55 protein-coding genes (1 of these 55 only partly in view) are annotated in these 57,671 nt (G+C 64.4%); 28 read left to right on the forward strand and 27 right to left on the reverse strand.

Translation table 11 applies throughout. The annotated features are described in order from the left end of the window. Positions 1-195 precede the first annotated feature (195 nt). Together J1M86_RS21540 and J1M86_RS21545 are read right to left on the reverse strand one after the other, a co-directional pair. Positions 196-813, reverse strand: coding sequence for a class I SAM-dependent methyltransferase (locus tag J1M86_RS21540; protein ID WP_206511294.1), 618 nt, complete (start codon positions 811-813; stop codon positions 196-198). Between the two features lie 43 nt (positions 814-856). Continuing rightward, positions 857-1,396, reverse strand: coding sequence for an NTP transferase domain-containing protein (locus J1M86_RS21545; protein WP_206511295.1), 540 nt, complete (start codon positions 1,394-1,396; stop codon positions 857-859). Positions 1,397-1,560: 164 nt separating this feature from the next. Here J1M86_RS21545 and uraD (J1M86_RS21550) point away from each other — a divergent pair, with 164 nt between their 5' ends. The 4 genes from uraD (J1M86_RS21550) to pucL are packed head-to-tail and all read left to right on the forward strand — an operon-like array spanning position 1,561 to position 5,221. Further along, the gene (gene uraD / locus J1M86_RS21550; protein WP_206511296.1) at positions 1,561-3,465 is read left to right on the forward strand and encodes a 2-oxo-4-hydroxy-4-carboxy-5-ureidoimidazoline decarboxylase; all 1,905 of its coding nucleotides are present in this window, start codon (positions 1,561-1,563) and stop codon (positions 3,463-3,465) included. A gap of 10 nt (positions 3,466-3,475) precedes the next feature. Next, on the forward strand, positions 3,476-3,979 hold the full coding sequence (uraD, locus tag J1M86_RS21555) for a 2-oxo-4-hydroxy-4-carboxy-5-ureidoimidazoline decarboxylase (RefSeq protein WP_075840790.1): 504 nt from the start codon (positions 3,476-3,478) through the stop codon (positions 3,977-3,979). After that, positions 3,976-4,302 (forward strand): hydroxyisourate hydrolase, encoded by a 327-nt coding sequence (gene uraH, locus J1M86_RS21560; protein ID WP_206511297.1) that lies wholly within the window; start codon positions 3,976-3,978, stop codon positions 4,300-4,302. Before uraD (J1M86_RS21555) ends, uraH begins: the two co-directional genes overlap by 4 nt. Position 4,303: 1 nt before the next feature. Next, a complete protein-coding gene (pucL, locus tag J1M86_RS21565; RefSeq protein ID WP_206511298.1) occupies positions 4,304-5,221 on the forward strand; it encodes a factor-independent urate hydroxylase in 918 nt (305 codons plus the stop codon). Positions 5,222-5,272: 51 nt separating this feature from the next. On the opposite strand, the gene J1M86_RS21570 is transcribed toward pucL, so the two are convergent. Then, positions 5,273-5,902, reverse strand: coding sequence for a DUF2461 domain-containing protein (locus tag J1M86_RS21570; RefSeq protein WP_206511299.1), 630 nt, complete (start codon positions 5,900-5,902; stop codon positions 5,273-5,275). A gap of 9 nt (positions 5,903-5,911) precedes the next feature. Continuing rightward, complete coding sequence (locus J1M86_RS21575) at positions 5,912-7,522, reverse strand: PucR family transcriptional regulator (protein WP_206511300.1); 1,611 nt, start codon at positions 7,520-7,522, stop codon at positions 5,912-5,914. A gap of 141 nt (positions 7,523-7,663) precedes the next feature. Here J1M86_RS21575 and J1M86_RS21580 point away from each other — a divergent pair, with 141 nt between their 5' ends. After that, a complete protein-coding gene (locus J1M86_RS21580; protein WP_206511301.1) occupies positions 7,664-8,473 on the forward strand; it encodes an FAD binding domain-containing protein in 810 nt (269 codons plus the stop codon). Next, positions 8,470-11,166, forward strand: a complete 2,697-nt coding sequence (locus J1M86_RS21585) for a molybdopterin cofactor-binding domain-containing protein (protein WP_206511302.1) — start codon at positions 8,470-8,472, stop codon at positions 11,164-11,166. The genes J1M86_RS21580 and J1M86_RS21585 overlap by 4 nt, the downstream gene beginning before the upstream one ends. Here J1M86_RS21585 and J1M86_RS21590 read toward each other — a convergent pair. The 4 genes from J1M86_RS21590 to J1M86_RS21605 form a co-directional block, all read right to left on the reverse strand. Beyond that, entirely contained in the window at positions 11,115-12,194 is a 1,080-nt protein-coding gene (locus tag J1M86_RS21590; protein ID WP_206511303.1) for a lysylphosphatidylglycerol synthase domain-containing protein, read from the reverse strand. The two genes, J1M86_RS21585 and J1M86_RS21590, sit on opposite strands and share 52 nt — an antisense overlap. After that, positions 12,191-12,628, reverse strand: coding sequence for an Lrp/AsnC family transcriptional regulator (locus tag J1M86_RS21595; protein WP_206511304.1), 438 nt, complete (start codon positions 12,626-12,628; stop codon positions 12,191-12,193). Before J1M86_RS21595 ends, J1M86_RS21590 begins: the two co-directional genes overlap by 4 nt. A gap of 103 nt (positions 12,629-12,731) precedes the next feature. Then, positions 12,732-13,445 carry a CPBP family intramembrane glutamic endopeptidase gene (locus tag J1M86_RS21600; RefSeq protein ID WP_206511305.1) on the reverse strand — a complete coding sequence of 238 codons (714 nt, stop codon included), beginning with the start codon at positions 13,443-13,445 and terminating at the stop codon, positions 12,732-12,734. 27 nt (positions 13,446-13,472) lie between these two features. Continuing rightward, positions 13,473-14,642 (reverse strand): NAD(P)H-binding protein, encoded by a 1,170-nt coding sequence (locus J1M86_RS21605; protein ID WP_206511306.1) that lies wholly within the window; start codon positions 14,640-14,642, stop codon positions 13,473-13,475. Positions 14,643-14,711: 69 nt separating this feature from the next. Between J1M86_RS21605 and J1M86_RS21610 the strand changes: the two genes are divergently transcribed. After that, positions 14,712-15,329 carry a ribulose 1,5-bisphosphate carboxylase large subunit gene (locus J1M86_RS21610; RefSeq protein WP_206511307.1) on the forward strand — a complete coding sequence of 206 codons (618 nt, stop codon included), beginning with the start codon at positions 14,712-14,714 and terminating at the stop codon, positions 15,327-15,329. Positions 15,330-15,351: 22 nt separating this feature from the next. On the opposite strand, the gene J1M86_RS21615 is transcribed toward J1M86_RS21610, so the two are convergent. Next, positions 15,352-15,597 (reverse strand): modification methylase HgiDII, encoded by a 246-nt coding sequence (locus tag J1M86_RS21615; protein WP_075840783.1) that lies wholly within the window; start codon positions 15,595-15,597, stop codon positions 15,352-15,354. Positions 15,598-15,694: 97 nt separating this feature from the next. Between J1M86_RS21615 and J1M86_RS21620 the strand changes: the two genes are divergently transcribed. The 3 genes from J1M86_RS21620 to J1M86_RS21630 all read left to right on the forward strand — a co-directional run bounded on the left by J1M86_RS21620 (position 15,695) and on the right by J1M86_RS21630 (position 21,815). Further along, positions 15,695-20,260: an ATP-dependent helicase gene (locus J1M86_RS21620; protein WP_206511308.1), complete on the forward strand. Its 4,566-nt coding sequence runs from the start codon at positions 15,695-15,697 to the stop codon at positions 20,258-20,260. A gap of 1 nt (position 20,261) precedes the next feature. Then, positions 20,262-21,044, forward strand: coding sequence for an Fpg/Nei family DNA glycosylase (locus J1M86_RS21625; RefSeq protein ID WP_206511309.1), 783 nt, complete (start codon positions 20,262-20,264; stop codon positions 21,042-21,044). A gap of 228 nt (positions 21,045-21,272) precedes the next feature. Then, the gene (locus J1M86_RS21630; protein WP_075840779.1) at positions 21,273-21,815 is read left to right on the forward strand and encodes a hypothetical protein; all 543 of its coding nucleotides are present in this window, start codon (positions 21,273-21,275) and stop codon (positions 21,813-21,815) included. A gap of 29 nt (positions 21,816-21,844) precedes the next feature. Here the strand turns inward: J1M86_RS21630 and glpD are convergent, their stop codons facing one another. The 3 genes from glpD to J1M86_RS21645 form a co-directional block, all read right to left on the reverse strand. Beyond that, entirely contained in the window at positions 21,845-23,611 is a 1,767-nt protein-coding gene (gene glpD, locus J1M86_RS21635; protein WP_206511310.1) for a glycerol-3-phosphate dehydrogenase, read from the reverse strand. 41 nt (positions 23,612-23,652) lie between these two features. Then, positions 23,653-24,837 carry a PLP-dependent aminotransferase family protein gene (locus J1M86_RS21640; RefSeq protein WP_206511311.1) on the reverse strand — a complete coding sequence of 395 codons (1,185 nt, stop codon included), beginning with the start codon at positions 24,835-24,837 and terminating at the stop codon, positions 23,653-23,655. Between the two features lie 168 nt (positions 24,838-25,005). Then, positions 25,006-26,409: an NAD(P)H-quinone dehydrogenase gene (locus tag J1M86_RS21645; RefSeq protein WP_206511312.1), complete on the reverse strand. Its 1,404-nt coding sequence runs from the start codon at positions 26,407-26,409 to the stop codon at positions 25,006-25,008. Positions 26,410-26,582: 173 nt separating this feature from the next. On the opposite strand from J1M86_RS21645, the gene J1M86_RS21650 reads away from it, so the two are divergent. Beyond that, positions 26,583-27,044, forward strand: a complete 462-nt coding sequence (locus tag J1M86_RS21650) for a gamma-glutamylcyclotransferase (RefSeq protein WP_075840778.1) — start codon at positions 26,583-26,585, stop codon at positions 27,042-27,044. A gap of 26 nt (positions 27,045-27,070) precedes the next feature. Here J1M86_RS21650 and J1M86_RS21655 read toward each other — a convergent pair whose 3' ends face one another. Genes J1M86_RS21655 through J1M86_RS21670 form a run of 4 tightly spaced genes read right to left on the reverse strand, consistent with a single transcriptional unit; the run spans position 27,071 to position 31,138 of the window. Continuing rightward, positions 27,071-28,258 carry a M20 family metallopeptidase gene (locus J1M86_RS21655; RefSeq protein WP_206511313.1) on the reverse strand — a complete coding sequence of 396 codons (1,188 nt, stop codon included), beginning with the start codon at positions 28,256-28,258 and terminating at the stop codon, positions 27,071-27,073. Continuing rightward, positions 28,255-29,424 (reverse strand): M20 family metallopeptidase, encoded by a 1,170-nt coding sequence (locus tag J1M86_RS21660; protein ID WP_075840777.1) that lies wholly within the window; start codon positions 29,422-29,424, stop codon positions 28,255-28,257. Before J1M86_RS21660 ends, J1M86_RS21655 begins: the two co-directional genes overlap by 4 nt. A gap of 15 nt (positions 29,425-29,439) precedes the next feature. Beyond that, positions 29,440-30,147, reverse strand: a complete 708-nt coding sequence (locus J1M86_RS21665) for an enoyl-CoA hydratase/isomerase family protein (RefSeq protein ID WP_206511314.1) — start codon at positions 30,145-30,147, stop codon at positions 29,440-29,442. A gap of 40 nt (positions 30,148-30,187) precedes the next feature. Then, positions 30,188-31,138, reverse strand: coding sequence for an NAD-dependent epimerase/dehydratase family protein (locus J1M86_RS21670; RefSeq protein WP_206511315.1), 951 nt, complete (start codon positions 31,136-31,138; stop codon positions 30,188-30,190). 59 nt (positions 31,139-31,197) lie between these two features. Between J1M86_RS21670 and J1M86_RS21675 the strand changes: the two genes are divergently transcribed. The 3 genes from J1M86_RS21675 to J1M86_RS21685 are packed head-to-tail and all read left to right on the forward strand — an operon-like array spanning position 31,198 to position 34,295. After that, complete coding sequence (locus tag J1M86_RS21675; RefSeq protein ID WP_206511316.1) at positions 31,198-31,797, forward strand: TetR/AcrR family transcriptional regulator; 600 nt, start codon at positions 31,198-31,200, stop codon at positions 31,795-31,797. 57 nt (positions 31,798-31,854) lie between these two features. Further along, a complete protein-coding gene (locus J1M86_RS21680; RefSeq protein ID WP_206511317.1) occupies positions 31,855-32,685 on the forward strand; it encodes a purine-nucleoside phosphorylase in 831 nt (276 codons plus the stop codon). Further along, a complete protein-coding gene (locus J1M86_RS21685) occupies positions 32,682-34,295 on the forward strand; it encodes a phospho-sugar mutase (RefSeq protein WP_206511318.1) in 1,614 nt (537 codons plus the stop codon). Before J1M86_RS21680 ends, J1M86_RS21685 begins: the two co-directional genes overlap by 4 nt. Here J1M86_RS21685 and J1M86_RS21690 read toward each other — a convergent pair. After that, a complete protein-coding gene (locus tag J1M86_RS21690; RefSeq protein ID WP_206511319.1) occupies positions 34,292-34,921 on the reverse strand; it encodes a DUF2797 domain-containing protein in 630 nt (209 codons plus the stop codon). The genes J1M86_RS21685 and J1M86_RS21690 overlap by 4 nt on opposite strands. On the opposite strand from J1M86_RS21690, the gene J1M86_RS26920 reads away from it, so the two are divergent. Then, positions 34,916-35,185 carry a hypothetical protein gene (locus J1M86_RS26920; protein WP_206511320.1) on the forward strand — a complete coding sequence of 90 codons (270 nt, stop codon included), beginning with the start codon at positions 34,916-34,918 and terminating at the stop codon, positions 35,183-35,185. The two genes, J1M86_RS21690 and J1M86_RS26920, sit on opposite strands and share 6 nt — an antisense overlap. A 5-nt stretch (positions 35,186-35,190) precedes the next feature. On the opposite strand, the gene upp is transcribed toward J1M86_RS26920, so the two are convergent. Further along, positions 35,191-35,814 carry a uracil phosphoribosyltransferase gene (gene upp / locus J1M86_RS21700; protein ID WP_206511321.1) on the reverse strand — a complete coding sequence of 208 codons (624 nt, stop codon included), beginning with the start codon at positions 35,812-35,814 and terminating at the stop codon, positions 35,191-35,193. A gap of 97 nt (positions 35,815-35,911) precedes the next feature. Here upp and J1M86_RS21705 point away from each other — a divergent pair, with 97 nt between their 5' ends. From J1M86_RS21705 to J1M86_RS21725, 5 genes are read left to right on the forward strand one after another with little or no spacing between them, the layout of a single operon-like run. Further along, positions 35,912-36,211, forward strand: coding sequence for a type VII secretion target (locus tag J1M86_RS21705; RefSeq protein WP_075840771.1), 300 nt, complete (start codon positions 35,912-35,914; stop codon positions 36,209-36,211). Next, positions 36,208-37,368 (forward strand): C40 family peptidase, encoded by a 1,161-nt coding sequence (locus J1M86_RS21710; protein ID WP_206511322.1) that lies wholly within the window; start codon positions 36,208-36,210, stop codon positions 37,366-37,368. Before J1M86_RS21705 ends, J1M86_RS21710 begins: the two co-directional genes overlap by 4 nt. After that, entirely contained in the window at positions 37,365-37,688 is a 324-nt protein-coding gene (locus J1M86_RS21715) for a hypothetical protein (protein WP_206511323.1), read from the forward strand. Before J1M86_RS21710 ends, J1M86_RS21715 begins: the two co-directional genes overlap by 4 nt. A 13-nt stretch (positions 37,689-37,701) precedes the next feature. Further along, positions 37,702-38,004: a YbaB/EbfC family nucleoid-associated protein gene (locus J1M86_RS21720; RefSeq protein ID WP_206511324.1), complete on the forward strand. Its 303-nt coding sequence runs from the start codon at positions 37,702-37,704 to the stop codon at positions 38,002-38,004. A 15-nt stretch (positions 38,005-38,019) separates the two neighbouring features. Continuing rightward, on the forward strand, positions 38,020-39,297 hold the full coding sequence (locus J1M86_RS21725; RefSeq protein WP_206511325.1) for a primosomal protein: 1,278 nt from the start codon (positions 38,020-38,022) through the stop codon (positions 39,295-39,297). Positions 39,298-39,318: 21 nt separating this feature from the next. Here the strand turns inward: J1M86_RS21725 and J1M86_RS21730 are convergent, their stop codons facing one another. From J1M86_RS21730 to J1M86_RS21740, 3 genes are read right to left on the reverse strand one after another with little or no spacing between them, the layout of a single operon-like run. Continuing rightward, positions 39,319-40,440, reverse strand: coding sequence for an adenosine deaminase (locus J1M86_RS21730; protein WP_206511326.1), 1,122 nt, complete (start codon positions 40,438-40,440; stop codon positions 39,319-39,321). 46 nt (positions 40,441-40,486) lie between these two features. Next, positions 40,487-41,770 carry a thymidine phosphorylase gene (locus J1M86_RS21735; protein WP_206511327.1) on the reverse strand — a complete coding sequence of 428 codons (1,284 nt, stop codon included), beginning with the start codon at positions 41,768-41,770 and terminating at the stop codon, positions 40,487-40,489. Further along, the gene (locus J1M86_RS21740; RefSeq protein ID WP_075840736.1) at positions 41,763-42,176 is read right to left on the reverse strand and encodes a cytidine deaminase; all 414 of its coding nucleotides are present in this window, start codon (positions 42,174-42,176) and stop codon (positions 41,763-41,765) included. Before J1M86_RS21740 ends, J1M86_RS21735 begins: the two co-directional genes overlap by 8 nt. Before the next feature lie 264 nt (positions 42,177-42,440). On the opposite strand from J1M86_RS21740, the gene sdhC reads away from it, so the two are divergent. From sdhC to J1M86_RS21760, 4 genes are read left to right on the forward strand one after another with little or no spacing between them, the layout of a single operon-like run. After that, entirely contained in the window at positions 42,441-42,851 is a 411-nt protein-coding gene (gene sdhC, locus J1M86_RS21745) for a succinate dehydrogenase, cytochrome b556 subunit (protein WP_075840761.1), read from the forward strand. Further along, positions 42,851-43,306: a succinate dehydrogenase hydrophobic membrane anchor subunit gene (locus J1M86_RS21750; RefSeq protein WP_075840737.1), complete on the forward strand. Its 456-nt coding sequence runs from the start codon at positions 42,851-42,853 to the stop codon at positions 43,304-43,306. The genes sdhC and J1M86_RS21750 overlap by 1 nt, the downstream gene beginning before the upstream one ends. A gap of 16 nt (positions 43,307-43,322) precedes the next feature. Next, complete coding sequence (gene sdhA, locus J1M86_RS21755; protein ID WP_206511328.1) at positions 43,323-45,074, forward strand: succinate dehydrogenase flavoprotein subunit; 1,752 nt, start codon at positions 43,323-43,325, stop codon at positions 45,072-45,074. A gap of 1 nt (position 45,075) precedes the next feature. Continuing rightward, a complete protein-coding gene (locus J1M86_RS21760) occupies positions 45,076-45,855 on the forward strand; it encodes a succinate dehydrogenase iron-sulfur subunit (protein ID WP_075840738.1) in 780 nt (259 codons plus the stop codon). Between the two features lie 114 nt (positions 45,856-45,969). Here the strand turns inward: J1M86_RS21760 and J1M86_RS21765 are convergent, their stop codons facing one another. From J1M86_RS21765 to J1M86_RS21775, 3 genes are read right to left on the reverse strand one after another with little or no spacing between them, the layout of a single operon-like run. Continuing rightward, complete coding sequence (locus J1M86_RS21765) at positions 45,970-47,676, reverse strand: glycerol-3-phosphate dehydrogenase/oxidase (RefSeq protein WP_206511329.1); 1,707 nt, start codon at positions 47,674-47,676, stop codon at positions 45,970-45,972. Continuing rightward, the gene (gene glpK / locus J1M86_RS21770; protein WP_206511330.1) at positions 47,673-49,190 is read right to left on the reverse strand and encodes a glycerol kinase GlpK; all 1,518 of its coding nucleotides are present in this window, start codon (positions 49,188-49,190) and stop codon (positions 47,673-47,675) included. Before glpK ends, J1M86_RS21765 begins: the two co-directional genes overlap by 4 nt. Further along, positions 49,187-50,047: an MIP/aquaporin family protein gene (locus tag J1M86_RS21775; protein ID WP_075840762.1), complete on the reverse strand. Its 861-nt coding sequence runs from the start codon at positions 50,045-50,047 to the stop codon at positions 49,187-49,189. The genes glpK and J1M86_RS21775 overlap by 4 nt, the downstream gene beginning before the upstream one ends. A 120-nt stretch (positions 50,048-50,167) precedes the next feature. Between J1M86_RS21775 and J1M86_RS21780 the strand changes: the two genes are divergently transcribed. Then, complete coding sequence (locus J1M86_RS21780; RefSeq protein ID WP_075840739.1) at positions 50,168-51,148, forward strand: sugar-binding transcriptional regulator; 981 nt, start codon at positions 50,168-50,170, stop codon at positions 51,146-51,148. Between the two features lie 15 nt (positions 51,149-51,163). On the opposite strand, the gene J1M86_RS21785 is transcribed toward J1M86_RS21780, so the two are convergent. Beyond that, positions 51,164-51,841, reverse strand: a complete 678-nt coding sequence (locus J1M86_RS21785; RefSeq protein WP_206511331.1) for a TetR/AcrR family transcriptional regulator — start codon at positions 51,839-51,841, stop codon at positions 51,164-51,166. Between the two features lie 79 nt (positions 51,842-51,920). Here J1M86_RS21785 and J1M86_RS21790 point away from each other — a divergent pair, with 79 nt between their 5' ends. Both J1M86_RS21790 and J1M86_RS21795 read left to right on the forward strand, forming a co-directional pair. Continuing rightward, entirely contained in the window at positions 51,921-53,435 is a 1,515-nt protein-coding gene (locus tag J1M86_RS21790; RefSeq protein ID WP_307786708.1) for a M28 family peptidase, read from the forward strand. Positions 53,436-53,476: 41 nt separating this feature from the next. Then, positions 53,477-54,691 (forward strand): lipase family protein, encoded by a 1,215-nt coding sequence (locus tag J1M86_RS21795; RefSeq protein ID WP_307786709.1) that lies wholly within the window; start codon positions 53,477-53,479, stop codon positions 54,689-54,691. Here J1M86_RS21795 and J1M86_RS21800 read toward each other — a convergent pair. Then, on the reverse strand, positions 54,661-55,488 hold the full coding sequence (locus J1M86_RS21800) for an aldo/keto reductase (protein ID WP_206511332.1): 828 nt from the start codon (positions 55,486-55,488) through the stop codon (positions 54,661-54,663). The genes J1M86_RS21795 and J1M86_RS21800 overlap by 31 nt on opposite strands. A gap of 39 nt (positions 55,489-55,527) precedes the next feature. Beyond that, entirely contained in the window at positions 55,528-56,568 is a 1,041-nt protein-coding gene (locus J1M86_RS21805; RefSeq protein ID WP_206511333.1) for a LacI family DNA-binding transcriptional regulator, read from the reverse strand. Between the two features lie 110 nt (positions 56,569-56,678). Between J1M86_RS21805 and J1M86_RS21810 the strand changes: the two genes are divergently transcribed. Beyond that, positions 56,679-57,671, forward strand: the 5' portion of a protein-coding gene (locus J1M86_RS21810) for a Gfo/Idh/MocA family oxidoreductase (protein ID WP_206511334.1). The gene runs 15 nt beyond the window's last position; only the first 993 of its 1,008 coding nucleotides appear in the window; its start codon is at positions 56,679-56,681; its stop codon lies off the right edge, out of view.

Genomic DNA, 57,671 nt, shown 5'->3' on the forward strand with positions numbered 1-57,671 from the left:
AAGCGTCGCGCGCGAGCACGCCGAGTATCCCCGCGACACACACGTCGGTGTCCATGGCAACACCCTCGAAATCCCCCGATTCGAACATACTTGCGAGTGTAAGCGATGGGTCCGACACGTTTCCCGATCCCGAACGAGAGGCGGAATACCCACTGCGCCTTGCACCAACCGCCAAAGGCCATCAGCCCGAAGCACTCACAAGCGCGCGAGCAGGTAGGCCTGCTGTTGACGTTCACCACCGGAGGGTTCGCGAATCACCTGAACCTCCACCGCGAAGCCTGCATCGTTCAGCTTCTCGGCGATCCTTGATGGCCGCAATCTGTAGGCGTCGTAACTGACCCTGTGCCCGTACACATCCCGGAGCCGCACCCGCTCGTCGCCGATCTGAAAGGCAAGCAACAGCGATCCGCCTGGCCGCAACAGGCGAGCGAATTCCTCGAACACGATCGGCAATTGTTCGGGCGGCGTGTGGATGATCGAATACCAGGCAACGATTCCATCGAATCGTCCCGCAGAAATGGGAATGTCGAGAAGAGAGCCGACCACGAACTGCGATTGCGGACACGCAGTCGATGCGAGGCGGATCATCTCGGGCGATAGATCGATTCCTGTCACCGCCAACCCGAGACCATCAAGATGCTCGGCGACGCGCCCCGATCCGCAGCCGGCGTCGAGCACGGCTCCGTCCCCGCCCGAGGTGACCAGTTCCGTGAATATCGCCAGCATCCCACGGTCGAGCGGCTTGTCCCCGAGGTCCGAGGCAACGAGTTCGGTGTAGCTTTTCGCCACGGTGTCGTACGCCGCCCTCGTCATTGCCTGGTGATTGCGCGTCGAGGCGTCCCTGGAGGGACGCCGATCAGCGGAAGTCACGGTCGACCCCGGTTGCCCACCGGGAACATTCGACGAGTGCGACGTCGGATCTCGCAGCCAGGAACGCGCGCGCACCCGAATCTCCCGTCGAGGTGGCGAGAATCTCCGCCCAGTGTTCGCGTCCGAACACCACCGGATGCCCCGGCTCGGCGGCGAACACCGCCCGGGCCAGGTGCGAGGGCTCCGAGCGCGCGGCGCCGAGCACCGCGCGTACCACCTGCGGTCCCACGTCGGGGGTATCGACAACGTGGACGACGGCGAACTCGGCCTCGCCCGCTGCGGACAACCCCGCCTTCAGCGATGCGCTCAGTCCCGAAGCCCAATCCGGTGCGTGGACGGCGCGGGCGCCTTCGGGCATCGGTGCGTCGGCGGCACCGAGAACCACCAGGACACTGGAGCAACCGCCACCGAGGAGAGCACTGACGGCCGTGTCGAGCCAGCCACCGTCCGCGGCGAGCACCTTGGGCGAGCCGAATCGACGACCCTCCCCTGCTGCGAGAACAATTCCAACCGCGACTTCTGACACCCAGCAACCTTCCATTTGGATCTTCGTACAACACGCGGCTCGTGACTGCCTCGAATATTGTGCGCGCTCGACTCGCGGCAACCGCCCCGATACCGGATTCTGATAGCACTTCTCCTGCAGCGTGGCAGGAATTCATGCCCTGCTTGCTACCGCGAGGTGTCCACATGTCCGTTCTACCCACCAAGCGTCGCCGTGTTCACCCCGTCGACGAGGTCCTGCCTGTTCCCAAGCTGGCCGCGTACGGCTTCCAACACGTCGTCGCATTCTACGCCGGTGCCGTGTTGGTGCCCATCATCATCGGCAGCGCGATCGGACTGACCAACGAGCAGCTCATCCATCTGATCAACGCCGACCTGTTCACCTGCGGTATCGCCTCGATCATTCAGTCGGTCGGCTTCTGGAAGGTGGGTGTGCGCCTACCGCTGCTTCAAGGTGTGACCTTCGCGGGCGTTTCGCCGGTGATCGCAATCGCGATGGCCAACGGCGGCGGCACAGAGGGACTGCTGTACGTCTACGGTGCAGTCATCGTGGCCGGCCTCTTCACGTTCTTCATGGCACCGTACTTCAGCAAGCTGCTGAGATTCTTCCCACCGGTCGTCACCGGAACCGTCATCACCATCATCGGCGTCGCACTGCTTCCCGTAGCCGTCAACGACGCAGTGACCAATCCGGCTACCCACGAACAGGATCCGACGAACGGACGGTGGATGGCGTATGCCATCGGCACGTTGCTGATCATCGTGCTTATTCAACGGTTCTTCAAGGGATTCATGGCGACGATCGCGGTGCTGCTCGGCCTGGTGATCGGCAGTGCCGTCGCGTTCTTGCTGGGAGACATGAACTTCGACGGCACCAGCGAGGCATCGTGGGTGGGCTTCACCCAGCCGTTCCTGTTCGGCGTCCCTCAATTCAGCCTGGTGGCCATCATTTCGATGATTGTCGTCATGCTCATCATCGCCGTCGAAACCACCGGCAGCGTCTATGCCACCGGCGAAATCGTCGGCAAGCGCATCAAGAAGGAGGACATCGCGGCGACGCTGCGGGCCGACGGCATCGCGACCACGATCGGTGGCACGTTCAACTCGTTCCCGTACACGGCGTTCTCGGAGAACGTCGGGCTCGTACGTCTGACCGGGGTTCGAAGCCGATGGGTCGTCGCCACGGCCGGGCTGTTCATGATTCTCCTCGGCCTGCTACCCAAGACCGCGGCTGTGGTGGCTTCCATTCCGCCGCCGGTGCTCGGCGGCGCCGCTCTCGCGCTGTTCGCAACGGTCGCAGTGGTCGGCATCCAAACTTTGTCCAAAGTGGATTTCACGGACCACCGCAATCTCATCATCGTCGCGACGAGCCTGGGTCTGGCCATGTTGGTCACGATTCAGCCGACGGTCTCGCAAGGCGTGCCTGCGTGGTTGGAGATGCTCTTCGGTAGTGGCATCGTGCTGGGGGCAGTCAGCGCGATCGTCCTCAACGTGCTGTTCTTCCATGTCGGAGGTCGCGGCAGGACCGTCGCCGGCGGGCCGGGTAAGGGCATCACTCTCGAACAGGTCAATGCGATGTCCCCGGAGGAGTTCGCGTCGACCTTCGGTGGCCTCGTGCAGGGCACACCCTGGGTTGTCGAGCGTGCCTACGAGCAGCGTCCTTTCGCCGACGCGCACGGCCTTCGGGAAGCTTTCCAGGCAGCACTGTTGGCCGGCACCACGGAGGAACAGCTGGAACTGATCAACAACTATCCCGACCTCGGCAGCGAGGACGCGACGGGCACACTGAATGCGGCGGACCACACCGGCCTGTCCAATCTAGAGGAGGACGAGCACGAGAACATCGTCGAGTTGGCCAGCGAGTATCGCGAGCACTTCGGTTTCCCGCTGGTCATCTGCGCGCGCGAGACAGAGCGCTACGATCGCGTTCTCGCGAACGGCTGGTCGCGGATCGAGAACGCGACAGCTACCGAGCGTTCCTTTGCGATGATCGAGATCGCCAAGATCGCCAACTACCGTTTCGACGATCTCGTCGCCGACGCCAACCCGATCGCGTCCGCCCGTTTCGGTCGGCTCGCCGAGCACAGATAGAGAGACTGCCGTGCTACACGAATGGATCGGCCTCGAGGGGTTCAACAGACTCTCGGACAGGCAGGCGATGCATGCGCTTTTCGAGTGCTGCTCGTCGTCGATCTGGGCGCGCCGCGTCGCTGGATCGCGTCCGTTCACCACTCGGGATCAGCTCCTCGACCGGGCCGAACGGGTGCTCGCCGAGCTGCCGGAGGCCGAGATAGATCGGGCACTCGACGGTCATCCACGGATCGGCGGCACAGCAGACAATGCCTCCTCCCAACGCGAGCAGGCAGCCGTGCAGCGCGCCGGATCGGACCTACTGACCGAGCTCGCCGCGGCGAACCGGAAATACGAGGATCAATTCGGCCACGTATATCTGGTGTGCGCCACGGGCAGATCAGCCGAAGAGTTGCTCGCTATCCTCGAAGAAAGGTTGGGCAACGATCCGGAAACCGAGCGACGGGTGCTGCGTGTGGAATTGGCGAAGATCAACAGAATTCGGCTGAATCGACTGTTGGGGCCGGAGGAATGAGCGGGCTCAGCACCCACGTGCTCGATGCAATGAACGGCACACCTGCCGCCGGGATCGCGGTGTCCTTGTTCGGCACCGGCGCGGAAGCCTTGACCACGACGACAACCGATGTGGACGGAAGGGTGCCCGAGCTGGCGCCGGGTCCACTCGAACCCGGGGTATACCGGCTCTCCTTCGACACCGGCAGCTACTTCGCACAACTCGACGTGCCCACGTTCTATCCGGAAGTGTCCATATCGTTCACCGTGACCAGTACCGACGCCCACTACCACGTCCCATTGCTGTTGTCGCCGTACGCCTATTCGACCTATCGCGGGAGTTGACATGACTGATCTGACCGGAAAGATCGTCCTCGGGGCGAACCAGTACGGGAAAGCGGAGAACCGGGTGGTGCGAATCTACCGGGACACGCCACGGCACGAGATTCACGACATCAACGTATCGAGCGCGCTCCGCGGCGACTTCTCCCCCGCCCACCTCGTCGGCGATCAGTCGAACGTGCTACCCACCGACACTCAGAAGCAGACCGCGTACACGTATGCGAAGTCCAAGGGCCTGCTGCACATCGAGAGCTACGGTCTCGACCTCGCCCGGCACTACGTCGACGATGTCGACCCGGTCGAAGCAGCACGCATCGAGCTGGAGGAGTACGCCTGGCAGCGGGTGGTCATCGACGGCGCAGAGCACGATCACACCTGGACGCGCAAGGGCGAAGAGATCAGAACGTCGGCCGTCACCGTCGAGGGCTCGGGCGAGGACCGAAAGACTTCGGTGATCAGCGGCTTCAAGGAATTGATCATCCTCAAGTCGACCGGTTCCGAGTTTTCCGGCTTCCTCGAGGACGAGCTGACCGTGTTGGAGCCGACGCACGACCGCGTCATGGCGACATCACTGACCGCGCAGTGGCGCTACACCCACACCGATATCGATTGGGACGCTGTGTATGCCGGAGTGAAGGCCGCGATGATCGAACGCTTCGCCAATCTTCAGTCGCTCGCACTACAACAGACGCTGTATGCGATGGGTGCGGCTGTGCTCGAGAAGTACCCGTACATCGCCGAGATCCGGATGTCGGCGCCGAACAAACACCATTTCCTCTACGACACCGGTCGCTTCGGCGTCGAGAATCGAAACGAGGTGTTCAACGCCGACGACCGTCCGTACGGTCTCATCCAGGCAACCGTCGAGCGCGAGGACGCTCCTGAAGCGGGCAGCGCCTGGCGGACCTTCCAGAGCATGTGAGCGGAAATACGTGCCCCACTATGCATTTTCGCGCACATGCGGCGGAGCCGCCTAACGCAGGATCTGCTCCGCCCATTCCACCAACGGTGTCATCTTTCGCCACGAATCCCTGACCTGCACAGCCGCTTTCGGAGTCTCGAGCCATCCGGGTGAACCGAAGTGCTTGCTGACGGTCAGCGTCTTGTGGCGCAGCAGGGTGATGCGCGGATGGTCGGCGTCGTAGCCGCGCGGTTTGGTCTTGAGCTGGTCGCCTCCCAGCGCGAACCCAGCCTTTTCCATCACCGCGACGATGCCTTCCAGTTCGGTTCCGCGAACCTGGTTGTCGACGGCCTCGCGAAATCGAGCGACACCCTCGGCACTGGCGCCGTAGAAACCCCCGGCGACGAACAGCCCGGCCGGGTCGATCTGCACGTAGTAGCCGAGACTGGGGCCTCGTGCGATGAACGCGCCCTGGTGGGCCTTGTAGGGGGTCTTGTCCTTGGAGAAACGCACATCGCGATACGGCCGGAACAGCTTGGCTTCACCGAACTCCGGCTCGAGCTCGGCGACCAATGCCTTCATCGGCGCCTTGACCTCCTGCTCGTACACCTCCTTGTGGGCGTTCCACCACACCTTGCTGTTGTCCGCTTCGAGGTCCTCGTAGAAATCGAGTGCAGCGAACGGTATTCCCGTGAAAGCCATGCTGCAATTCTAAGTCGCCTGGTCTCTAGGCTCCCTGGTCGACGCCCCCACCGACCTCAGCGCGAGGTACACATCGAGTCGGTCGGTAGTGGACCCGAGATCGCGACCCAGGAGCTCCTCGACCCGCTTGATGCGATAGCGAACGGTGTTGAGGTGCACGTGCAGCACCTCGGCGGTCTTGTTCCACGACCCGCCCTGAGCGAGGAACTCCTCCAACGTAGACAACAGAACCGAATCGACGTCGTATTCGAGAACCGGACCCAGGACACGTTCTGCATACTGGCGCCGAACTCTGTCGGGGAGAATCGAGACCAGTGACACCGCCGAGTCCAGGTCGCCGGCCGTCACGATCGCCACCTGCCGATCGCTGGCTCTGGCCACGTCGAATGCGTGCCGCGCAGCATCGACGGCACCTTCGAGAGCAGCACCGGTGACCTCGGAGCTGACCCCGACCACCAACCGGCTACGCCCGATACCCGGAGCCAGGCGTCGCAACCGCGTACGAAGAACCGGCACGATGTCGACGTCCCTCGTGCCCACGATCCCAACGATGTCTCCCCTGCTCCCACCGCCAACGCAACCGCCACCGAACGAGGTGAGCGTATCCAGCAGGAGCGTCCTGAGCAGCTCGTTCGCATCGCTGCGCCCCACGAAGGCCGCACTGATCACAACCAGCGGACTATCCGGATCCACCCCGGCCTGACGAAGACGAACGAACGTTTCCCTACCAAACCCCTGCAGCCCGTTTCGCTCGCTGCCACCCTCGAGGAGGCGCACGGCCTGATCGGCGATCTCGCGGCGGACCAGCCTGCCCTCTTCCCTGCGCGCTCGGTCCAGCGCGGCAATCGCGGCGAGCTGACCGAAGGCGTCGGTGATCGCCGGGGCGAACGTGGCGAAGTCGCCCGCCACCGCCAGGAACCACCGCGTGGCGCGCATGGACAACGATGCCCCGACGCCGAAGATGCTGAATGTGCGCGCCCGGCCCCCGGCCCGCTCGTCGCGCAAGGTCACGGTAGCGGGCAGGCTTTCGGCCGAGAGCGCGCGATGAGTCAGCGCGTCGACATCCGAATCGGACAGCGGTGTCGCCTCGATCACCAGTCGGCGCCCCGTGGCGGTGAAAATCAAACACTGCATGCCGGTTTCGCGCGTGGTGTGCAGCGCGAGCTCGTCGAGGGCACGTCCCTCGGCCACTGCTGCGAGCAGTTGCCGCTGACGCATCAAGGATGCGTTCAACGTCGCGATCCGGTCGCCCGCCACCCTGCCGACCAGAAACTCCGTGACGTCGCCGAAGGAGACTGAATCCGGGACCGCCAGCAGCGGCAGCCCGTATCGCTCGCACGCCTCGACGAGATCGTCGGGAATATGGCCGAGCAATCCCTCACCCGCCGCCAGGGCCGCAGCCCCGGAGTCGAACACGGCGCGAGCGAACCTCTCGGAATCGGCGGCCGAACGACGCCACACCAGCCCTGTGATGACGAGTTCACCGCCCGCGATGTATCGCGACGGGTCGGGAAGATCGGTCGTGAACGTCCATCGCACAGTACGTTCGAGGGCTTCGGTATCGGTGGTGAGCATCCGGATACCGAAGTGAGCTACCTCGAGCAAGTCCTTGACCTGCACATTTCCCCCTGAACCGGACGGTTTTGTATGAACGGACAATAACCGCGCGGTGTTTCGGTCGGGTTTCCGTCGTATCGCGTCACAACACCTCCGGCGTAACAGATGTTCACTAGAGTTTCGATACAGCGAAGGAGGTGCGAGATGGACCTCGGAACGATAGAAGACGTGGTTGTCCCAGGCGACAGATCCGGGCTGCCCGAGGGGCGATCGGACACGGCCGTCCTCGCCGGCGGAACGTGGTTGTTCTCGCAGAAGCAGGATCATCTGCGGACTCTGGTCGACATCACGGCGCTGGGCTGGGAACCGCTCGTCGAGGACGAGACGGGACTCGACATCGCAGCCACCTGCACCATCGAGCACCTTGCGCTGGCCCGGTTCGACCGATGGCCGGCGACGGTGCTGTTTCACCAATGCGCCACAGCCCTGCTCGCCTCGTTCAAGATATGGAAGATCGCCACCGTCGGTGGCAACATCTGCACAGCCCTGCCCGCGGGCGCGATGATTTCGCTGACGACGGCCATGGACGGCGTCGCGCTGGTGTGGTCTCCCGACGGCGGCGACTATCGCGTCCCGGTAGCGGATCTGGTGACCGGGCCACACGCGCACTCGCTGCGCGAAGGCGATATCGTTCGAAGCATCCATCTGCCGGAACGAGCTCTGCAGGCGCGGACTGCTTTTCGGAAACTCGCACTCTCCCCGCTCGGACGATCGGCAGCGGTGATCATCGGGCGGGTCGACCTCGATGGATCGTTCGTGCTGTCGGTCACCGCGTCGACGGTGCGGCCCTACGTCCTGCGCTTTCCGACGCTTCCCACGGATGCGGCCCTGGGCCGCGAGCTCGCCATGCAGATTCCGGACTCGGCGTGGTACGACGACCCGCACGGCGCCCCCGACTGGCGACGGCACATCAGTGAGAGCTCGGCCCGCGAGATCGTCGAGGAGTTGAGATGAAGGTCGAGATCAACGGTAAGTCCACGCAGTGTTCACCGCGACCGGGGCAGTGCCTGCGAACGCTGCTGCGGGAGCACTCTCACTTCGAGGTCAAGAAGGGCTGCGACGCCGGCGACTGCGGGGCTTGCTCGGTGCTGGTGGATGGGCAGCCGGTGCACTCGTGCATTTACCCAGCATTTCGTGCTGCGGGGCGCGAGGTGGTCACGGTCGCCGGGTTGGGCACGCCGGAGGATCTGCACCCGGTACAGCGGCGCTTCGTCGAGGCCGGCGGATTCCAATGCGGTTTCTGCACAGCTGGAATGGTGGTCACCACATCGGCGCTCACCGAGGGCGACATCGACGAACTGCCCCAGCGTCTCAAGGGCAATCTGTGTCGCTGCACCGGCTACCGATCTATCGAGGACGCGGTCCGCGGGGTATCGAACATCGAACAACCCACCGACGGTGCAGCATCCGGCAGGTCGTTGTCCGCCCCGGCCGCAGCGCGAATTGTCACCGGCACCGAGCCGTACACCATGGATTACGCACCGACCGGACTGTTGCATGCCAGCGTGCTGGCGAGCCCGCATCCCCACGCGCGCGTGCTTTCCATCGACACGTCCGTGGCCGAGTCCCTCGCTGGTGTTCGGCTGGTCCTCACTGCCGCAGACAGTCCCGATCGAGCATTTTCCACGGCGCGGCACGACCAGCGAGCCGATGACCCGGACGACACCCGAGTGATCGACACGGTGATGCGGTTCAAGGGCCAACGCGTCGCGGTGGTCGTCGGTGAGACACTCGCCGCCGCAGAGGCGGGTTGCCGTGCTCTCGTCGTCGAATACGAGGAACTTCCGGCTGTCTTCGACACCGAGGCCGCGTCGCGGCCTGGGGCTCCGCTCCTGCACGGAGACAAGGGGCCGGAGTCTCGCATCGCGGACCCGTCGCGCAATCTGGTGGCCGAACTGCACGGCGCCACAGGCGATGTCGACGCCGCGATAGCCGAGGCTGATGTCGTGGTGTCCGGACGCTGGCGAACGCAGCGGGTGCAACACGTACACCTCGAGACGCACGGCACCATCGGGTGGATCGACGATTCCGGCAGGCTGACACTGCGTACCAGTACCCAGGTCCCCTTCCTCGTACGCGATGAGATCTGTGAGATCTTCGGTCTGGAACGTGATCGGGTTCGTGTGTTCACTGCGCGCGTCGGGGGCGGATTCGGCGGGAAGCAGGAGTTGCTCACCGAGGACATCGTGGCTCTCGCTGTACTCCGCACCGGCGCTCCGGTCCAGTTCGAGTTCTCGCGGACCGACGAGTTCACCGTCGCTCCCTGCCGGCATCCGTTCGAGGTCGACGTCCGGGTATCGGCCCGATCGGACGGCACCCTCACCGCGCTTTCCGTGGACGTGGTCACCGATGCCGGCGCCTATGGCAATCACAGCCCGGGGGTGATGTTCCATGGCTGCGGTGAATCCGTGGCGGTGTATCGGTGCGCCAACAAACGGGTCGACGCGAAGTCCGTGTACACCAACAACATCCCCTCGGGCGCGTTCCGCGGATACGGCCTCGGCCAGGTCATTTTCGCCGTCGAGTCCGCGCTCGACGATCTCGCCCGAGAACTCGGCATGGACCCGTTCGAGTTTCGCCGACGCAACGTGGTGGTCCCGGGTGATCCGCTGGTCGCCGCCCATGTCGAAGGCGAGGATCTGATGTTCGGGAGCTATGGACTCGATCAGTGTCTGGACCTTGCGCAGCAGGCGCTGAGGTCGGGCAACGGCGATCCGGCGCCCCCAGGATGGAAGGTCGGCGAGGGCATGGCCGTGGCCATGATCGCGACGATTCCGCCGCGCGGCCACCATGCCGAGGCCTCGATCACGCTACGCAGTGACGGGTGCTACGAAATCGGTGTCGGCACCGCCGAATTCGGCAACGGCACGACCACCGTCCATACTCAGATCGTCGCAACCGAGCTCGGGACCTCACCCGACCGCATCGTCGTGCGTCAGTCCGATACCGATGCCACCACCTACGACACCGGCGCATTCGGATCGGCGGGCACAGTGGTAGCCGGCAAAGCCGTCTACGCCGCTGCGAGGGCTATGTCCGACCGAGTGCGGGCGCTCGGTGCCGATATCACGGGCTACCGAGATCGGCTGGGGCAACTCGGGCGGGAGGGCGTAGCGTACGACGACCGAATCGTTTCGCTGAAGGACATCCTTGTTGCTGCGGGCGGAGCGCTTCGCACGCGCGGTGACAGCGGCGGCGTTCCCCGATCTCTCGCCTTCAATGTGCAGGCGTTCCGAGTCGCGGTGGAACCGTCCACCGGGACGGTGCGAATTCTGCAGTCCATCCAGAGCGCGGACGCGGGAACCGTCATGAATCCTCAGCAATGCCGCGGTCAGGTCGAAGGGGGCGTAGCGCAGGGCATCGGCTCCGCACTCTACGAGGAGATGCGCACCGATGGCGCAGGCACAGTGATCACCGATTCCATTCGTAGTTACCATGTGCCGCAGTTCAGTGACATTCCTCGAACCGAGGTGTACTTCGCGGACACCTACGATCAGCTCGGCCCGTTCGGTGCGAAGTCGATGAGCGAGTCGCCCTACAACCCGGTCGCTCCCGCGTTGGCGAACGCGATACGCGATGCGGTCGGTACCCGTCTCTACGAGCTGCCGTTGTCCTCGGACCGTATCTGGCGTTCGTTGGGCAGCTGATCGACCGGCACCCGCCAGTTATGGGTCAGTCGCCAGTACAGGTACGCGATGAGACCCAACGGGATGGGAAGCAGCCAGGTCGCAAACCGGAAAAGAAGAACCGCGGCCACGAGTTCCGCCTGTGCGTCGGTGGCCAACCCCACCCCGAGTACAGCCACGAGCGCGGCTTCTGCAACTCCGAGCCCGCCTGGGGTCGGCGCGATGAAGGCGGCGAGCCACATCGCACCGAACGCGACGACGATGCGGTCCACCCCGATCTCGTGCGGCCCCAGCCCCGACATTCTCACGGCCACACCGAGGACAAGTGCTCCGAGCAGTTGCGAGAGCACCATCGTTGCGGTCAACGACCGCCAACAAGACTGCACTCGGCCGAGTAGGTGCAGACGAAAGTCGGTGACAACCCGGTCCATGTCCCGGGGACTGATGCGGGTGATTCGACCGGCCAGCCAGCTGCGAACTCTGGTCAGGCCAAGCCCTGTCCGTCGAGCGAAGCCGTCGTTGGCAATCACCAGAGCGACGGCGAGACACACCACCGTCACGATCACGCAGACGCCCACCGCGATCGCCACCGCCGAACCTGTGATCGAGCCGAAGAGGATCATCACGACCAACGCCACCGCCATCAGCAAATAGCGCGACAGGTTTGTCCAGATTGCGATGGCGACGATTGAGGTGGAGCTGTCGGTCGGTCCGAAGCCCCATGATCGATACATCGCGAAGGTCAAACCGGTTGCGACGGTGCCCCCTTCGGGCACGGTGTTGGCCAGTGCCAGCGACGCCGTCCGGGCGACCCCGGCCTGGCCCATGGTCAATCCGGGCAGCGTGTAGACCATCGGAGGGAACATGGAGGCCAGGTACAGCAGGCCCAATCCCGAGACCACCAAGAGCTGAGTTGCGGTGATGGAGCCGACCGCCCGGGAAACGGAACCGGAGTTCCCGACTGTTCGGTAGAGGAGCCACATCACCAGTCCGACCACGCCGTACGACAGCGCAGCGGAAGCGATTCTGCGGACTGCCGGCCGAGTCATCGATCGTAGAAAGTTTGCAGAATGATGGTGCTGCGTGTCCGCACGTTTGCCGTTGCACGGATTTCCTGGAGGAGGTGTTCGAGGCTGCGGGGGGATTCGACGCGCACCAGAAGAACATAGCTCTCTTCGCCCGCCACCGAGTGGCAAGACTCGATAGCGCTGATATGACGGAGTCGTGCAGGGGCGTCATCGGGTTGCGCAGGATCGATGGGGGTGATGGCGACGAAGGCAGACAGTGCCCGACCTATCGCTTCCGGATCGACCTGGGCGGTGTATCCGCGTATGACGCGTTTCGACTCGAGCCGGCGAACACGCGATTGCACAGCGGAAACGGACAGGCTGGCTTTCTCCGCCAGGCTCGCGAGGGTGGCTCGGCCGTCTGCGACGAGTTCGTCGATGATCAACCGATCTATCCGGTCGAGGTTTTCACTCACCTGCGCAATGTAGCTCAGAGTGGACAGATTCGGCCATCGGACTCGTATGGATGAGATATCCGGAGCTGAGGTATGTTGCCGTCGACTCAGGACATGAACTGGCTCAGGACACGAACAGCGGTGGCAGTGCCAACACCATCACCGTCGACCACACCACGTGTGTGAGCATGGGCGCGAGAATGCCGCCGGAGGCCCGCCGCTGCAAGCCGAGCACGAAACCGAGTGTGATCGCCGCAAATGCCAGCATCGGATTGCCACTTGCGAGTGTGACGACGGTGTACACCAGGGTCGAAATCAGCACGGGATTGCGCCTGCCGATGGCAGCGAAGAGCGCGCCCCGGAAGAACACTTCCTCGGCAATGCCGTTGATCAGTGTGATGAACACGATAAGAGCGAGCGGTCCGAACCGGGCGTGAGCGAGGACGTTTTCGGTGAAGTCCGCGAGCGGTGGGATCTGTCGCACGATCAGCGCACCCACCACGAATACGCCGCCGGCGGCGAGTCCGATGAGGATCGGCGTGATCACCGGTCGTCTCATCGAATTGTTGAACGCTATTCGGCCCAGATGAAGCGGTCCCGAGGCGAATCCGCCGATGAACCACGTCGCTGCCAGTCCGAGCGTCAACGGGTAGAACGCAGTGTCACCCGGGTCGACGGACAACGACAAGCCCAACAGCGTTGCACCGAGGACAAGTGTGACGACCACCACGATTCGACGCCTAAGGAACGCTTTGTCGGATTCGTCGTGGTCGCGATCGACTCGTTCGACGAGTGCCGACTTGACGACATCTCTGACGCTTGTCTGCCAGGTCGCCATCACACCTCCGTTGCTGAATTCTCGACTCTACCTACCCGGTAGCACTCGGCGTATCACCGATTTGGCGCGGTCCGAAACACCATCGACTACGTCGAGGTTGGTACGAACCACCGCCGCTACCGGCCACGAGTACAGAATCTTTCGCGCTCCCAGCGATTCGAGAAGTCCCCATGTCTGCCCGGACGAAGCGGCAACGCCGTAGCGGCGGATGCCGAGTGCATCCCCACCGCACCATGCCGCGTCGGTGGCGGCCAATCGAAGGGGGTCCTTCAGCGCCCGCACGCCGGGCGGTGTTCCGACGGTTCCCTGCACACTGCGTCGCATCGCCTCCTCGATCGTGGTGCGGCCACCGTCGGGTTCGCCGACGATGTCGACGATCGCCTGCTCGGATGTTGTCATCGTGTTGTGCAACGACCCGACCAGATCCTCGGCGAGGGCATCGGGAACGGGAATGATCTTGCCGATGACGAGGCCGGCCAGCGCGGTGGGCACTCCCGGAGCGGAAACCCCGATACGCGTGAGCCCAGCAGCTTCGACGTAGGCGAACACCAGATCGCGGTAAGGAACCACGTCGGGGCCGCCGATGTCGTACGCCCCAGCGGGCACTCGTGACCTCGACTCGAGTAGATAGAACAGCACGTCGTCGACGGCGATGGGTTGCACAGGATGACCGAGCCACCCCGGCAGTGGCAGCACCGGCAGCCTGTCGGCCAGATACCTCAGCATCTCGAACGACGTGGACCCGGCGCCCAGGACGATCGCCGCTCGCAGCCACACCACCTCGACACCCTCGACGTCGAGGGCCTCGCCCACATCCGCGCGGCTCGCGAGGTGCTCCGAAAGCTCCTCGTCGGGTACGAAACCGCCCAAGTACACGATCCGATGAACACCCGCGGCAGCAGCAGCTTCGGCGAACAGCCTGGCCGCCTTTCGATCCTGCGCGCGATAATCGTCCTCGCCGATCGCGTGGACGAGGTAGTACGCAACCTCGATGGGTCCTGCGGCGACGAATGCTTCGTTCAACGACTCCGCTTGACTCGCATCGAGTTTCGTCGCCTCCACATCGTTGTACCAGTCGAAGACCTCCAGCGACTCGGGACTCCTGGACGCTGCGAAAACCTCGTCTCCCGCGTCCAACAATGCTGCGACCAGCCGTGAACCGATGTACCCGCTGGCGCCGGTGACGAGAACTCTCATGTTCTCGAGGCTAACCGCATTCGGACAGTACTGCCGAAGCCGCCGTCGACGTTGTGGCAAGGTCAGGTCATGGCACTGGTGCTCGCGGGCGTGCGACTTCCTGATCCCTACGGGGGTCTCGCAGCCGCGAGGAACGGGCTCGACCTCGCCCGGACGGGCGTGCGATGGGCACACGAGACCGCTGTGTTCGCCGTTGGCCTGCCCGGCCGCATCAACGCGTTGCTCGACGACGCCGACGCGTTGCTCGACGACGTCAGCGCGTTGATGGATCGCATCAACTCCGTCGTCGATTCCACTGAACTCGTCGTGGCCGGGGCGGAAGCGACCAACCGAGCTGCGGAGGGCGTCGTACTTTCGGCCTCGCTGACGTCCAAAACTGCGCTCGAGCTGGTGGAGTTGCTCGAACCCATCACCAGGCAATCGATGCCGTTCGCGCGCAAGTTCGTCGAGAGCCTTCAGGACAGCGAGGTCGACGCCGCAATCGACATGGTCGACCATCTGCCTGCGCTGGTCAAGCACATGGAAGCGACCATGCCCATCCTGGCGACGCTGGGCACCGTTGCCCCGGAGGTGCATGAACTGCTCGGCGTCACCAAAGATGTGCGGCGCGCAGTCATCGGTATTCCCGGCTTCAAATTTTTCCGTAACCGCGGACAGGACAAGCTGGACGAGGAGGGCCTCGACTGACCGATCCTCGCCACCGTCTTTCTCAGCCGTACTCTTCGACCAGCCGGTCGAACTCCTTGCGGTCGATCAATTGCGGCTCCCCGATCGCGAGGGCCTGGGCGTACTTGCTGGCGAGGTGGTAGTCGTGGCCGAGCGGCCCACGTTCACCGTCGTCCTTCTGCACGCTTGCGCCCGGTGGCACCTCGTTCTGCAATCCGTTGGTCTGCTCACCCAACCGGGCGTCGAGTTCGGCGGAGATCTTCTGCATAATTTCTCGGTCGTCGGTCATGAATCCAGACGTACCCGCCTACCACCGGTTCCACACCCCGGCCCGCTCACCGACCCACCGATGATTGTGTGTCGGTGCCTGGGGGCATCATGAGCGCATGGCCAGGAAACCATCTGCACAGCGCGAGAACGCGGTGGTCTCGGCGCTGTCGAGGTTCTCCGCGGCTACTCGAGAATGGTTCGACGGCGCGTTCGTCAGCCCCACGTCCGCGCAAGCAGGTGCGTGGGAGGCAATCGCGAGTGGGCGTCACACCCTGGTCGTCGCCCCGACAGGATCGGGAAAGACCCTGTCTGCGTTCTTGTGGTCGATAGATCAGCTGGCCAGCGCCCCGGTATCGGCGGAGTCGGAGACCAAGCGAGACCGCAAGACCAAAGTGCTCTACATCTCGCCACTCAAAGCGTTGGCCGTCGACGTCGAACGCAACCTCCGCGCGCCGCTGGTCGGCATCACACAGACTGCAAAACGCCTGGGGCTCGAGCCACCGGACATCTCCGTCGGAGTGCGGTCCGGGGACACCAGCCAGGCGGATCGCCGCACGATGATCAAGACACCTCCAGATATCTTGATCACCACACCCGAGTCGCTGTTCCTGATGTTGACCTCCGCGGCGCGCGAGTCCCTCGAGCTCGTCGACACGGTAATCGTCGATGAGGTGCACGCGGTGGCCGGAACCAAACGCGGCTCGCACCTGGCGCTGTCGTTGGAGCGGCTGGACCTGATGCTGCCGAAGCCTGCTCAGCGCATCGGTCTGTCCGCGACGGTGCGTCCACACGAGGAGGTCGGCCGGTTTCTCACCGGCGCCGCGCCCATCGAGATAGTGGCGCCACCGGCGCCCAAGACATTCGATCTGTCGGTTCGGGTACCGGTCGAGGACATGACCGAACTGGGCGTCATCGAACCGTCCGACGGTGACGCCTCCGCAGCTCCACGCCACGGGTCGATCTGGCCGCACGTCGAGGAGAACATAGTCGATCTGATCCTCGAGCATTCCTCGTGCATCGTGTTCGCCAATTCTCGTCGGCTCGCCGAGCGATTGACAGCACGGCTCAACGAGGTCTACGCCGAGCGCCTCGGCGAAGGAGACAAGACTGTCCACGGCCCGCCGTCACAACTCGGCAGCACGAGCGAGGTGAACCACGGAGCCGATCCACTCCTGGCCCGCGCCCACCACGGCAGCGTCAGCAAGGACCAGCGCGCCCTCATCGAGGACGATCTGAAGACCGGCCGGTTGCGGTGCGTCGTCGCCACCAGCAGCCTGGAACTCGGTATCGACATGGGCGCAGTCGATCTGGTGGTACAGGTGGAGGCTCCACCCTCGGTCGCCAGCGGACTGCAGCGCGTCGGGCGCGCCGGCCACCAGGTCGGCGAAATATCGAAAGGCGTGCTCTTTCCGAAACACCGGACCGATCTCATCCATTGCGCCGTCACGGTCGAACGCATGACCACCGGCAAGATCGAGGCACTCTTCGTGCCCGCGAATCCATTGGACATTCTGGCCCAGCAGACGGTGGCTGCCTGCGCACTCGAGCCCATCGACGCCCACGACTGGTTCGACGCAGTCCGCCGCACCGGGAGCTTTGCCACGTTGCCGCGATCCGCCTACGAATCGACTCTCGATCTGTTGTCCGGACGGTACCCCTCCGACGAGTTCGCCGATCTGCGCCCCCGGCTCGTGTGGGACAGAGACGCCAACACCCTCACCGGCCGCCCCGGTTCACAGCGCCTGGCCGTCACATCCGGCGGAGCGATTCCGGACCGCGGACTGTTCACGGTGTACATGGTCGGCGAAAAGGCCTCTCGCGTCGGTGAACTCGACGAGGAGATGGTCTACGAGTCACGCATCGGAGATGTCTTCGCTCTGGGAGCGACCAGCTGGCGGATCGAAGAGATCACTCACGACCGGGTGTTGGTCAGCCCAGCGTTCGGCCAGCCCGGCCGGTTACCGTTCTGGCACGGAGACGGATTGGGTCGGCCCGCCGAACTCGGCCGGGCGCTCGGTGAGTTCCTGCGCAGCACAACCGAGCGAGAGGCGCTGGCCCAACGACTGTCCGGCGATGGTCTCGACCCCAACGCCGTCAACAATCTGATCGCGCTGCTCGATGAGCAGATCGAGGCCACTGGGCAGCTTCCGACGGATCGGACGATGATCGTCGAACGGTTTCGCGACGAACTCGGGGATTGGCGCCTGGTGCTGCATTCCACCTATGGCCAGCCGGTACACGCGCCGTGGGCGCTCGCCATCGGTGCCCGCCTGATCGAGCGCTACGGCATCGATGCCGCGCCGACGGCGTCGGACGACGGGATAATTGTTCGACTACCCGATACCGAGGACAGCCCACCCGGCGCGGATCTGTTCGTGTTCGAGCAGGACGAGATCGCCGACATCGTCACCGAGCAGGTCGGCGGTTCGGCCCTGTTCGCCTCGCGCTTTCGGGAATGCGCGGCACGCGCACTGCTCCTCCCCCGGCGCAATCCGGGAAAGCGCGCGCCGCTGTGGCAGCAGCGTCAACGTTCGGCCCAGCTGCTGGACGTCGCCCGCAAGTACCCGTCGTTCCCCATCCTCCTCGAGACTGTCCGTGAATGCCTGCAGGACGTATACGACCTGCCTGCGCTCGAAGAGATTCTGGGCCAGGTCGGCCGACGGCAGATCCGCATCGTGGAGGTCGAGACGCCGTCGCCGTCGCCCTTTGCGAACTCGCTGCTGTTCAACTACGTCGGTGCGTTCATGTATGAGGGGGACAGTCCTCTCGCCGAGCGTCGGGCACAGGCACTTTCTCTGGACTCCGCCTTGCTTGCCGAGTTGCTCGGTCGCGTCGAACTCCGAGAACTGCTCGACCACAATGTCATCGAGACAACCGAACTGGAGCTTCAGCGGCTCGCCCCCGACCGCCGGGCCAAGGACATCGAAGGCGTCGCAGATCTGCTCCGCATGCTCGGCCCTCTCACTGCCGACGAGGTCGCACTACGCACCAACGGCGACGAGTCGCAGGTGTGGTTGACCGAACTTGCTGCCGCGCGGCGCGCGATGGAGGTGAGCTTCGCCGGCCGCACGTGGTGGACAGCGATCGAGGACGCCAGCCGCCTCCGTGACGCACTGGGTGTGCCACTTCCCATCGGCACTCCGGCTGCCTTCATCGAGCCGGTCGAGGATCCGCTGTCGGATCTGGTGAGCCGGTACGCCAGAACACACGGCCCGTTCTCGGTGACGAACCTGGCCGAGAGATTCGGTATCGGTTCTGCGGTGGCACGTTCGGCGCTCATGGCTCTGAGCATGGACAAGCGAGTCGTCGAAGGTGAGTTCAGACCGGGCGAGACGGGCAGCGAGTGGTGCGAGGCCGAGGTACTGCGACGCCTTCGGCGGCGATCGCTGGCGGCCGCGAGAGAAGAAGTCGAGCCTGTGGCCACCGCGACGCTCGGCCGGTTCCTACCTGCATGGCAGCACGTCGGCAGCAGACAACTGAGCGGGATCGACGGCGTCGCTACCGTTGTCGAGCAATTGGCCGGTGTACCGATACCCGCCTCGGCGTGGGAGCCCCTCGTGCTCGCATCCAGGGTGCGGGACTACTCCCCTGCCATGCTCGACGAGCTCACCTCTACCGGCGAGGTGGTGTGGTCCGGTCACGGATCCATCAGCTCCAAGGACGGCTGGGTGTGCCTGCACATGGCCGATACCGCGCCCTTGACGCTTGCGCCGGCGGCCGAAGCGGACCTCTCGGAACTACAAGTTCGAGTGCTGGACGCGGTCGCGGCGGGTGGGGCCTACTTTTTCCGGCAATTGTCGGACGCGGTGGGCAGTACCGACGACGACAGTTTGATCGCCGCGTTGTGGGAGTTGGTCTGGGCCGGACAACTGAGCAACGACACCTTCGCGCCGCTGCGCGCCCTGCTCAATGCCACCACCCGCGCCGCGCCCAGCCATCGCTCACCGCGGCGAACTCCTCGGTTGAGGTCGTATCGCAGAATGGAGCGGCCCAGTCTGCCGACACGGACCGGCCCGCCTACAGCAGCGGGTCGCTGGTCGAGGCTGCCAGATCTCGAGCCCGATGCCACCATCAGAGCCCACGCGACCGCTGATGTGCTGCTCGAACGCTACGGCATCGTCACACGCGGTTCCGTCATGGCTGAGGGCGTACCCGGTGGATTCGCGACGATGTACAAGGTGTTGACGACATTCGAGGACTCCGGACGTAGTCGACGCGGCTATTTCGTCGACTCACTGGGCGGAGCGCAATTCTCCACCTCGGACGTCGTCGACCGGCTGCGTACCTACGAGGAACGGGAGAAGACGGGAGCCGTCGTCCTCGCGGCGTGCGATCCCGCCAACCCGTACGGCGCCGCGCTGAGCTGGCCCAGGCGCGGTGAGAGCGAGGATTCTCCGAAACATCGGCCGGGCCGGAAAGCGGGTGCACTGGTCGTTCTGCACGAGGGAGCTCTCGCGTTGTATGTCGAGCGTGGAGGCAAGACCGTGCTGACATTCTCCGAAAACGACGAGGTGACCGCGATCGCGGCGCAGGCGCTGGCGGCGACCGTCGAACGCGGCGGCGTGGACAAACTGCTCGTGGAGCGTGTGGACGGCAACGACATTCACGGGACGCCCTTCTCCCGGCTGCTCACCGATGCAGGTTTCTCCGCGACCCCGCGGGGCTACCGAATGAGGCGATAGCGTGCCCGAAGGCGATACCGTTTACCGCGCCGCGAACAGGCTTCGCGACGCACTCGAGGGCCGAGTGCTCACTGGTTGCGACATCCGAGTTCCACGTTATGCGACAGTCGATTTCACCGGTCGAACCGTCGGCTCGGTAGCTTCACGCGGCAAACACCTTCTCATTCGCGTGGGTGAATTCTCCATCCACAGCCACCTGAAGATGGAAGGCACCTGGCAGGTCTACGCTCCCGGCGCCCGATGGCGTCGGCCCGCTTTTCAGGCCCGAGCCATTCTCTCGACGGAACGCGCCATCGCGGTGGGCTTCGAATTGGGTGTGCTCGACATCGTCGAGAACGAGGACGAGGTGGTCGGCTATCTCGGTCCGGATCTGCTCGGCTCGGATTGGACTGCCGCAGGCGCCGTCGCCAATCTGCAATCGGACCCCGCGAGACCGATCGGGCTGGCGCTGCTCGATCAACGCAACCTCGCTGGGCTCGGCAACGTCTACCGAAACGAAATCTGCTTTCTCCGCGGCATCGATCCGAGGACACCGGTGGAGGATTGCGGCGATATCGGCAAGGTGGTCGACCTGGCGTTTCGCACCATCACGGCGAACAAGGATCGCAGTCAGCGGGTGACCACCGGCGACAGGCGGGCAGGTCGCCACTTCTGGGTGTACGGGCGCGAGAACAAGCCGTGTCGCCGCTGCGGGACCACGATCGAATTCGGGATGTTGGGCGACAATCCGCTCGAGGAACGGCAGATCTACTACTGCCCGTATTGCCAGCGGCAACCCAGCTGATTCACAGGGTCGGCACCGATCATCGAAAGCATGATCTTCTTGGCGATACTCACTCTGGCCGTGATGGCAGCGTCGGGGTCGGTGGCGGCCACAGCGCCTCGGACTCTGGTGCGAACCCGAGAACAACAGGACGAGCTGCATCGTAGAACCACACCGGCCCGACGCGAAGCGGTATCTCTGTCGGCCGTTCGGTAAATCTCGAGGCCAGGCAATCTATGCTCTGTTCGCATGGCACTGAATATTCGGCAGCTACTGCATCGTCCGCTGCGGTCTCGTAGCCATCCACTCGAACCGGACAACGCCGCGAGCCGAATCAGCGCGTATGTCTACGGAAACATCCTGGTCCTTGCCGCGCTCATTCCGTTGACATTCAGTGAGGAGCACACGTTCCAGGGCGTTGCAATCGTGCTCGGGACCGCGGTCTCGACCTTCATCGCGCACGCCTTCGCCGAAGGAGTCGGGCAGACAGTACGGACGGGCGTCAACCTTTCGCGCTCCGAACGGTTGAGCGAGCTACGCAACTCGGTACCCGTTCTCAGCGCCGCAGTGCTTCCGGCTGGTTTGTTGGCGATCGGCTGGTGGGGTCTCTTGGATCCACAGCTCGGTCAGATCCTCGCCGAGATCACCGTGATCGCCAGAATCGCGTCGACGAACTATGTGGTCGGTCGCCTCCGCGGCGAGAAACCCACCCGCGGAACATTTTTCGGATCACTAGTGCTCGCTGCCGCGGCCACCGTCATCGTTGCCGTCAAGATCGTTCTGACGCACTGACGTCGGCCACCGGCGTTGACGCCCCGCGGTCATAACTCGCGCACGGGCGGTGTCGCCACGCTCACCGGCTCGAGGATTTCCTGCCGCGCCTCCGGCGCGACCACCCGCAACGCGTCGGCCGATTCGTCGTCGGGCTGCATCTGCGACTTGATCTCTGCCTCCACGCGGGCATTGTAGGTTTCGACCTCGCGATCGACGGTCGCGGGATCCCAGCCGAGCACGGGTGCCACGAGCGCTGCGACCTGGCCTGCACAGTTGACGCCACGGTGGGTGTACTCGATGGAGATGCGGGTGCGCCGCGACAGAATGTCCTCCAGGTGCAGTGCGCCTTCTGCCGCAGCACCGTAGACGACCTCGACCTGTAGGTAACTCGGTGCGTCGGTGATCGGCTGGAGCAGTTCGGGTTTGTCTGCGGCAAGCTGGAGCACTTCGTCGATGAGTGAGCCGTAGCGGTCCAGAAGGTGCTTGACCCGGTACGGGTGCAGGCCGTATTTCGTGGCGAGGTGATGGGTCTGATTGACGAGAGCGAAGTAACCGTCAGCGCCGACAAGCGGCACCTTCTCTGTGATCGACGACGCGACGCGCGCCGGTATGTCCTCGGCCGCCAGGTCGACAGCGTCCTCGGCCATCACACGGTACGTGGTGTATTTGCCACCCGCGATAGCCACGAGTCCCGGCGCGACCCTGGCGACGGCGTGCTCGCGGGAAAGCTTCGAGGTCTCGTCGCTCTCTCCGGCGAGCAGTGGCCGCAGGCCTGCGTAGACACCGTCGATGTCCGCGTGTGTCAGAGGCGTGACCAGCACGGCGTTGACCTCGCCGAGGATGTAATCGATGTCGGCTTTCGTTGCAGCGGGGTGCGCAAGGTCCAGCTTCCAGTCCGTGTCGGTGGTGCCGATGATCCAGTGCGCACCCCACGGAATGATGAACAACACCGACTTCTCGGTACGCAGAATTATGGCCGCCTCGCTGACGATGCGGTCACGGGGTACGACGATGTGCACGCCCTTCGAGGCCCGCACGCGGAATCGTCCTCGCTGCGAGGACAGGGCCTGAACCTCGTCGGTCCACACACCGGTGGCGTTGATCACGACGTGGCCGCGCACCTCCGTCGTCGCGCCGTTCTCCGAATCACGAACACGCACACCGGAAACACGATCGGCCTCGCGAAGGAATCCCACCACCTGGGTGGAGGTACGAACTACAGCGCCGTAGTGGGCGGCGGTTCGCGCCACACTCATGGTGTGACGGGCATCGTCGACGATGGTGTCGTAGTAGCGGATTCCACCGATCAGGGACTTTCGCTTGATGCCCGGCGCCATGCGTAGCGCACCCGAGCGGGTCAAGTGCTTTTGAGCAGGAACGGATTTGGCGCCGCCCATGGAGTCGTAGAGGAAGATGCCCGCAGCGATGTACGGGCGCTCCCACACTCGATGCGTCAACGGAAAGAGGAACTTCAGCGGTTTGACCAGATGTGGCGCGAGTGTGGAGAGCGAGAGCTCGCGCTCGTGCAACGCTTCGCGAACCAAGCCGAACTCGAGCTGTTCGAGGTAGCGCAGTCCACCGTGGAACATCTTCGACGACCGGCTGGAGGTTCCCGAGGCGAAATCCCGGGCTTCGACGAGAGCCACCTTGAGACCACGCGTCGCCGCGTCGAGAGCTACGCCCGCACCGACGACACCGCCGCCGACCACGACCACGTCGAATTGCTCGGCCGAAAGCCTCTCCCACGCTGCCACGCGCGCCTGCGGACCCAGGAATGTGGTGTTCGATCGGTTGCTCAAGAGCTCACTCCCCATTCGGATCATTCGAAAGATCGTTCCTCGACGCTCGGTCAAGGCTACCGTTCGAGCGCGTGAGCCGCTCTCAACCGGCGAACCGCCTCCGCCAGAGCCGGGGTGGGCGAGCTTGCGAAGCACAGTCGCGCCGAGCTCGCGTGCAGTGCGTTGTCGGCAAACGCCCGTCCGGGGACGAAGGCGACACCGTGATCGAGCGCACGTGGGAGCAAGGCGGTGGTGTCCGTTCCGTCCCCGAACGCCATCCACACGAACATGCCACCGTCTGCGGACGACAGCTGTGCACGATCACCGAAGGCGTCGACGAGCTCGTGGCGAAGGGCGCGAGCACGGTTGCCGTATTCGGCTCGCACAGTGTTCAGATGCGCGTCGAGCCACACGGAATCGGCCAGCATCTGCGTCGCCATCTGTTGTGTCAGGGTCGATCCACAGAGGTCTGCGCCCTGCTTGAGCAGTTCGACGGCCTTGCACACCGGCTCGGGAGCGACCAGCCACCCCACCCGAAGTGCAGGCGCGAGAATCTTCGAAGCACTCGACAACCGGACGACGCGATCGGAGTACGAGGCGATCGGCGGGGGTGGCGGAGTGTCGAACCAGATCTCCCCGTACGGATCGTCTTCCAGGATCCAGAACCCGTACTGCTCGGCGAGCGATGCCAGATGGCGCCGTCGCGAAGTCGACATCGTCACCCCGCGGGGATTGTGGAAGTTGCTCACGGTGTGCACGAGGGTGGGCCGCAGTCCGGCGCTGAGGCGTCGGGCGAGTTCGTCGGTATCCATGCCGTCGGCGGTGATGGGGATTGGGCGGATGTCGGCGTCGGCGATCGAGAACACCTGCAGGGCTCCGGTATACGCGGGCTCGTCGACGACGACGATCGCACCCGGGTCCAGCAGCGCTTGCGCAACCAGTGTCAGCGCCTGTTGTGATCCGTGGGTGATCACCACTTCTGTTGCGGCGATCGTCCTTTGCAGCATTCGCGACTCACGCTGGGCGACGACAGCTCGCAGCGCGCGCCAGCCCGATGTCTCCCCGTACTGAACCGAGGACGATTGGGCGAGAACGTCCTCTGCTGCCCGTCGGATTCGTTGCACGGGAATGAGATCGGTATCCGGCAGACCACCGGCGAGGCTGATGACATCGTCACGAGCGGTGAGAGCGAGCAGGTCGCGGATGGCCGAGCTGCGGACCGAATCGAGGCGTCGCGCCAACGAAGGAACCGAGGTGTTCACAGCAATCTCCCAGTGCGTCGGGTTACGGATGAAGTGCAAACCCGAGGATCGACTGGGGCGGAAGCGGGCCGGATGGTGTTCGGCTCGTTCCACTATCGCATGAGCGTCCGAGATCTGGAACTACATTCTCACATCTCGAGAAACGGGCCGCGGTGCGCGGACCCGCGGTCAGTCGAGGTCGTCGTGACGCATGAGCTGACGCGCGGCCTCGGTGATGGACCCGGTGAGCGACGGGTACACCGAGAACGTGGCAGCGAGATCGTTGACCGAGAGATTGTTCTGCACTGCCATTGCAATCGGCAGGATCAACTCCGATGCCGTGGGCGCGACGACGACGCCGCCGATCACCACGCCGGTGGCGGGGCGGCAGAATATCTTGACGAATCCGCGCTTGAGCCCCGACATCTTGGCACGGGGGTTGGTGCTCAGCGGGAGCATCACGGTACGGGCCGGAACCTCGCCGCTGTCGATCGCCGACTGACTCACCCCGACCGACGCAATCTCCGGGCGCGTGAACACGGCCGAGGCGACAGTCTTGAGCTTGATCGGCGTCACCGCCTGGCCGAGCGCGTGGTACATCGCGATGCGTCCCTGCATCGCGGCCACCGATGCGAGCGGGAGCAGCCCGGTGATGTCACCGGCAGCATAGATTCCCTGAATCGGGGTGCGCGAGACCCGGTCGACCCGCAGGAAGCCGCCGCGGTCGAGTTCGATTCCGACGTTCTCCAACCCGAGTCCGGAGGTGTTGGGAACGGAACCGACGGTCATCAGTGCATGGCTGCCCTCGACGGTGCGGCCGTCGGACAGCTTGACGATCACACCGGTCTCGGTGCGCTCGACCGAGTCGGCACGAGCATGTTTGGCGAGAGTGACGCCGCGTTCGTTGAATGCGTCCTCGAGCACGAGCGCTGCATCCTCGTCCTCGTGCGGAAGGACACGATCGCGACTCGACACCGCAGTCACCTTCACGCCCATCTCGGTGTAGGCCGAGACGAACTCGGCGCCTGTCACACCGGACCCGACGACGATCAAGTGCTCCGGTAGCGCGTCCAGGTCGTAGAGCTGCCGCCAGTTCAGGATCCGCTCACCGTCCGGCTCCGCACCCTTGATGACGCGCGGGCTCGCGCCAGTGGCGATCAACACCACATCGGCGTCGAGAATGCGCTCGGAACCGTTGGCGAGTGTGGCGCGAATCCGATGGGCGGCCATGCCGAGCTGAGTATCGATCATCTCGCCTCGACCCGCGATGAGCTCGACGCCGACCGAACGCACCCGCGCGGCGATATCAGCGGACTGATCCTGCGCGAGACTCTTGACCCGCGCGTGAATCTGAGGGAGCGCAACGGCGGCCTGTGATGGATCGATTGCGATACCGAGGTCGTTGGCACGTCGCATCTCGGTTCGGATGCCGGTGGAGGCGATGAACGTCTTCGACGGCACGCAGTCCCACAGAACACAGGCACCGCCGATCCCATCCGAATCGACCAGAGTCACCGTTCCCCCGTGCTGCGCCGCCACCAGTGCCGCCTCGTATCCTGCGGGTCCGCCACCGATGATCACGATCCGGGTCATTGATCCTCTTTCGAATTCGAAGGGCATATCTGGGGCCTGCGAGCCCAACGCTATTCCAGTGACACGCGTCATGCACCGGTTAGGTTTGCTTCACCTGCTCTCGACCAGGGCGAACACCGCCGGTGCGGGTCGCACCGCGACCGCGAGCGGGTCGACGGTTTAGGCTGGCCGACGTGCCAATCTATGCCGCCTACGGATCGAACATGCATCCGGAGCAGATGTTGCAGCGTTGCCCGCACTCTCCCCTGTCCGGAACGGGATGGCTGCACGGGTGGCGCCTGACCTTCGGAGGCGGCGATATCGGATGGGAAGGCGCACTGGCAACGGTCGCTCCCGACCCGGACGGAAAAGTGTTCGTGGTCCTCTACGACGTATCCGTCGAGGACGAGCAGAGCCTGGATCGCTGGGAAGGCTCCGAGCTCGGAATTCACCGCAAGGTACGGCTGCGCGTCGAGACCGCGGACGGCCCGGTCCTCGCCTGGTTGTACGTGCTCGACGCCTACGAGGGCGGTCTGCCGTCCGCCCGCTACCTCGGTGTGATGGCAGAGGCCGCGGAGATCGCCGGCGCACCGGCCGAATACGTTCGTGGGCTGCGCACCCGCAACAGCCGCAACGTAGGCCCCGGCACCAGCTAGGTCCCGGCACTGCCCGGTAGGGGTGGTCAGTGCGGGTCGAGCGCGATGCTCGTCATCACTTTGACGCCGACAGCGAGCGCGCGTTCGTCGAGATCGAACGTCGACTGGTGAATGTCCAGTTGGGGGCCGGTCCCCGACCAGACGCCCAGCCGAGCCATCGCTCCGGGGATGTTCTCGAGGTACCACGAGAAGTCCTCGCCACCGCCGGACTGCGCGGTATCGGCCAGCGCGGCGGGCCCGACGCGTCGGATGGCGTTCTCGAACGTACGGGTCACCGCCTCGTCGTTGACCACCGGCGGCACACCGCGACGGTAGTGCAGCTCGAATCGCACGCCTGTGGGGGCGAGCAGGCCGGTGACGATCTCCCCCACCATCGGCTCGAGCAGCGCCCAAGTTTCGTGGTCACCGGTTCGGACGGTGCCCGTGAGCATTCCTGTCTGCGGTATCGCATTGGGCGCTTGCCCTGCAACCACCGCGCCCCACACCATCACGGTGCTGGTGCGTGGATCGATCCGGCGACTGAGCATGCCCGGTAGCCCGGTGATGACGGTGCCGAGCGCATAGACAAGATCCGTCGTCAGATGCGGACGCGAGGTGTGCCCGCCGGGCGAGTCGAGACGCAGTTCGACGGTGTCCGCTGCCGAGGTGATGGGTCCGACACGAACGCCGACCTTGCCCACCTCGAGTCGAGGATCGCAGTGCAGCGCGAAGATTTTCGTCACACCGTCGAGGGCGCCGGAGGCGACCACGTCCAGAGCGCCTCCAGGCATCACCTCTTCCGCGGGCTGGAAGATCAGCCGCACTCCGAAGGGCAGATGAGGCAACGATGCCAGTGCGAGCGCCGTGCCCAGCAGGACCGTGGTGTGGGCGTCGTGCCCACACGCGTGCGAGACGCCGGGCACTGTCGAACTGTAGGCCGCGCCGGTGAATTCCTGCAGTGGAAGAGCATCCATATCGGCACGCAGGGCCACACGGGGGCCGCTCGGGCCGATATCGCAGATCAGTCCCGTTCCGCCCGGAAGCAACTTCGGCACCAAGCCTGCGGCTTCGAGCTGCTCGACGACGAACGCAGTGGTCGCGAATTCCTGACGAGCAAGCTCGGGGTGAGCATGGATGTGTCGACGCCACTGCGAGAGCAGATCGGTGTGAGCCACGATCCACCTGTCGACGAGGGCGAAACTGTCGGTCACCTCGCGGCCCGCGTTATCGGTCATCGTGCGGCCCGCGCTTCGACACCACTGAGGAGGCGTTGCCTGACCTCGACGTCCACGGCAGCAGCTACCGTAGTTCGCGCCAGCAGTATTGCGCCGTCGACGAGGGCGCGATCAGCTGATTCGGTGATGCACGCGGCCGCGAACTCGGGCTGATGCGTGACGGATCCGGCCGAGTCGAGGCCGATGACCGGGTGTATCCCCGGCAGTACGTTGGTCACGTTTCCCATGTCTGTGCTGCCCAGCGGGCGAAATCCTTCCAACTCGGGTGGCATCGGTGTGCGTCCGATCTTCTCGGCCTGGCGGCGGAATTCGGAGACGAGCCACCCGTCTGGCGTCAGTTCGGTGTATGTCGGCGAGACGGTGCGAATCTCGTGTGTACATCCGGTGGCGACGGCGCCGGCCTCGAAGCAGGCGTAGGCCTTGGCCGTCAGGGCTGCAAGCGATTCCGAGGACTGCGCGCGGAGGTAGTAGAGAAGTTCGGAGCGGCCGGGCACGATGTTGGGGGCCAGGCCCCCTTCGCTGACGATGCCGTGCAGTTGCTGACCGGGTGCCAGATGTTGGCGGAGCAGTCCGATCGCCACCTGACTGACGGTCACGGCATCGGCTGCGTTGATGCCCCATTCGGGTGCCGCCGAGGCATGCGCCGCTCGACCGGTGAACGCCACCGCGATATCCGAGAGCGCCAACGAGGTAGCGCCGATGATGTCGAACGGTCCGGGATGGACCATCATTGCCGCGGCGACGCCGTCGAACACACCGCGTTCGAGCATCAGCACCTTGCCCCCACCGCTCTCCTCGGCCGGGGTTCCGATAACTCGAACGGTGATGCCCAGCCGGTCGGCAAGCGGCGCGAGTGCAATCGCGGCGCCCGCAGCCGACGCGGCGATGATGTTGTGGCCACAGGCGTGGCCGATCTCGGGCAGAGCGTCGTACTCGGCACAGATACCGACCGTCAGCTCACCGCTGCCGTAGGTCGCGGTGAAGGCGGTAGGGATGTCCGCGACACCGGATTCGACCTCGAAGCCGTGTGCGGTGAGCAGATCGCGCACCTTGGCGGCACTTCGATGCTCTTCGAATGCCAACTCGGGCTCGGAATGAATCGAATGCGAGAGCTCGATCAGCTCTGGTGCGGCACTGCGCACTCCTGCTTCGCTCTCATCGATCACCGGCCCAGTCTGTCACTACTCGCTTCCGAAGCTGAAGTTGCTCTCGCCGGTAGGAGTGTCGAGCGCATCGAGTACATCGGCGTGAATGCCGCGCTTGATTCCCGCCAGGTTCTTCCCGCGGGTGCTCGTCAACGCCGCGGCACGCTCGATAGCCGATGGGAGGAGCTGATCAGCCTCGACGGCGGTGTCGGCGATTCCGGCCGCAACCGCGTCGGAACCTCCGAAGCGCCGACCGGTCGTCATTGCCTCGACCGCGGTCTGCCTGGGCAATCTACTGGTGACCAGGGCCGACATGCCCACGGTGAAAGGCATGTTCAGATTGACCTCGGGAAGGCAGTAGAAACCCCGGTCGACTCGGACGGTACGGAAGTCGTGTGCTGTGGCGAGCATTGCGCCTGCGCCGAAAGCGTGACCTTGAACGGCTGCGATCGTGGCCATGGGGAACGCGAGCAACCGGGTGTACACCGTGTGGACCCGGTCGAGATAGCCGGTGATCTTGTCGAGATTGGCGAAGAGCCAGTCGGTGTCCAAACCGTTGCTGTAGAACTTGCCGGTCGCAGTGGTGACCAGGGCAGCCGGGCCTTCGACTGCTTCGACCTCGTCGAGAAGTGCGTGTACTGCGTCGATCCAGTCCGGATGAAACCGGTTCTCGTTGTTCTCGGGACCGTCCTTGTCGCCGAGGTAGAGAACGTGGACATCACCGCTGCGTTCGAGATATGGCATGAGCGGATACTACCCGGCGGTAACTTGCCGGGTCTCGTGGTTACCCTCGAGGACGTTGAGCCTGAACCTGCACGCCGGCTGAGCCCAACGCGGTGGCCAGGTCGTCCAGGGTCGCGACGCCATGCAGCCAGGACGGTCGGACCAGTTCGAGTCGACGACGCAGTATCGCCCCGACGGACCAGGCCGCAACCACTGCTGTCGCGTAGGACTGCGTGCGTCCCGTCGCCCAGACAGAGCGATCGTCGTCGGCACGAGCAACGATCGCCCAACGATCGCCGCCGCGCATCGACGTGGGTGATAGCTTCGCAGCCCACGGCGCGTAGGTAAGCGCCGCGAGTCCCACCGTCATCATCCGCGAATCCAGCCTCAGATATGTTCTGACGGGAATCCCGAGTTCGTCGGTCAATCGATGCTGGTCAGCGAAATCCGCTCGTAGACATGCCCATCGACGGTATCCGGACTCCGGCGGGAACGGTATCGACTTGCTCGCAGTGAAGTTCTTGACCGAACTGCCGTCGGGGTCGACGAACCGGCGCCCGAGCAGGCCGTACGTCCACTCGGTTGCCGCCGCGCCGTGCTTTTCGCCGGCACCGAGCCCGACGGCCATGTCGATGGAGTTGGTCGTGGGGGTGAAGATTTCGCGGGCCAGAATGCCCGAGAGACCGGGCGCAATGCCGACGCCGAGGAGAATCGCACCGTCGAGCGCTTCGAGAGCTCGCGCGTAGGCGCTGGTGGCCGAGATTTCGACGAATGGAACCGAGGCCGATGCGGCGATCTCGGCCAATCTCGGGTCCTCGGCCCCCGAGGCGTTGACGACGCAGCTTGCCCCTGCCAAAGCCTGCGTGAACGCATCGTGGTTCGCGAGGTCGAGCCGCACATCGGCGCGCGCGGGGTCGCGGCCCACTGCAGCAGCCTCCCATCCGTCCGAACGCAGCAGATCGACGATGCGCCCGCCGACAGCACCGTAACCACCGAGAACCAGAACAGACATGACACGCCTCCCGTTGAAGTAGAACACTAGAGTCTCACTCTAGAGCTAAACTAGACAACGTGGTGAACCGAAACGAAACGAGCGCGCGAAACAAGATCCTGACCGCAGCGCACAACCTATTCGTCACATCCGGATACGGATCGACAACGATCAAGCACATCGCCGGCGAAGCCGGGGTCGCAGTGCAAACCGTCTACTTCGTCTTCGGGAACAAGCGCGCCATGCTCGAAGCTTTGCTCGATGTGACCATCGCGGGCGATGAGCTCGCCATCCCCACCCTCGAGCGCACCTGGGTCGCCGATGCCAGGGCCGCCGAGGATCCGATGGAGCATCTGAGAATTCACGTTCATGCGGCACGGCTGATCTCCGAACGCGTCGCGAGAATTCTGTTGGTCGTGCGCGCGGGCGCCGACGCCGATCCTGAAGTGGCCGAGTTGTGGCGAACCAATGTCGAGCAGCGCGTGACGGTGCTTCGATCCCTGATGAGTTCACTCGCGGAAAAGGTAGCCGGAATGGATGTCGATACCTGCGTCGACGTCGGGCTCGCTTTGCTCAGCCCGGAGTTGTACACGCTTTTGGTTCACGATCGAGACTGGAGTCCGGAAAAGTACGAGGCATGGGTAGTCGAAGGTCTCGCGGCGTCAGCCCGGTGTAGTTGAACCACGTTCGGTCGGCAACCGACGCATACGTCGGAGGCATCTCCTACTGTTGCGTGCGTGGGAACAACAGACGCCGCGCAACCGACCGACCCGACCACCGACCCAGCCGGGGCCGCCGCAGCTGCTGCTGCCGCCATCGCCGAGGCGACAGGAGTCGCCCAGCATTCCGTCGCAATCGTCCTCGGCTCGGGTTGGCAAGCGGCCGCAGACCGATTCGGTGAACCCACCGCAACGATCCGCATGGCCGACCTCCCCGGTTTCGCGCCACCATCGGCCTCGGGACACTCGGGAACGATCACCTCGGTGAACGTCGACGGCACCCACACACTGCTACTGCAGGGCCGCACTCACGCATACGAGGGGCACGAACTGCGAAGAGTCGTGCACCCCGTTCGCACGGCCATCGCGGCGGGCGCGGGCACGATCGTCCTCACCAACGCCGCCGGCGGAATCCGCGACGGCATGGCCGTCGGCCAGCCCGTTCTCATCGCGGACCATCTCAACCTGACCGCGAGGTCGCCGCTGATCGGTGCCGAGTTCGTCGATCTGGTCGACGCGTACTCCACGGAACTGCGTGATCTGGCCCGCAGCATCGACCCGTCGCTCGAAGAAGGCGTGTACGCCGGGCTGCCCGGGCCCCACTACGAAACACCCGCCGAGATTCGTATGCTCCGCATCATCGGCGCGGATCTGGTCGGAATGTCGACCGTGCACGAAACCATCGCCGCCCGAGCCCTGGGGGCACGCGTACTGGGAGTGTCACTGGTGACCAACCTCGCCGCCGGAATGACCGGGGAACACCTCGACCACAAAGAGGTACTCGAAGCAGGAAAGGCGTCGGCTGCCCGGATGGGTGAACTGCTGCACCAGCTGGTATCGAAGCTGTGACGCGCACGCTCGCCCAGCAGGTTGCCGATTGGATCGAGGGCGATCCGGACCCTGCCACCCGCGAGGAACTCGCCGAGTTGCCCGAAGCGGAAGTGGCGGAGCGCTTTCGAGCACCGCTGAGTTTCGGCACGGCAGGACTGCGCGGAGAGGTGCGGGCTGGACCGAACGGTATGAACGTCGCCGTCGTCGTACGAACCTCGGCCGGAATCGGCACGTGGCTGCAGAAGGGCGGACTGGGCGGGTCCACGGTCGTGGTCGGCAGAGATGCACGACACGGATCCGACACGTTCGCCACCGCAGCTGCCGAAGTTCTGGCCGCGCAAGGATTCACAGTTGTCCTGCTCCCCCGACCGTTGCCGACGCCCGTTCTCGCCTTCGCCGTCCGCGCATTGGATGCCGAGCTGGGTGTCCAGATCACTGCCTCGCACAACCCTGCCGCGGACAACGGATACAAGGTGTATCTCCGGGGCGGCGCGCAGTTGATTCCGCCCGCGGATACCGAAATCGAAGCCGACATTGCACAGGTTGGGCCGGCATCCGCGCTCGCTCGGGCGCTGGTGACACCGAGCGGTTCCGACATCACCGCCCGCTACCTCGACACACTTCCGCGCCTCGCCCGCTCGCCCCACCGCGGCATCCGTATTGCACTGACACCACTGCACGGTGTCGGCGGCGAACTTGCGCTCACCGCTCTACGCGGGGTCGGTTTCAAAGATGTGCACTGCGTGGCAAGCCAATTCGAACCGGACCCCGAGTTTCCCACCGTCGCGTTCCCCAATCCCGAGGAACCCGGCGCGGCAGACGCCCTGCTGACGTTGGCCGATGAGGTCGACGCCGACCTGGCGATCGCGCTCGATCCCGATGCCGACCGGTGCGCCATCGGTGTACCCACCTCTACCGGTTGGACGATGCTCAGCGGAGACGACACCGGCGCACTCCTCGCGAACCACCTTCTGCAGTCGGCGCCGCCGGACTCCCTGGTGGCCAACACCATCGTCTCCTCGCAGCTGCTCTCGGCATTGGCTCCTGCCCGAGGCGCGCGTTACGCCCGAACGCTCACCGGTTTCAAGTGGCTCGTCCGCGCCGGTACAGGCTTGGTGTACGCCTACGAGGAGGCAATCGGCCACTGCGTCGACCCGACGTCGGTGAACGACAAGGACGGCATCTCGGCCGCCGTTGTCCTGGCCGACCTGGTCGCCTCGTTGAAGCACGAGAACCGAACGCTACTGGACGTCCTCGACGACCTGCACGTCGAATTCGGGGTGCATGCAGGAGCCCAGGTCTCGGCCAGGGTCGACGACCTGTCCGATATCGCGTCGATGATGAAGCGCCTGCGCAGCGCGCCTCCTACGGAACTCGCGGGTCGTGCGGTGACCGTGAACGATCTGCTCGCCGAACACGGGCCGTTGCGCACCGATGCCGTCGAAATCTCCGGGGACGGTGTCCGCGTCATCGTGCGACCGTCCGGCACCGAGCCGAAAGTGAAGGCCTACCTCGAGGCTGTGGTTCCCGTCGAGAACAGGGAAGCGCTGGCTGCAGCTCGGACGAGTGCGGCTGCACTCCTCGACGACCTGAGGCAGTTCGCGCAGCGTCTGACCCGGCCGCGCTAGAACAGAGCCGACTGCACTGCGGGCAACTGCGAGGTGTAGTCACCGAACCGCACCCGCCGGCCCTTCAGCTCGTGCAGATCGACGACATACGACTCGTTCGCGACCTCGACCACCGCTGCCTGCCCGATGCACGCGTCGACGGTGAAGCCGTGGCGGCCGGTGTGGATGTCGCTCGGGTACTTCAGCCGGTTTCCCGATGCGAGGTCGCGAAAGCCTGCCACCTGCCATGATTCGTCGACGGTCCGGTAGGTGGTTTCGTCGGCGGATGGCGCAATCATCTCTCGCACGCGGTCGGCCAGCGATGCGGTGGCGTCATCGAGTCGGGCTGTGTCGATGGGGAGTGCGAGCGCGGCGGCCTTCGCGGACGAGCGCACGGCTTGGCGCACCTGCAGGTGCTCGGTCACCCTGTCTTCCAACACGCGCACGACCTTGCCGTCGACGGCGCGCGCTACGTATTGCGCGCAGATCGCGCCCTGTTCGGCGAGCCTGCCCCACTTGCGGGTCTCGGCTGCGGTGCCGACCTTGTGCACTCCGCTGGCGAAGGTCGCAATGTAGAGCCAGTGCGGCTGCATGACGTGCGAATGGAGATCACGGGAGACGAAACCCCCGCGGTGGATGGTGTGCACGAACCGAAAAGGGTCCTTGGACTCGCACGCCTCGCACTGCGATCCGGCCTCGACCGGCAGCTGACCGGGACACGGGACGTATTCGGAGCCGTGGTCGTCCCGAAACGCGACGCGGCCGGTGCACCATCGCTGCGGCCCCAACGCTTCGAAGCCCAGCCGTGCCCCGCGGAGCGAGGTTTGATCGACCTGCCGAGTATCGACATCGAGCACACGCAGCCGGGGATCGCCCTCGGTGGCCGGCCACGTGACCCCGAGGACGAGTGAGATGCTCAGCGCGGACCGAACTGTCGGTCACCGGCGTCGCCGAGGCCGGGCACGATGAACGCATCGTCGTTGAGTCCGTCGTCGATGCTCGCTGTCACCAGACGTACCGGCAGCCCCGAGGCTTCGAGAGCTGCAACACCCTCGGGTGCGGCCACGACGCAGATGGCGGTGACATCGGCTGCGCCGCGTTCGACCAACAACTCGATGGTGTGCACCATCGACCCACCGGTCGCGAGCATCGGATCCAACACGTAGACCGGCGTGCCGGACAGATCGTCGGGCAACGACTCCATGTACGGAACCGGCTGGTGCGTGTCCTCGTCGCGGGCCATGCCGACGAATCCGACGCGAGACTGGGGAATGAGCCCACTCGCCTTCTCGACCATGCCGAGGCCGGCTCGCAACACGGGCACCAGTAGTGGCGGACGGGCAAGCCGGGTGCCCTGCGTGACGGCCACCGGCGTGGTGACGTCGAAGACGTCGACCGGGGCGTCCCGAGTGGCTTCGTAGACCAGCATGTGGGTGAGTTGGCGCAGTGCGGACCGAAATGTTGCGTTGTCGCTGCGCTCGTCGCGCATCGTCGTCAACAGGGCTGCGGCCAGTGGGTGTTCGACCACGTGAGTTTCCATGCGAGAAGGATAATTGCCGGGAACCGATCGGCCGTCACGTGCGTCAGATGTTTGTGTAGGACCTTTCGTGCTTGTTGATCGATCGTGGAGGACATCGATGGCAGAGGTAGCGGCAGCATCGGCCGGACTGCAGGCGTACTCGTCGACCGCGGCGGCGATGGCGGCGGAGATGGGCGCGGCGGCCGCAGCCACGACCGCGTGCGGACCGGCGGTACTGGCGCCCGTGTTCGGTGTCATCGGCACCGAGTTTCTGGCCGCCTTCACCGGAGCACACGTCACGCATGCGGCGGCCATCGGCCGGCTATCGGAGGTGGTGGCCAGCATCGGGGTCGCGGTGGCGTCCTCGGCGCACGAGTACGAGGCCACCGATGCTCAGACCGCAGCGAGCCTCACGTGATCGATCTGCTGGCCAAACCCATCACCGACCTGCTCGGCGCGTTCGGTTCGGGAGTCGTACCCGTTGGCGGTCCCGCCGATGTCCTTCGCACCACGTCCATCGCTCTGGAATCACTGCAGCGTGTCGGCGGCGCTGCCGTCTCGGAACTCGCTGCCACGTGGAGCGGACGCGCTGCGGAGCAGGCGATCGGCCACGCCGAGCAAGCTCACACGAGCGCAATCGGTTTGGCCGATCACGGCAGCGACATGGCCGCTGTCGTCGACCGTGCCTGCGAAAAAGTGTATGCGGGTCTGGTGGAGCTGCAGGCGATCGCGCAGTCCTTCATCTCCATCGCCACCGCGGCAGCACCGATGATCTTCACTCCGCCCGGTCAGTCGATGCTCATCGCGGCTGCCATCGAACATCTGCAACGAGCGCTCGCAGTCGTGGCTCGCGTGCGTGCCGAGCTTGCCGGGCACACGGGCGAGATCGGCGCGCTCAGCGCTGCGCCTCCGATTCCGGAGCCCGCCGGCACGGCACCGTCGACAGTCCCCGCTTCTGCAGTACCGACGGCGGCGCCGGGGAGCGACCCGGGTAGCCAGTTCGGGCAGAACTTTCTTCGCACGGTGTCCTCGTCCGCATCCTCGGTGCTTCCGGACACGTCGTCTCTCCCGACCGGTCAGAGTGCGGCGTCCGGTGGCGGCAACGGAGTACTGCAGAACGGTGCGTCGATGTTCGCCGGCGCCCCGCAACGTTCGTCGGCCGAAGTCGCGCCCTCCGGCCGCGGCGTACAGGTCGCCCTACCCGACGGCACTGTCGCGATCGCGCCCAACGAACAGGCCGCGGGCGCGGTCCGTAGTGCACTCACCCAGCAGGGCACCCCGTACGTGTGGGGCGGCAATGCGCCCGGCCGAGGCTTGGACTGCAGCGGACTGACGCAGTGGGCGTACGGCGAGCAGGGCGTCGACCTTCCACGTTTGGCGCAGGAGCAGAACGTGGGCACATCGGTCGGCCCCGAGGATCTGATGCCGGGCGACCTTGCGGTGTGGGACGGTCACGTGGCCATGGTCATCGGGAACGGCCAGCTCGTCGAGGCCGGAGACCCCGTGCAGGTGGGCGAGATCCGCACCACGAACAGCGGAATGGCCTTCAAGGGCTTCTACAGGCCCACCGCATGACCGAGATTCAAGCGTGGGCGGCCTCACGCACCGACTCCGTTCGCGTGCACGCCGGCGAATCGGGATTGCCGGTCTCGATCCAGATCGATCCCGGTGAACTGCGTTACAGCGGAGAGGAATTGGCGCGTACCATCCTGGATCTGTGCGGGCGCGCAACCTCGGCGGCCCGAGCCGAACGACGCACCCGACTCGAACAAGACGGGATGGATCCGGATGTCCTCGACAGACTGGGTCTGCCCACCGCAGCAGCCGTCGCCGAGGCCGAGAACGAACGGCTCGACAACGAGACCGGACGCACAGGCTGGATGAACTCCCTATGAACAGTGTCCTGAAATGAACAACGCCCTCGACGACCTAGTGACCCGCGCCGACCGTGCGCTCGGCGCCATGCACGACGCATCAGAGAAGCTCACGGACCTCCGACTCACCCGGCGATCGAGCAACGGACTCGTGGTGGTGACGGTCGACGGTGCCGGCGCTCTGATCGGGCTCGAGCTAGCGTCCGACCTGTCTCGAACCTCGGCTGCAGAGCTCGGCGCAACCATCGTCACCACCGCATCGGAGGCGGCGCAGGAGGCTCTCGAACAACGAGCGTCCGTCCTGATGCGGATGCAGAGTTCACTCTCGGAGACCTGAGATAGGCTTCCGGCCATGGCTGGCGACATCATCCCTATCGAACTCGGTCTCACTCGCGGCGACTTCGTCACCCTGTGGGCTCCGGAATGGCGCGAAGGCGATGACGAATGGGAGGCGTTCCTCGGTCACGAGGAAGATCTTTACGCCTTCGAAGCAGTCGCCCAGCTCGCCGCGTTCATCAGAACCGACGACGACAACGATCTCGTGGATCATCCGTCGTGGCCGGTCGTATCTGCCCTCGCAGCCAACGAATTGGAGCCGGACGACCTTCACCGCTTCGACCTGGTCGGCGTGCCGGAGCTCGTCGCCGAGGACCCCGACTCGGATACCCTCGCCGAGCTGGCCGCAACATTCGAGATGGTGCAGACCCTCGGTGATGTCTGCGAACTCGACAAGGTCACCGCCTTCTTCGCCAACAATCCTCACCTCGGCTCGGTCGGAATGGGCGTCGAGGCCTATGTCGGCAAGGACGGTCAGAATCTCTGGGACCGTGTCGGCGCGTCGATCGCCAAGAGCTGGGACACCGTCATCGATGCGCTGGATTCGATCGTCACATCGCCCGATGTCGACCCCTCCGCCGTCGACATCGCCGAAGCCGAACTGATCGCCGCGGCCGAGAACATCGTCGACATCGACGATGTCTCCGACGAGGACCCGGACGTCGAGACCGACGACGATGCAGACGACACCGACGATGCAGACGACATCGAGACCCCCGATCCGATCGCCGACGCGGCCGCCGAGGACACGTTCTGGGCCACCGTAGGCATCGATCCGATCAGAATCATCACCTCCGAGAACACGTACTACACACTTCGGTGCTACATCGATGACGATCCGATCTTCCTCGGTCGGGCCGGAAGCATCACGGTGTTCGGATCCGAACGCGCACTCGCTCGTTACCTTGCCGACGATCACGATCACGAACTCGCCAAAGTCAGCACCTACGCCGATGTGCAGACCGCAGCCGTGGACGGCTCGCTTCGCATCGAGGTCACCGAGGACAACGTGTACGTGCTGCCCGGACTGGCCGACGATCTCGCCGACGGACCCACCACCGTCGATCCTGAGCAACTGGACCTCGCGGTCGAATTGTTCACCGATGCGGCGGACTTCGCGGACGACGACTCGGTCGAGACCGCTCTGGCCAGTTCCACGCCGCTCGGCTGGTATGTCTCCTACACCCTCGAACCCGATCCGAACAGGATGGCTCCGAGCGCTCCGTTCGACGCCGAAGCCGAGGCGTGGCGGGCTCTCGAGCGCGAGTTCGAGAGCCGCCTGCGCAAGGAGTGACCCGGCAAGGAGCGATCCGGCTCAGCCGACCAACACCGCGTAGCCCGGTTTGACCACGTTGTCGATGAGGTCGAGCCGTTCGTCGAACGGGATGAAGGCGGATTTCATCGCGTTGATGGTGAACCGCTCGAGGTCGGTCCAGGCGTAGCCGAACGTCTCCGCCAGCTTGTGCATCTCACGGGTCATCGATGTGTCACTCATCAGCCGATTGTCGGTGTTGACGGTGACGCGGAACCTCGCCCGCGCGAGGAGGTCGAACGGGTGCTTCTCGATACTGTCGACGGCCCCGGTCTGCACGTTGGAGCTCGGGCACAGCTCGAGCGGCATTCGTTTGTCACGAACGTACCCCGCGAGCAGACCCAGCGTCGGCGTACCGTCCGCTGCGACGGTGATGTCGTCGATTATCCGCACGCCGTGGCCGAGACGATCGGTGCCGCAGAACGCGACCGCCTCCTGAATGGACGGTAGCCCGAAGGCTTCGCCGGCATGAATAGTGAAGTGTGCGTTGGATGCTCGCATGTACTCGAATGCGTCCAGGTGGCGAGTGGGAGGGAACCCTGCTTCTGCACCGGCGATGTCGAAGCCACCGACGCCGCGGTCACGGAACCGCACCGCGAGTTCCGCGATTTCACGCGAACGCGCGGCGTGACGCATGGCGGTGAGCAAGCAGACGACGCGAATCTTCTTGCCGTTGACCCTCGCTGCGGATTCGCCGGCGCGAAATCCTTCGAGAACGTGTTCGACTACCTCGTCCAGGCTCAGGCCTCGGTCGAGGTGTTGCTCGGGAGCGAACCGAACCTCTGCGTAGACCACTCCGTCCTCGGCGAGGTCCTCGGCGCATTCACGGGCGACCCGTGCTAGCCCCTCCGGTGTCTGCATCACCGCAACGGTATGTGCGAACGTCTCCAGGTAGCGCTCCAGCGAACCACTGTCGGCGGCGTTACGGAACCACTCCGCCAAGGACGCCACGTCCGATGCGGGCAACTCATCGTAACCGCAGTCGTCCGCGAGCTCGAGAACGGACTGCGGACGCAGTCCGCCGTCGAGATGGTCGTGCAGAAGGGCTTTCGGGGCAGTCTTGATGGATCGCAGATCGAGCGGCGTCGAACCGCTCGCTTTCGATGGGCTCTCGGCGGTGCTCATGAATTGACGGTAGCGTGATCGGGACAGCCGCGCGGGTCTACAGCCGTCAACCGCCGATCCGTTCGATGACGATCGGTGACACATCTGGGGTTGCGGCTCCGATTGTCCACGCGCCGTCGATCGCCGCACGTGCGTAGTCGAACTTCTCCGGCGTATCGGTATGCAGGGTGGCCAGCGTCTGACCCGTCACCACTCGGTCACCCGGTTTCGCGTGCAACCGAACACCCGCGGCCGCCTGTACCGGCTCGCCCTGGCGCTCCCGCCCGGCGCCGAGCCGCCACGCGGCTACCCCGACCTGCATCGCATCCAGGGCACCGACCACCCCGTCTGCAGGTGCGGTGACCGTCTGGGTTTCGCGTGCCCTCGGCAGTGGAGCGTCGGGGTCGCCGCCCTGCGCTACGACCATGGCACGCCATCGGTCCATGGCCGTGCCGTCAGCGAGTTTGTCGGCGGGGTCGACGCCTTCGATCCCGGCCGCAGCGAGCATCGTGCGCGCGAGTGTGATGGTGAGTTCGACGATATCGGCCGGTCCCCCGCCGGCGAGCACCTCGAGCGATTCCTCGACCTCTAGGGCATTGCCCGCGGTGAGTCCGAGCGGGCAGTCCATGGCCGTGAGGAGGGCGACGGTTCGCACGCCCGCATCGTTGCCGAGATCGACCATCGCTCGCGCCAATTCTCTTGCGTCGTCGAGGTTCTTCATGAATGCGCCGGCGCCCACCTTCACGTCCAGCACCAACGCCCCCGTCCCTTCGGCGATCTTCTTGCTCATGATGGAGCTGGCGATCAACGGAATTGACTCGACGGTGCCGGTGACATCGCGCAACGCGTAGAGCTTCTTGTCGGCCGGGGCGAGGTCTGCGCCGGCAGCGCAGATCACGGCGCCGACGGCGGGGTCCGCCAGGATGGAGTACATCTCGTCGCCGCTGAGGTCGGCTCGCCAACCGGGGATCGATTCGAGCTTGTCGAGGGTGCCGCCGGTGTGTCCGAGACCGCGCCCGGACAGTTGTGGCACCGCGGCCCCGCACGCCGCCACGAGAGGTGCGAGTGGAAGCGTGATCTTGTCTCCCACTCCACCCGTCGAGTGTTTGTCCACGGTCGGCCGCGGCAAAGACGAGAAGTCCATTCTTCGTCCCGATCCGATCATCGCGGCGGTCCATCGGCTCAGTTCACCTCGTGTCATCCCGCGCCAGAAAACTGCCATGGCGAGCGCGGACATCTGCTCGTCGGCAACGAGCCCTCGAGTGAACGCATCGATGACCCAGTCGATCTGCCCGGAGGTCAGCTCGTGGCCGTCGCGTTTGGCGGTGATGATGGAAACAGCGTCAGACATGGTTGCCCAGTCTGCCCGACTCGAGGTCGTCCGGCCCGAAGGCCGAAGGCAACAACGCTCCGAGCGGCGTAGGCCCGGCATCGGTGTCCACGAGGAGATCTGCGCCGCCGAACTCGAACAGCAACTGACGACACCGTCCACACGGCATCAGTTTCGCCCCCCTGCTATCGCAACAGGCGAAGGCGATCAACCGACCACCCCCGGTGGAATGGAGGTTCGAGACCAACCCGCACTCTGCACACAGGCCCAATCCGTATGAGACATTTTCCACATTGCATCCGACGACAATTCTTCCGTCGTCCACCAACGCGGCTGCACCCACCGGAAAGTTGGAATACGGGGCATAGGCTTGCCTCATTGATCGATGAGCATTGTCTCGCAACGAGTTCCAGTCGATTTCGGGCATAGAAACAATCAAAGCACGGCCTCGACCGTCGCGCATCGTGATCCACTTGACCGATCACGAAGAATTGGGCAGGCAAACCTAAGATGCAAACACGGCCCGGTACGAACCAGTAGTCGAATTAGTTCCGGGTTTGCAATGGGTTTACAGTCGAGCTTGGCGGCTCTTCATAACCGACTGAGCCGGAGTTCGACAAATCGAGCCAGGTTCTTCTCCTCGTTACCGGGCTCGACGCGTCCACCATTGACGTTGGAGGCTTTGCACTCGATGAGTAGTACGACGGAAGTCGCTCCGGCGAAGGAGCGTAAGCGGTCTCTGTACCGCGGGGACCCGGGCATGTGGTCCTGGGTTCTGCATCGAATCACCGGTGTGTTGGTGTTCTTCTTCCTTTTCGTCCACGTTCTGGATACCGCGATGGTCCGGGTCAATCCCGAGACGTACGACGCCATCATCGACACCTACAAGACGCCGCTCGTCGGCCTCATGGAGATCGGTCTCGTCGCCGCAGTGCTCTACCACGCACTCAACGGCATTCGCGTCATGTTGATCGACTTCTGGTCACAGGGACCGAAGTACCAGAAACTGATGCTGTGGGTCATCGCCGCGGTGTGGATCGTGGTCATGATTCCCGGAGCGGGCCGAATCTTCTACAACATGTTCACAGCGGGCGGGCACTGATGGCAACCACTCACGGATCCGAGGCCAAGACCCTCGGCACGAATCACGACCGTCCAGCCAGCCTGGACAATCCGCGCTCGCCGAGACGCAAGTCGCGGAGCAACTTCGAGATGTACGCATGGCTGTTCATGCGTTTCTCCGGCCTGGCACTCGTCGTTCTCGTCCTCGGCCACATGTTCATCATGTTGATGCTCGACGAGGGTGTGCACCGGATCAACTTCGCATTCGTCGCAGGCCGCTGGTCGAGCCCGTTCTGGCAGTTCTGGGACCTGACGATGCTGTGGCTGGCACAGCTGCACGGCGGCAACGGTCTGCGCACGATCATCGCGGACTACTCACGCAAGGACTCGACGCGGTTCTGGCTGACGACGCTGCTCGTCCTGTCGATGATTCTCATCATGGGCCTGGGCACCTACGTCATCTTCACCTTCGATCCCAACATTTCGGCGAGCTAAGGGAACTGAAGCATCCATGCAGGAACATCGTTATGACGTGCTCATCGTCGGCGCCGGCGGCGCAGGTATGCGAGCGGCCATCGAGGCAGGGCCCGAGGCCCGCACGGCAGTACTGACCAAGCTCTACCCCACTCGCTCACACACCGGCGCAGCGCAGGGCGGCATGTGCGCGGCGCTGGCCAATGTCGAGGAAGACAACTGGGAGTGGCACACCTTCGACACCGTCAAGGGCGGCGACTACCTCGCCGATCAGGACGCGGTCGAGGTCATGGCCAAGGAAGCCATCGACGCTGTTCTCGACCTCGAGAAGATGGGGCTTCCGTTCAACCGGACGCCAGAGGGAAAGATCGACCAGCGCCGTTTCGGTGGCCACACACGCGATCACGGCAAGGCGCCCGTCCGACGGGCGTGCTACGCCGCCGACCGCACGGGTCACATGATCCTGCAGACGCTCTACCAGAACTGCGTCAAGCACAACGTCGAGTTCTACAACGAGTTCTACGCGCTCGATCTCTGCCTCACCGAGACCGAGAACGGCCCCGTCGCCACCGGCATCATCGCCTACGAGCTTGCGACCGGTGAACTGCACATCTTCCACGCCAAGTCGATCGTCTTCGCGACCGGCGGCTCGGGACGCATCTACAAGACGACGTCCAATGCCCACACCCTCACCGGTGACGGCATGAGCATCGTCTTCCGCAAGGGATTGCCCCTCGAGGACATGGAATTCCACCAGTTCCACCCGACAGGCCTCGCCGGACTGGGCATTCTCATCTCCGAGGCTGTCCGAGGCGAAGGTGGCATCCTTCGCAACGAGGACGGCGAGCGCTTCATGGAGCGGTACGCACCGACCATCAAGGACCTCGCGCCCCGCGACATCGTCGCGCGGTCGATGGTCCTCGAGGTCCTCGAAGGACGCGGTGGCGGGCCGAACAAGGATTACGTGTACATCGACGTCACGCACATCCCCGAGGAGGTCCTCGACGAGAAGCTCCCCGACATCATGGAGTTCTCGCGCACCTATCTCGGTGTCGACCCGGTCAAGGAACCAGTGCCCGTGTACCCGACGTGTCACTACGTCATGGGCGGTATTCCCACCAAGATCAACGGCGAGGTCCTGCGCAACAACGACGACATCGTCCCCGGCCTCTACGCCGCCGGCGAATGCGCGTGTGTTTCGGTGCACGGAGCGAACCGTCTGGGAACCAACTCCCTGCTCGATATCAACGTCTTCGGCCGCCGCGCGGGTATAGCCGCAGCGAAGTACGCCAACTCGGTGGACTTCACTCCGCTTCCCGAAGAGCCGGCCAAGATGGTCCAGGACTGGCTCGAGCTGATTCTCTCCGACCACGGTCATGAGCGCGTCGCCGATATCCGGTCCGAAATGCAGCAGTCGATGGACAACAACGCCTCGGTGTTCCGCACCCAGGAACGTCTCGAGACCGCGTTGAAAGACGTCCGCACCCTCAAGGAGCGGTACAGCCACATCACGGTGCAGGACAAGGGCAAGCGCTACAACAGCGACCTGCTCGAAGCCATCGAGCTCGGCTTCCTGCTCGAGATGGCAGAGGTGACCGTCGTCGGTGCCCTCAATCGCAAGGAATCGCGCGGCGGGCACGCTCGTGAGGACTATCCGGATCGCAACGACGCGGAGTACATGAAGCACACCATGGCCTACAAAGAAGGGCTTGGCCTGCTCACCGACATCCGTCTGGACTACAAGCCTGTGATCCAGACCCGTTACGAGCCGATGGAGCGGAAGTACTGACATGAGCGCACCCACCCTCGACAAGCCAGATCAGTCATCGGAGCCGCCCGTGCCGAACGGCGCGGTCATGGTGACGCTCAAGATCGCTCGCTTCAACCCGGAGAGCGGTGACGGTCAGCGCTGGGACAGCTTCCAGGTACCGACGCTGCCGACCGACCGACTCCTGAACCTGCTGCACTACGTCAAGGGTTACCTCGACGGCACGCTGACGTTCCGGCGGTCCTGCGCTCACGGTGTGTGCGGTAGCGACGCGATGCGGATCAACGGCGTCAACCGTCTTGCCTGCAAGGTGCTCATGCGCGACATGCTGCCGAAGGACTCGTCGAAGACGCTGACCATCACGATCGAGCCAATCCGCGGGTTGCCGGTCGAGAAGGATCTCATCGTCGACATGGAGCCCTTCTTCGAGGCATTCCGCGCCGTCAAGCCCTTCCTCATCACCAGCGGCAACGAGCCGACGCGTGAGCGAATCCAGAGCCAGGCCGACCGGGCACGGTTCGACGACACGACCAAGTGCATTCTGTGTGCGTGCTGTACCACCTCGTGCCCCGTCTACTGGAGCGACGGAAGCTACTTCGGGCCCGCAGCAATCGTCAACGCACACCGTTTCATCTTCGACAGTCGCGATGAAGGTGCTTCCGAGCGACTGGACATCCTCAACGACGTCGAAGGAGTCTGGCGTTGCCGGACCACCTTCAACTGCACCGACGCATGCCCCCGCGGCATCCAGGTGACCAAGGCTATCCAGGAAGTCAAGCGCGCGTTGTTGTTCGCTCGCTAGACTCCTCCCCCTTCGGCATGAATGGGCCATTGCAACGGTTAGACAGTTGCAATGGCCCATTCATGCGTCCAGGGGATGCGTCCAGGGGACGGTCAGGATGCGTCCAGGGGACAGTCAGGCCACGCCCAACCGGACGTCCGGGGCGCCGAGCCGGGCTGCATCGGCGGTGTCGTCATCGAGTTGCTGCTGTGAATCCCGTTCTGCCAGCACCCGTAGCCGATAGTGCTCGATCTCCTCGGCCACGTGCCGCTCGTCCCAGCCCAGGACCGGTGCCACGAGGCGCGCGACCTCAGCAGCTGCCGCGTCGCCGCGGTCCGGCACCTCGATGGAAATGCGGGTACGACGAGTCAGAATGTCGTCGAGATGCTGCGCCCCTTCGTGACTCGCCGCATAGACCACCTCGACGCGCAAGTACTCGGGCGCACTGTCCAGAGGCTTGCCCAGCTCCGGATCTGCCTCGATCAACTCCAGCAGTTCGTTGATCAGCGTGCCGTACCGACCGAGCAGGTGCTCGATGCGTGAGACCCGCATGCCGGCGCGCTCGGCCGTCAGATTGCGCGAGTTGTAGGCACCGAGGTAGCCCTCGGCACCGACGAGTGGGATGTTCTCGGTGACGCACTTGGGCACGTTCCGCTCGAGCCCGTGCACCGCGGCGTCGACTGCGTCCTTGGCCATCACGCGGTAGGTGGTGTACTTGCCACCGGCGATGACAGTCAGGCCACGTACGGGACTCGACACCGCATGTTCACGGGAAAGCTTACTGGTGGAATCGGATTCACCGAACAGCAATGGTCGAAGACCCGCGTACACGCCGACGACGTCCTCGTGATCGAGTGGGTCGGCCAACAACTTGTTGACGTGCCCGAGGATGTAGTCGATGTCGCTGCGGCTCGCAGCAGGATGCGCCAGGTCGAGCTTCCAATCGGTATCGGTGGTGCCGATGATCCAGTGACTACCCCACGGAATGACGAACAGCAGGGACTTCTCGGTCCGGGTGATGATGCCGGTGGCACTGTTGATTCGATTGCGCGGCACCACCAGGTGGACGCCCTTCGATGCGCGGACCTGAAACTGTCCTCGGCCACCGACCATCTGCTGAACCTCGTCGGTCCACACTCCAGCCGCATTGATGACCTGCTTCGCCCGCACTTCGAAGGAGCGACCGGTTTCGAGATCGCACGCGAGGACGCCGACCACCTTGTCGTCCTCCCGCAGGAAACCGGTGACACGAGTGCTGTTGGCGCACAACGCTCCATATGCCGCTGCAGTGCGGGCGAGCATCATGGTGTGACGTGCGTCGTCGACCTGTCCTTCGTAGAACTTCACCGCACCGCGGATGGCCGAGCTCTTGCCGGACGGAAACGATTCGAGGGTCTTCTTCTTGCCGAGGTGCTTGTGGTGACCCGGTACGCCACGTCCGGCACCCATGACGTCGTACACACCGATACCGAGCCCGACGTACCCGCGGTCGATGATCTTTTCGAGCGGGTAGATGAAGGGAACCGGACGAGCCAGGTGCGGACACAACGTGTTCAGCACCAAAGAACGCTCCTTCAGTGCCTCGAACACCAGTGAGAAATTGAACTGCTCGAGGTACCGCAGACCGCCGTGGAAGAGCTTGCTCGAGCGGCTGGAGGTGCCGGCTGCGTAGTCACGAGCCTCGAGCAAACCGACCTTCAACCCACGTGTCACAGCATCCAGTGCTGTGCCCGCGCCGACGACCCCGCCGCCGATGACCAGAATGTCGAGCTCCTCGGATTCCATTCGGGCGAGGGACTCGGTACGTGCCGCCGGCGACAGCACCGTCGTGGTAGAACTCATTCTTCATCAACCCAATCCAAAGTTCGCGTTACTGCTTTCTTCCATCCGGCGTAGAGCTTTGCCCGTTGGTCCTCGTCCATCGACGGTGTCCAGGTCTTGTCCTCGGCCCAGTTCTCGCGAATGTCCTCTTCGCTCGCCCAGTAGCCGACGGCCAGTCCGGCAGCGTATGCCGCTCCGAGAGCCGTGGTTTCGGCAACCACGGGCCGCACCACGTCGACACCCAGAATGTCCGCCTGAAACTGCATCGACAGCTCGTTGACGACCATGCCACCGTCGACCTTGAGTACTTCGAGATCGACACCGGAGTCGGCATTCATGGCTTCGATGACCTCACGCGTCTGATACGCGGTGGCCTCGAGAACCGCCCGTGCGAGATGGCCTTTGTTGACGAAGCGAGTCAAACCCACGATGGCACCGCGCGCGTCGGCCCGCCAGTGCGGTGCGAACAGGCCCGAGAACGCGGGCACGAAGTAGGCACCGCCGTTGTCCTCCACCGAGCGGGCATCGGTCTCGATGTCTGCAGCGTCGGAGATCATGCCCAGGTTGTCGCGAAGCCATTGCACCAATGAGCCGGTGACGGCGATGGACCCTTCGAGTGCGTACACCGTCGGTTGGTCACCGATTTTGTAGCAGACCGTCGTCAGCAGTCCGTTCTTGCTCATCACCTTTTCGGTACCGGTGTTGAGGAGCACGAAATTGCCTGTGCCGTACGTATTCTTGGCCTCACCCGGGGACAGGCACGCCTGGCCGAATGTTGCTGCCTGCTGATCGCCCAGGATGCCTGCGATGGGTACATCACGGAAGGGTCCACGTTCGCGGCCGGTGCCGTACACCTCGGAACTGGACTTGATCTCGGGCAGCATGGAGAGCGGGATACCCATGTCGGCGCAGATGCCCTCGTCCCACTGCAGGGTGTCGAGGTCCATCAGGAGGGTGCGAGAGGCGTTGGTCGGATCGGTGTAGTGCAGGCCCCCGTCCGTGCCGCCCGTCATGTTCCACAGGACCCAGGTGTCCATGTTGCCGAAACAGAGCTCGCCCGCTTCTGCCTTGTCGCGGGCGCCGTCGACGTTGTCGAGGATCCACTTCACCTTCGGTCCGGAAAAGTAGGTGGCCAAGGGGAGTCCGGTCGTGGCGGTGTACTTGTTGGCGTCACCGCCCCCGAGGGCCGTCGCGATTCGGTCGGTACGGGTGTCCTGCCAGACGATGGCGTTGTAGATCGGCTTGCCGCTCTTGCGGTCCCACACCAGCGCCGTTTCGCGCTGGTTGGTGATACCCACGGCGGCAATGTCCTTGCCCGTCAGGTCGGCTGCAGCCATGGCACCTGCCGCAACGGCTCGTACGTTGTCCCAGATCTCCGCAGCGTCGTGCTCGACCCACCCTGCCTGCGGAAAGATCTGTCGATGCTCTTTCTGATCGGAGGCGATGACGGTGCCCGCGTGATCGAAGATCATGCAACGTGAGGACGTCGTCCCCTGATCGATCGCGGCGATGTACTGCCCTGTCGTGTCGGTCATAGCTTCTCTCCTGATGTCTGAGCGACTGCGGGTTCCGGGAGTCGAGACGGCGCCTCGGGCGTCGCACCTAGTTCTTTGCGCAGGTTCTTTCCGATGAGCAGGTCGTACAGGAACACTCCTATCGGCCCGCCCACGAGTGGCCCGAGGATCGGGACCCAGAAGTACAGGCTTCCGTATTGATCACGCCACGCCCCACCGTATCCGGTGAAATACGACGCGAGGCGGGGTCCGAAATCTCGGGCTGGATTGATCGCGTAGCCAGCATTGGTGGCCCAGGCGAATCCGATGGCGACGACGATGAGTCCGACGATGAAGGGCGCCAGGTTCGCCCTCGGTGCGGTGCCGAGCGAATCCGTCACCGCCACAATCAGGAACAGCAGTATTGCAGTGCCGATGATCTGGTCGATCAGCGCCGAGCTCACGCTGACCGGCAGCGTGCCGTTACCGGGAAGCGTCGAGAAGATCGTCTGCGTGGCGGTGGTGTGACCGGGGTCGATCGCATTGATCATGTCGTTGTAGTTCCAGCGGACGAGTAGGGCTGCGACGAACGCACCCGCTGTCTGCGCCAGAACGTAAGGTGCCACCCGCCACCACTCGAAACCGCGGAAGAGCGCGAAGGCGAACGTCACGGCGGGGTTCAGGTGTGCGCCCGTGATTCGACCCGCGACGTAGATGCCGAACATCACTCCCAGGCCCCATCCCCACGCGATGGAATCGTGTCCGCCGAGGCTGCCGTCGGCGCCGCCCGAGACAACCTGTGCGACGACACCCGCGCCGAAAAGAATCAGAATCATCGTGCCGGCGAACTCGGCGGCCATCTGCGCCGGCAGTCCCCACTCCGCGTCCTTACCCGTCATCTTCGAGCCTCCAAGAATTGGTGATGCACGCCACATTGGGTGCAAATGCCACGGTAGATCGCTTGCACTATCTTTCAAAGCTGGTGCACATATGTGCAAAACGGACCTACACTGATCCTTGTGTCCGAGCCAGGCCCTCTACCGGAAACCGATCTGCGGATCGGCCATGCCACGCAGGCCGCTCGGCTGTACTACTTCCAGGACATGACGATGGCGGCAATCGGTCGCGAGCTGGGCGTATCTCGTTCGACGGTGTCGCGGCTCATCACGTTCGCACGAGCGTCGGGACTCGTGGAAATCAAGGTCTCCACACCTCTCGGGCAGGCGCCCCGCATCGAGCAAGCATTCGCCGATCGGTACGACATTCGTGCACACGTCGTGCCTGTCTCGGAAACCGTCGACGACTTGCAGCGGCTCGACCGCGTTGCCACGTTCGCCGGTCGATTGCTGACGTCGTACGTCGAGTCGGACATGGTCATGGGAGTCGCCTGGGGAACCACCGTCAGCGCGGTCAGCCGCAAGCTCGCTCCCAAACGCACCCACAACTCGCACGTCGTTCAACTCAACGGTGCGGCCAACACCCGCACCACAGGGGTGTCCTACGCAACCGACATCATCAGGACTTTTGCAGACGCGTACGGCGCTGCGGCGCAGGGATTTCCCGTACCGGCGTTCTTCGACTACCCCGAGACACGCGCGCACCTGTGGCGCGAAAGAAGCATCAAACGCGTCCTCGAGCTACAGGACCGCATGGATCTGGCGGTGTTCTCCATCGGTGTCGTCGGCGGCGCGGTACCCAGTCACGTCTACAGCGCCGGCTACCTCGAACGCGGCGATCGCGCCGAACTCGAGCGCGACGGCGTCGTCGGCGACATCGCGACGGTATTCCTGCGGTCCGATGGCAGCTACGACCGCATTGCCCTCAACGCCCGATCGAGCGGCCCCAGTCTCGACCGACTCAAAGCAGTCCCCCGCCGTCTCTGCATCATCGCCGGCGAGTCCAAGATCGATGCGCTGAACGCGGCGCTGAAAGGCGGCTTGATCACCGACCTGGTGATCGACGACATCAGTGCCGCGGCGTTGGTGATGCGCTCACTGTGAGTTCCCGACGCACAATCAGGTGGTGCGGCGAAGGCCCGCGCTGAGCCATCCCGATATGCGTGGAACGACGGCGACCAGATCCGGCGCGACTTCGGTGTCGAGAAGGTCCGAGGCCAGCTGGCGCGCAGCGTAAACGGATGCGACGAAGACTTCCGCTGGCAGGTCTGGATCCAACGTGGCGTCGGTGTCGCACTGGCGTCGATGTTCCGCATGCAGAACTGCAGCGAGCCCATGGAGAGCGGCGCGGCGACGGTCACGAGCGATTCTTCCGGCGGCATCCATCTCGACCTGGAAGGCCCGCGCAACCACCAGGTCACTCTGCAGCGTCGTCAAATAGGCGATGAGGATTCGAGTGACGTCGGCTTCGATATCGCCGTATGCCAGATGGGCAATCATTTTCTGGGTGAGCACGGTGATGAACCGCTCGTAGGCCGCGTCCGCGCACTGCTCCTTGTCCTCGAAGCATTCATAGAATGACGAGCGAGAGACCTTCGATCGGGCGACCACTTCCTTCACGCCGGTAGCTGCGTACCCGTGCGCGGCCACGAGCTCGGTGAACGCGATCATCAAACGCTCGCGATTGATATCGAGTACGGCCTCGCGGTCGAGTCCGTGCGGTCCACGGGGCAGCTTCGGTGGAACGGTGAAGAAGATTCCGTCGGTGATGGAGGGAATGTGCTCGGAGTTGTGCAATTGCTGGCGGATCGGACCATCTCCTAGTAGCGTACGTTCGCGTACTTAACTCACTGTCACACCGAATCGAGGAGAAGCTGTGCAGCTTCGTCGTTCGATAATGCCCGCCACAGCCATAGCGCTCACGGTTGCGGTCACGTCCCTGCTTGCACCCGTCACCGCGGCCGGGGACCCAACCTGGCCACTGAGCACCGATTCGATCATGAGCACCGTCACCGACCTTACCGAAATGGCGCCGCGCGCAACCGGTTCACCGGGTGGAGCCCGCGCCGCTGACTATGTTCAGGAACGTTTCACCGCCGCCGGCCTGCAGGTACACGTCGAGGAAAACTCTTCATACGATTGGATTGCCTCCGATCATGCCTTGCACGTGGGCGCGTCCCGCATCGACGCCAATCCCGTCTCGCACTCGTTCATCGGTGCCGACGCTCGCGCGAGCTACCGCACCACCGGGCCGGACGGGCTCGAGGCAGAGGTCGTCGACATCGGCCGCGGAGACGGATCCGGCGTCGACATGAGCGGCAAGATCGTTCTTTTCGACCTGTCCTTCTATCTTCCCCTGGTCGGTCTACTACCGCTCGCCGAACACATCAACGACCCGGACGGGATGCGCTTCGACCCCGACACCCTGCTGTCCGCCAACCCCTACCTCACCTCGCTCGAATCGACGGTACGCACCGCCATGGCGGGAGGCGCTGTCGGTTTCATCGGCGTACTTGCGGACTACTTCGATTCCAACCGCTACCACAACGAGTACTACCGCAGACTGGCGGTCACCCTGCCCGGAATGTGGGTGACGGCGAAAGACGGTGCGGCATTGCGTACCTCGCTGCCCGGCAACGGCAATCGAGCGCGGATCGATCTCACCGTCGATCGCCGTGAGGTGACGGCACGAACGGTGGTCGGCATGCTCCCGGGCCGCACGAACGACACCGTCATGGTTCAGTCCCACCACGATTCGGTAGGACCCGGTGCCGTAGAGGATGCCACCGGAACAGCTGAGGTGATCGCCTTGGCCGAACACTACGGTGCCCTTGCCACACAACCCGGCTACGAGCCACGCGAGAAGTCGCTGATGTTCGTCACGTTCGACACCCACTTCACCGGCTATCAAGCGCATATGGCGTTCGTGGACAAGTACATCACGTCGCCGAGTACCCCCTGGCGCATCGTCGCGAACGCAACGATCGAACACGTGGGCAAACATGCCCGTAAGAACGTCGACGGCACCCTCGTCACCCTCGACGTCCCCGAGCCGAAGGGAGTCTTCGAAACCGTCAACCTGGGCCTGAAACTCGACATGGCCGACGCGCTTGCACGCAATGACGTGAGGGCGACGACGATGCTCAACGGCGCTCCCTTCGACTATTTCCGCCTGGGTGTTCCCACTGACGCCTCGTTCGTCCTCGCCGCAGGTATTCCCACCATCAGCTTCATCGCCGGCCCGCTCTACATGTACGACGACGCCGACACCATCGACAAGGTCGATCGCAGCCAACTGACTCCCGTCGCACTGTTCTTCCGCGACATGCTCGACCGGATCGACCGCGAGCCGAGCGACTCCATCGGACTCATACCTGCGGGGATACGGTGAGACACACGGGGCGCGCCCTCTCAGTCGTGATGTGTCTGGCGGTGGCGGCCGCGGCACCCGTCGCCGCCTCGGCGGAAGGCTTCGACTCGACAGTGGCGCCCCGCATCGTCCGAGCGCAGGAAGTACACGAGGGTCCGGTCGCTCTCCCCGGCGCAGCGAAGACACTCGTGGTCACGTACGAGTCGACCTCGGTCGCAGGCCACCCCACCCCGATGACGGGATCGCTGCTACTGCCGTCGACGCCACCACCTCCCGGGGGATGGCCGCTCGTCGTGTGGAGTCACATGACCACCGGTGCCGCCGATCGGTGCGCCCCGTCCACCGCGTCGTACGGTGACCCCGAGCTGGCCCGAATGACGAGCGGTGACGCCGTCGTCACGGGTCTGCTCGACTCCGGGTTCGCCGTCGCCAGGCCCGACTACGAAGGCATGGGCGGACCCGGGACCCATCCGTACCTCATCGGGTCATCGCTCGCGCGCTCCGTGGTCGACATAGCGCGCGCCGCGCAGACCTACTATCCCGACATCGGCACCGATGTCATCCTCGCGGGCCACTCCGAGGGCGCGGTCGCATCCCTGTGGGCCGCCGCGCTCCCGGTCGAAGAATGGGGCGGATTGTCCCTGCGCGGTGTCGCCGCGCTCGCCCCACCGACACAGATGGGGACGATCGTCACCCAGGCGAGCCGTATCCCTTGGGCGGGACCCGGTATTGGTGACCTGGTGGGCCTGGCTGCACTGATGATCAACGGTGCATCGGCCGTCGACGAGGATTTCCACACGCTGACCACCGAGGGTGGACTGAGCGCTCGAGCATCCGAGGCAATGGCCGAGGTAGACACGTTGTGTTACGGCGAGCTGGCATCGGCGCAGTCGATCGGAGCGCTCGCCCCCAGCGAGTTACTCGGCCCCCGCGGCGAGGAGGCCCTGGGGCGTCTTGCCGCGATCACCGATGCGAACGACGTCGCTCACCTGTCCATCGATACCCACATCCCCGTGCGAATCGATGCCGCACAGTCCGACGCCGTCGCACCCCTCCCTGTCGTGGTCGGTCTCGCGGAGAGCTACAGACGAGCGGGGAACGAGGTGACCTTCGCGCACCATCCCGGTGGTCATACGGACGTCGCCACCCGTCCTGGCGTCGCGGCACAGATCGTCGACTGGACCAGACTGGCGTTCGACCGACATCGACCGCTTCCGTCGCCCGCTCCAACCACTGCGAAAGAATCTCAGAATTCCTCGTACGTGTCCGGGTCCTGATCCCAGATTCGGCCACGCTCGAGCCCGGAGATAGCAGCGACCTCGTCGTCGGTCAGTTCGAATCCGAAGACGTCGAGGTTCTGGCGCTGACGGTCGGGATTCGACGATTTGGGGAGCGGGATCGCACCGAGTTGGACGTGCCAGCGCAGCACGACCTGTCCCGGCGTGACGCCGTGCGCCGCGGCGGCGTCGGCGATCGGCGCAGCCGCGAGCAGTTCGGAGCCGCGGCCGAGTGGGCTCCAGCTTTCGGTGACGATGCCGTGTTCGGCGTGGTAAGCGCGCAACTCGGCCTGCGGAAAGTACGGATGCATTTCGATCTGGTTGACGGCGGGCACCACCGCGGTCTCCGACGCGAGCCGGTCCAAATGCTCGACCGTGAAGTTGGAGACGCCGATCGACCTGACCTTTCCTTCCTGTTGCAGATCGATCATCGCGCGCCACGTGTCGACGTACTTGCCGACCCTGGGTAGCGGCCAGTGAATGAGCAGCAGGTCGATGTAGTCGACCGCCAGGTCGTTCATCGACGTCCGTGCCGACCCTTTCGCTTCGTCGTAGCCATGAAAGCGACCCGGAATCTTGGTCGAAATCGAGATGTCCTCACGCGCGACCAGCGAGCTGGCCACAGCCCGACCCACTCCGCTTTCACTGCCGTAACTCAGGGCGGTGTCGATCAGGCGGTATCCGGCGTCGAGTGCCGACGTGACCGTCGACGCCATGTCCTCACCTTCGGACTGCACGGTCCCGAGGCCGAGGAGCGGCAGGACGTGTCCGTCGTTGAGTGTGATCGTGGGCGTCATAGGGGTCCTTTCAGAACTTCAGCCAAAGAATGAAAGCAGTCAGTGCGAACTGTGGGGTGCATTGAATCGTGTCAGGATCTGGATCGGAGATCGCTCGCCCTCCACACCGCCGACTCCCCCACCCTCCTGCATCAGGATTCTGCATGCCAGCCTGGCGTCGGCTCGCAGATCGTGATGGAGGATGGCCGAGACCGACCCGGACCGCAACAACCGACGGTTGTCACTGTCGAGATCGTGGCCGACGAAGACCCGGCAGCGTCGACCCAAGCGCTCGAAAGCTCGCACGGCGCCGGTGTTTCCGCCGCCGATCGAGTACACCGCTTCCAGACGATCGTGCTCGGCGAGGGCGCGCTCGACGAGTAGTTCCACTGTTTCGTCCAGACCCTCGCTGTCGGTGATCTCCACGACGCGCCTACCCGCCGTGCCCCGTTCACTGCCCAGCGCGCGCAGCGTGCTGCGAAAGCCCATCTCGCGCTCGCCTTCGTTGCGAAAGATGTTGCTGGTCGAGACGATGAGAACGGCGGCGTCGCCGTCAGCGAGCCAGCTGTCCACCAGGTAGGCCGCAGTTGCTCCAGCCGCTCTGTTGTCGATTCCGACGTAGCTGGATCTCTTGCTGTCCGGCACATCGGTCACGTACGTGACGACCGGGATGCCGACCTCGACGAGATGATCGATCGTGGCAACCACGTCCGGATCGTCGGGTGCCTTGACGATCACCCCGTGCGACCCTTTGGCGGCAATCCTCGTCAGGTCCTCGACCATCCTCGGCACCGATTCGGTCTCCCGGAGGTGAAATCGACACCTGACCACGGCCGGCGACAGCATCGGCAGCTCGGCTTCCAATGCCGACCTGAATTCCGTCGAGAACCGCGCCGGTGTTTGCATCACGACGTCGAACAAGAACTTGCGGCCGTTCAGCTTGAGCTGCGTCCGCTGCTTGTCGAGGTCTGTGATCGCCTGTTGGACTTCAGCTCTCGTATTCGCCCGGACGCCTGGCCGATCGTGCAGCACTCGATCTACCGTCGCTTCGCTCAGGCCCGCCTGCTGGGCGATCTCGCGAACCTTGTAGCGATGCGTCACGCCCGGACTCCTGAGGTATTTTTGACGGCTTTTCGACCTTGATAGTACGGCAGCGCGAGTACAGACTCGTGACTGTCACCTCAGCTTCATCATTCGTTAGGACACTCGCAATGGGCGTTATCCTCGGCGTAGTCGGCCTCGGCCGAATCGGCGCTTTCCACACAGCCACACTGAGCACCCTGCCCGGTGTCGACGGCCTGGTCGTCACCGACGAACGTCCGGCGGTCACCGCGGCCGTTGCCGCCGAGTTCGGCGCGAAAGCCGTCGACAGCGCGGCTGAACTGATCGCGTCGGGCGTCGACGGGGTTGTCGTCGCCGCAGCGACACCCGCACACGCCTCGCTGGTCCTGGCCTGCGTCGATGCCGGAATTCCGGTGTTCTGCGAGAAGCCACTCGCCGCGACGCCAGGTGAGAGCGTCGCCGTCGTCACCGGCATCGAATCCTCCGGCGTGCCGGTTCAGATCGGTTACAACCGCCGCTTCGCCCCGGCCTTCGCTGCCGCCAAGAACGCGGTGACCTCCGGCGAGCTCGGGTGGCTGCACACCGTCCGCTCGACGACTCTCGATCCCGCGCCCCCTCCGATGGACTACGTCGCCGTCTCCGGTGGCATCTTCCGCGACTGCAGCGTGCACGACTTCGACATCGTTCGCTGGATCGTCGGCCGCGAGGTCGTCGAGGTCTACGCGGCGGGTTCCAACCAGGGCGATCCGGCTTTCGCCGCCGCAGGCGACGTCGACACCGCTACCACCACACTCACTTTCGACAACGGCACCATCGGCGTGGTGTCCAACACCCGCTACAACGCGCGCGGCTACGACTGCCGACTCGAAGTACACGGCAGCGAGGATGCCGTCGTGGCCGGATGGGACGAGCAAGTTCCCGTCCGCAATCTGGAAACGGGCGCCACCTTCCCCACCGGGACTCCACACAGTTTCTTCATGGATCGCTTCGCTTCCGCCTACCAGCTCGAATTGGGTGCGTTCGTCGACGTCGTCGAGGGCCGTCTCGAATCTCCCTGCACGCCGCGAGATGCACTCGAAGTCGCCTTCATCGCAGAGGCCGCGACACTGTCCCTACAACAGCACCGCCCGGTGCGAATCGAC

The organism is Rhodococcus sp. KRD197 (assembly GCF_017168235.1).
In the GTDB taxonomy this organism is placed as follows: Bacteria; Actinomycetota; Actinomycetes; order Mycobacteriales; family Mycobacteriaceae; genus Rhodococcoides.

Bases quoted from the DNA above. Each gene is read 5' to 3' on its own strand.
- J1M86_RS21540 (WP_206511294.1), bottom strand. From the start codon at position 813: ATGACGAGGGCGGCGTACGACACCGTGGCGAAAAGCTACACCGAACTC.
- uraD (WP_206511296.1), top strand. From the start codon at position 1,561: ATGTCCGTTCTACCCACCAAGCGTCGCCGTGTTCACCCCGTCGACGAG.
- uraH (WP_206511297.1), top strand. From the start codon at position 3,976: ATGAGCGGGCTCAGCACCCACGTGCTCGATGCAATGAACGGCACACCT.
- pucL (WP_206511298.1), top strand. From the start codon at position 4,304: ATGACTGATCTGACCGGAAAGATCGTCCTCGGGGCGAACCAGTACGGG.
- J1M86_RS21570 (WP_206511299.1), bottom strand. From the start codon at position 5,902: ATGGCTTTCACGGGAATACCGTTCGCTGCACTCGATTTCTACGAGGAC.
- J1M86_RS21580 (WP_206511301.1), top strand. From the start codon at position 7,664: ATGGACCTCGGAACGATAGAAGACGTGGTTGTCCCAGGCGACAGATCC.
- J1M86_RS21585 (WP_206511302.1), top strand. From the start codon at position 8,470: ATGAAGGTCGAGATCAACGGTAAGTCCACGCAGTGTTCACCGCGACCG.
- J1M86_RS21590 (WP_206511303.1), bottom strand. From the start codon at position 12,194: ATGACTCGGCCGGCAGTCCGCAGAATCGCTTCCGCTGCGCTGTCGTAC.
- J1M86_RS21600 (WP_206511305.1), bottom strand. From the start codon at position 13,445: ATGGCGACCTGGCAGACAAGCGTCAGAGATGTCGTCAAGTCGGCACTC.
- J1M86_RS21605 (WP_206511306.1), bottom strand. From the start codon at position 14,642: ATGAGAGTTCTCGTCACCGGCGCCAGCGGGTACATCGGTTCACGGCTG.
- J1M86_RS21610 (WP_206511307.1), top strand. From the start codon at position 14,712: ATGGCACTGGTGCTCGCGGGCGTGCGACTTCCTGATCCCTACGGGGGT.
- J1M86_RS21615 (WP_075840783.1), bottom strand. From the start codon at position 15,597: ATGACCGACGACCGAGAAATTATGCAGAAGATCTCCGCCGAACTCGAC.
- J1M86_RS21620 (WP_206511308.1), top strand. From the start codon at position 15,695: ATGGCCAGGAAACCATCTGCACAGCGCGAGAACGCGGTGGTCTCGGCG.
- J1M86_RS21630 (WP_075840779.1), top strand. From the start codon at position 21,273: ATGGCACTGAATATTCGGCAGCTACTGCATCGTCCGCTGCGGTCTCGT.
- glpD (WP_206511310.1), bottom strand. From the start codon at position 23,611: ATGGGGAGTGAGCTCTTGAGCAACCGATCGAACACCACATTCCTGGGT.
- J1M86_RS21645 (WP_206511312.1), bottom strand. From the start codon at position 26,409: ATGACCCGGATCGTGATCATCGGTGGCGGACCCGCAGGATACGAGGCG.
- J1M86_RS21655 (WP_206511313.1), bottom strand. From the start codon at position 28,258: ATGACCGATAACGCGGGCCGCGAGGTGACCGACAGTTTCGCCCTCGTC.
- J1M86_RS21665 (WP_206511314.1), bottom strand. From the start codon at position 30,147: ATGCCATATCTCGAACGCAGCGGTGATGTCCACGTTCTCTACCTCGGC.
- J1M86_RS21670 (WP_206511315.1), bottom strand. From the start codon at position 31,138: ATGTCTGTTCTGGTTCTCGGTGGTTACGGTGCTGTCGGCGGGCGCATC.
- upp (WP_206511321.1), bottom strand. From the start codon at position 35,814: ATGGAAACTCACGTGGTCGAACACCCACTGGCCGCAGCCCTGTTGACG.
- J1M86_RS21705 (WP_075840771.1), top strand. From the start codon at position 35,912: ATGGCAGAGGTAGCGGCAGCATCGGCCGGACTGCAGGCGTACTCGTCG.
- J1M86_RS21715 (WP_206511323.1), top strand. From the start codon at position 37,365: ATGACCGAGATTCAAGCGTGGGCGGCCTCACGCACCGACTCCGTTCGC.
- J1M86_RS21720 (WP_206511324.1), top strand. From the start codon at position 37,702: ATGAACAACGCCCTCGACGACCTAGTGACCCGCGCCGACCGTGCGCTC.
- J1M86_RS21725 (WP_206511325.1), top strand. From the start codon at position 38,020: ATGGCTGGCGACATCATCCCTATCGAACTCGGTCTCACTCGCGGCGAC.
- J1M86_RS21730 (WP_206511326.1), bottom strand. From the start codon at position 40,440: ATGAGCACCGCCGAGAGCCCATCGAAAGCGAGCGGTTCGACGCCGCTC.
- J1M86_RS21735 (WP_206511327.1), bottom strand. From the start codon at position 41,770: ATGTCTGACGCTGTTTCCATCATCACCGCCAAACGCGACGGCCACGAG.
- J1M86_RS21740 (WP_075840736.1), bottom strand. From the start codon at position 42,176: ATGCCCGAAATCGACTGGAACTCGTTGCGAGACAATGCTCATCGATCA.
- sdhC (WP_075840761.1), top strand. From the start codon at position 42,441: ATGAGTAGTACGACGGAAGTCGCTCCGGCGAAGGAGCGTAAGCGGTCT.
- J1M86_RS21750 (WP_075840737.1), top strand. From the start codon at position 42,851: ATGGCAACCACTCACGGATCCGAGGCCAAGACCCTCGGCACGAATCAC.
- sdhA (WP_206511328.1), top strand. From the start codon at position 43,323: ATGCAGGAACATCGTTATGACGTGCTCATCGTCGGCGCCGGCGGCGCA.
- J1M86_RS21760 (WP_075840738.1), top strand. From the start codon at position 45,076: ATGAGCGCACCCACCCTCGACAAGCCAGATCAGTCATCGGAGCCGCCC.
- J1M86_RS21765 (WP_206511329.1), bottom strand. From the start codon at position 47,676: ATGAGTTCTACCACGACGGTGCTGTCGCCGGCGGCACGTACCGAGTCC.
- glpK (WP_206511330.1), bottom strand. From the start codon at position 49,190: ATGACCGACACGACAGGGCAGTACATCGCCGCGATCGATCAGGGGACG.
- J1M86_RS21775 (WP_075840762.1), bottom strand. From the start codon at position 50,047: ATGACGGGTAAGGACGCGGAGTGGGGACTGCCGGCGCAGATGGCCGCC.
- J1M86_RS21800 (WP_206511332.1), bottom strand. From the start codon at position 55,488: ATGACGCCCACGATCACACTCAACGACGGACACGTCCTGCCGCTCCTC.